The following is a 57483-nucleotide window of genomic DNA, read 5'->3' on the forward strand; positions in this document are numbered from 1 at the left end:
GCGCTGACCGGCAAGGCGCCCGCCGCCTACGTGGGCGACAGCACCCGCCCCGACGCGGTTCGCACCCGCACGCTCTCGGAGGAGACCTCAAGGATCTTCCGCGCCCGTGTGGTCAACCCGCAGTGGCTGGCCGCGATGCGCAGGCACGGCTACAAGGGCGCCTTCGAACTGGCCGCGACCGTGGACTACCTGTTCGGCTACGACGCCACGACCGGGGTCATGGCCGACTGGATGTACGACAAGCTCACCCAGGCCTACGTCCTCGACGCCGAGAACCGGGAGTTCATGGAGAAATCCAACCCCTGGGCGCTGCACGGCATCGCCGAGCGGCTGCTGGAGGCGGCCGATCGCGGCATGTGGGAGCACCCCGACGAGCAGACCCTGCGCGAGCTGCAGGAGGTCTACCTCAAGACCGAAGGCGAGCTGGAGGACCGGTGAGCGGACGACTGTACGGCGTAGGGCTGGGACCGGGCGATCCGGAACTGGTGACGGTCAAGACCGCCCGGCTGATCGGCGAGGCCGACGTGATCGCCTACCACGCCGCCAGGCACGGGCGCAGCATCGCCCGTTCGATCGCCCTGCCGTACATGCGGGAGGGCCAGATCGAGGAGCTCCTGCAGTACCCGCTGACGGTCGAGACCACCGACCATCCGTGTGGGTATCAGGGCGCGCTCGACGACTTCTACGTCGAGTGCGCGGCGCGGCTGGCCGCCCATCTCGACGCAGGCCGGACGGTCGTCGTGCTCAGCGAGGGCGATCCGCTCTTCTACGGCTCCTACATGCACATGCACAAGCGGCTGGCCCATCGCTACCCGACCGAGGTGGTGCCCGGCGTGACCTCGGTGAGCGCGGCGGCGGCCGTGCTGGGGCGGCCGCTGGTGGAGCGCGACGAGGTGCTGACCGTGCTGCCGGGCACGCTCCCGGGCGAGGTGCTGGCCGAGCGGCTGCGCGCGACCGACTCGGCCGCGGTGCTCAAGCTGGGCCGGACCTTCGAGAAGGTGCGCGACGCCTTTGCCGAGGCCGGGAGGCTGGAGGACGCCTGGTACGTGGAGCGCGCCACCATGGGCGCCGAGCGGGTCGCGCCCCTCAAGGAGGTGGACCCGGACGGCGTGCCGTACTTCTCCCTGGCCCTGCTGGCCAGCCCGGCGGAGCGCACCTTCGTGGGAGGCGCCCCCGTCGAAGAGCAGAGGGGTGAGGTCGTCGTGGTCGGGCTGGGCCCCGCGGGGCGGCCCTGGCTGACCCCAGAGGCGCAGGACGCGCTGGCTGTGGCGACCGACATCGTGGGGTACGGGCCGTACGTCGACCGGGTCGCCCCCAACCCGCGCCAGGAGCGGCATCGCACGGACAACCGGGTCGAGGCCGAACGCGCCCGGCATGCTCTGGAGTTGGCGCGTTCCGGAAGGCGGGTGGCCGTGGTCTCATCGGGGGATCCGGGAGTGTTCGCCATGGCGAGCGCCGTCCTGGAGGCCTCGGCGGATTACCCGGATGTGCCCGTGCGTGTGGTGCCGGGGCTGACCGCTGCCCAGGCGGTCGCCTCCCGGGTGGGCGCTCCCCTGGGACACGACTTCTGCGTGCTCTCCCTGTCCGACCTGCTCAAGCCGTGGGAGGTGGTGGCCGCGAGGATCAGCGCGGCGGCGATGGCCGACCTGGTGCTGGCGATCTACAACCCCGCCTCGCGCCGCCGTACCTGGCAGGTGGCCGCCGCGCGTGACCTGCTCCTGGAACACCGGCTTCCGGAGACGCCCGTGGTGATCGGGCGGGACGTCGGCGGGTCCGGCGAATCCGTGACGGTGACGACGCTGGCCGAACTCGACCCGGACCACGTGGACATGCGCTGCCTGCTCATCGTCGGCTCGTCCACCACGCAGGTGACCCCGCAAGGCACGGTCTTCACGCCACGCCGATACCCCTGAGCGCCGCCTCGACCGTCTCGACGTGAGTGACGCCTTCCGGCAGGGGCGGCCGGGCGACCGTGATCACCTTGAGGCCACGTTCACGGGCGGCGGCGAGCTTGGCCTTGGTCAGCTCGCCGCCGCTGTCCTTGGTGACCAGGACGGTCAGACGGTACTCGTCGATGAGGGCCAGTTCGCCTTCGAGCGTGTACGGCCCGCGCCCCAGGATGATGTGGACATTCGGCGGGATCGGCGGCGCTGGGGGATCCACCGACCTTGCGAGGAAGCAGACACCGCTCAGTCCGGAGAAGACCGGCAGGCTCCGCCGACCGGTGGTCAGGAAGACTCGATCCCCGGCGGCCAGCTCGGCGGCAGCCGCCTCCAGCGAAGGCACCCGTACCTCACCCGGCATCTCCGGCCATCCCGGCCTGCACAGCACCAGCAGCGGAATCTCCGCCAGCCGAGCCGCCTCAACCGCGGAAGCCGTCATGCGCGCCGCGAACGGATGGGTCGCGTCGACCAGCGCGTCGGGGCGTTCCTGTTCGAGCCAGGCGGCCAGCCCCTGCGGCCCGCCGAACCCGCCCTCCCGTACCTCGCCGACCGGCAGCCTCGGATTGCTCACCCGGCCCGCCAGCGAGGAGGTCACCTGCACACCCCGCTCGACCAGCTCCGCAGCCAGCGCCCTGGCCTCCGCGGTGCCACCCAGGATCAGGACGCGTCGCACGGTCTCTCCCGCGCAGCACTGTAGAGGTGGCTGTCGGTGAACTCCGACGCGGTCAGCACGCGCCCGACCACGATCACCGCGGTCCGTTTGATCCCGGCCTCGTGCACCTGGGCGGCGATGTCCGCGAGGGTGCCGCGAAGGATCTGCTCGTCGGTACGGCTGGCGTACGCCACCACCGCCACCGGACAGTCCGCGCCGTAGACCGGCAGCAACTCCGCCACCGCGGAGTCGATCCGCTGGACCGCCAGATGCAGCACCATGGTCGCCCGGCCCGCGCCGAGAGTCGCCAGGTCCTCTCCCGGTGGCATCGGCGTGGCACGGGCGGAGGTCCTGGTGAGGATGACGCTCTGGCCGACGCCCGGCACCGTGAGTTCCCGTTTGAGAGATGCCGCCGCCGCCGCGAACGCCGGGACTCCGGGCACGATCTCGTACGGGACGCCGAGCTCTTCCAACCTGCGCACCTGCTCGGCGACCGCGCTGAAGATCGACGGGTCGCCGGAGTGGAGCCGGGCGACGTCCTGGCCCTTGGTGTGTGCCTCGGCGATCTCGGCCACGATCTGGTCCAGCGTCAGGTTGGCCGTGTCCACCTGCCGTGCCCCCGGCGGGCAGGCGTCGAGCAACTCGCGGGGGACGAGCGAGCCCGCGTACAGGCAGACGGGCGCCGACTCCAGCAGGCGCAGCCCGCGCACGGTGATCAGGTCGGCGGCGCCGGGACCGGCCCCGATGAAGAACACCGTCATGAGATCTCCTTGACCACGGTCCACACCGTCACCGGCATCGCGGCCCGCCACCCGGTGAACCCGCCCACCGGGCTCGCCCGCTGCACCGCCAGGCGCACCAGGTCGCCGCCGAGCTTGCCGTACCACTGCCCGACCAGCGCCTCCGACTCCAGGGTCACCGCGTTGGCCACCAGCCGCCCGCCTGGCCGCAGCGCCGCCCAGCAGGCTTCGAACAGGCCCGGCACCGTCGCGCCACCACCGACGAAGACCGCGTCCGGAGTGGGCAGCCCGTCGAGCGCCTGGGGGGCACGGCCCACCACGACGCTCAGCCCCGGGACGCCCAGGCTCCCGGCGTTGCGGCCGATCCGCTCGGCGCGGTCGGCACGGCTTTCTATCGCCACCGCCCGGCAGGAGGGGTGCGTGCGCATCCACTCGATGGCGATGCTGCCCGCGCCTGCTCCGACGTCCCAGAGCAACTCCCCCGGCAAGGGCGCCAACCGTGACAGGCTCACCGCGCGCACCTCGCGCTTGGTCAGCTGACCGTCGTGATCGAACGCCTCGTCGGGCAGGCCCGGCACTCTGGACTGCGGACTGTCGGTTGCCGAGCACTCGATGGCGATGACGCGCAGCGGCGAGTCCGGCCTCGGCGTCTCAGAGCCCAGATCGGCTAGGACGATGACGCGACTGCCCGCATATCCCGAAATATCCAACAAGTCGTGGACGGCCTCCATCGAAGCCCCCAAGACCAGCACCCGCCGCCCCGGCGCGAGCACCGCACGCAGCGCCGCCAGCGGGCGCCCCACCGCGCTCACCACCTCGACCTGCTCGACCGGCCAGCCCAGCCGCGAGCACGCCAGCGAGACAGAGGACACATGCGGCAACACCCGGACCCGCTCGGCACCGACCAGCCGCACAAGGGTCGAGCCGATGCCGTAGAACATGGGATCCCCGCTGGCCAGCACACAGACCGCCCGTCCGGCGAGCGAGTCCAGCAACCCGGGCAGGTTGGGCAGCAGCGGCGACGGCAGCACCACCCGCTCAACCTCCTGGAGGGGCACCAGATCGAGCTGCCTGGCACTCCCGACCAGCACCTCGGCCTGCTCAAGAGCCCTGCGCGAGGCTGGAACCAGCCCGTCCCAGCCGTCCGCGCCGATGCCCACGACCGTGATCACATGTTCCCCAGCACGCGCGTGATGTGGATCTCCAGCACGACCCGCTCCGGATTGGGCCGCGGCGGCTTGTACCTCTCGGTGTAACGCTGCTCGGCATCAGCCACCTGCTCGGGCTCCCGACGCACCACAGCCGTGCCCTCCAGGGTCGACCAGCGGCGGCCGTCGACCTGGCACAGCGCCACGCGCGCCGGGCCCACCTCGACCAACCGGGCCTTACGCGAGCCGCCGGAGGTGATCACCCGGGCGATCCCGGCCTCCAGGTCCAGCGTCGCCCCCACCGGCACCACGTGTACCGTCCCGTCGGGCCGGACGGTGGACAGGGTGCACAGATGCCGTTCCCGCCAGAACTCAGCGAAAGCCTCACCATGGCTGAAAAGGTTCACGGCATATCCTGGCACACTCGTGTCCGTGAAGCGGCTACTCGTCATCGGGATCGGCGCGGGCGACCCCGATCATCTGACCCTCCAGGCCGTCAAGGCCATCGCGGCCACCGACGTCTTCTTCCTCCTCGACAAGGGCGAGGAGAAGCACGACCTGGTACGGCTGCGCCACCAGCTCATCGAGGAACACGCTCGCCGGCCGTACCGGATCGTGGAGGCACGCGACCCCGAGCGGGACAGGACCACCTCCGCCTACACCGAAGCGGTCGAGGACTGGCGTGACCGGCGGGCCACGCTCTACCAGCAGATGATCGACGAGGCCCTCGCCGACGAGCAGACCGGGGCCTTCCTGGTCTGGGGCGACCCCGGCGTCTACGACAGCACCCTGGCCGTCCTGGAGCGCCTGCCGGACTACAAGATCGAGGTGATCCCGGGCATCAGCGCCATTGCCGCGCTCACCGCCCGCCACCGCACCAGCCTCACCCGCGTCGCCCGGCCCGTGCACCTCACCACCGGCCGCCGCCTCGCCGAGGAGGGAGTCACAGCGGACGACATGGTGATCATGCTGGACGCCCGCTGCGCCTTCGACGGGCTGGACGACTACGACATCTACTGGGGCGCCTACCTGGGCACACCGGACGAGATCCTGGTCGCCGGCCCGGTCGCGGAGGTGGGCGAGCGGATCAAGGAGTTGCGCGCCCAAGCACGGGCGAGCAAGGGCTGGATCATGGACACCTACCTGCTGCGACGGCGATGAGCTCAGCGATTGGTCAGGACCGTCCTCGACGGCAAGGGCGGCGGCAGCTCCGCACGCGCCCCGGGCAGGGCGCCTGCAGATTCCGGCACTGCTCTCGGGGCGATCGCCAAGCGCGTGCCGCGGGCCGCTGATCCACCGGACGGGGCTACCCGCACCGGCGGCACCGGCCTCGAAGGATCTGTCCCGCGGGATTGAGGCCGAAGGAACATCGGGCGGCCAGCTGCGCCACGACTGCGTCCAACTCCTTGGCAGGGAGCTCGACGAGGACGCCGCAGCGTTCGCAGACGAGGTGGTGATGCGGGGTCGTCGCCAAGCCGAAGAGTGTCTCGCCCGCGTAGTCGATGCTGTGCAGGACGCCGGGCGCTAGCTTCCGGCGATCGCCGATGTGGGCGGACGGTGCTTCACCCGGTCGCCGTGGCGCGAGCCGTACCCGACGGCCAGGAGCGTGGCCTCGCGGGTGCTCGCCGACAGCGACCGGCCCGGCTTCGCGCTCGCGGTCGCACTGTCGGGCGACGAGGTGTACGGCTTCGCCTACGGCCACCGGTGCTCGGCGCTGGCCCTGCTGGCTTCGCGCACGCCAGGTGAGGACTTCACCTTCAAGGAGCTCGCCGTCGTCCCGGAGCTGTGGTTTCGTCCAGCACGAGCACGGTTTGTCGAGTCGTACGAACAGGCGGGCGACGCCGCCGATCACGACCGGCGCCAGCAGCGGATGGAAACGACCGGCGGACCCACCAGCAGGCTGTCCAGGCCATGACCAGGGCGAAGCCTAGATCATCGAAGCGGGCCCGGCGACGGAGGACGGCGAGCTGGTGGCGCGGTACGACGGACGTTCATGCACCGGCTCACCGTCGCAGAGTCGAGATAATCCCACGCCTGTCGACATATGATCTTTTCATCTGATAACTGCCGGAAAGGCCCACATGCCCCACCCCCTACGTCGACGGTCCGCCCTGCTGGGCGCCGCGGCCGTGGCCGGTCTCGCCCTGTGGGACAGACCGGCCGAGGCGGTCAGCGCCGCCGCGTTCGACGCCGCACGTGAGCGGTGGGTGAGCCTGCTGGCCGGTGGGTCGTACAACTCCGCCTACGCCGACAAGACGCAGGCAGTCGAGGGCTCGGCCAATGCGGTGCTGCGCAGGCTGAATCCCGCCCCCGACCGCCCGAGCCTGTGGCCCGACCTGCCGCTCGACGACCCGCGGACGGGCAACTTCAACCGCGCCTACAACCGCATGCGCGCACTGGCGCTGGGCTGGGCCACGCCGGGCACCGCCATGCACCGGGACATGCAGGTCGCCGAGACCGCGGTCAGGGCGCTGGACTTCCTGTACGAGCACGCCTACCACGAGGGGCTCGACCCGCGGGGCAGCAACTGGTACTGGTGGGAGATCGGCGTCCCTCGCTCGCTGACCGACACCTGCGCCCTGCTGTACGACGGCCTGCCCAAGGACCGCCTCGAGCGCTGGCTGCGCCCATTACGCCGCTGGTGCCCCAACCCAGAGCACCGCGTCAGCCACCCCGGAGTCGTCGAGACCGGCGCCAACCGGGCGGGCAAGGCCATGGCGGTGGCGATGCGCGGATTGCTCACCTACGACGCACGCCTCATCAAGCGGGCCAGGGACGCGGTCTCCGACCTGCTGCGGCAGACCGCGGGCCCAGGCGACGGCTTCTACCGTGACGGTTCGTTCATCCAGCACGACGTGTACCCCTACACCGGCAGCTACGGCGTGGACTACCTGGAGAGCGTGGCCAAGCTGATCGCCATGCTCGCGAGGTCACCGTGGGAGATCACCGGAATTGCGAACGTCTATGACATCGTGGATCGCTCGTTTGTGCCGTTCGTCTTCGACGGGCTGATGATGGACTGCGTACGCGGTCGGCAGATCTCGGTGCAGGGCCACCGCGACTACCACTCAGGGCAGAAAGCGGTCGAGGCCGTCCTCACCTTGCTGGAGGCGGCACCCGAGCGCTATGCCCGCCGCTGGCGACCGCTGGCGAAAGGCTGGCTCACCCGCAACCAGGCCATCCCCTATGACACGCTCGCACCGCTGGCGAGCATCGCGAGGGCCAAGGCCCTGCTGGAGGACCCGTCGGTGCCGGTCGGCCCGCGCACGACGGGCACGTACGTCTTCGCCGACATGGACCGGGTCGTGCACCGCCGTCCCACCTGGGCCTACGCGATCGCGATGAGCTCGGAGCGCATCGGCGCGGCCGAGGCCATGAACCGGGAGAACCTGCACGGCTGGTACACCGGCGACGGCATGACCTACCTCTACACCGGCGACCTCACCCACTGGAACGATGACCTGTGGCCCACGATCGACCCGTACCGGCTACCGGGCACGACGGTCGACACCCGCAGACGCGCCGATCTCCCGCACGGCAAGCGTCGCCTGCCACCCACCCCGTGGGCGGGCGGCGTGGCACTCGACGGCGAGTACGGCGTGGCGGCCATGAAGCTGACCGCCGACGGCTCGTCGCTGCGGGCCAAGAAGGCGTGGTTCCTTCTCGATGACGCGGTGATCGCCCTCGGCACCGGCATCACCGCCTCCGATGGCCGCCGCATCGAGACCATCGTGGAAAACCGCAACACCCACGACAAGCATCCGCCGCTGACGCAGGGCGACGGCTGGGTCCACCTGTCCGGTGTGGCCGGCTACGCGCTGCTCGACGGCGTCGACGTGAAGGTGATCCGCAAGAAGCGCACCGGCCGCTGGCGGGACATCGACAAGGGTGCCACCACCGGAGGCGACACGACCCCCGCCACCAGGCACTACACGACGATCCTCATCGACCACGGCGTCGATCCGCGCAAGGCGCGCTACGCCTATGCCGTACTGCCCGACGCCTCCATCGCGCAGACCGCGGATTACGGCCGGCGGATCGAGATCCTCGCCAACTCCGGAGCGGTGCAGGCCATTTCCCGCGACGACGTGCTCGCCGCCGTCTTCTGGCGTGCGGGGACCGTCGAGACCACGGATGGACCGCTCGCCGCCGACGGCCCATGCACGCTGCTGATCCGCCGCGACCACAAGCGGGTACGGCTCGCGGTCTCCGACCCGTCCAGGACCGCCGACGAGGTGAAGATCACGCTGCCCTGGCCGGTGAAATCGGTCAAGGAAGGCCACCACAGCGTGCGCAAGACCAAGAACGCGGTCAAGGTGAAAGTCGGCGGCAGCCGCGGGCACGCCCACACCGCGGTGGTGCGCGTCTGACCCTCCGAAGCGCTCGAAGCTCAACCCATGCCTGGATGATCGACCATGCCGTGGTCCTCCATTGAGCCTACGGAGATCAATGGCTCAGCACACCGCCAGGCTGCGGTGACCGGCCTGATGCCGTCCTCTCAGAACACCTGAGCCAGGCACCCCAGGGCGACGGCCGCCACGATCGCGGCCACGGCCAGCGCTCTCAGGGATTTGGGGATGCGCACCACGATGTCCCTCCCGTTTCACAAGCAGTACCTCACGAGCCATTCGTCCGCGTCGTAGACCCCCTGTGCAGGGTCCGGTGCGGTGGCTGCGCGCTCTTCGACCGTGTCCTCGAGCCGGACCCGCTCGGGCAGCCGGCCGAAGCGGGCACGCCGCGCGGCCTCGGCGGCGTCCTGCGCCGGTCGCATCTCAGGCGGCCTTCGCGTTGATGGTGACCGGGATGTTGCCTCGGGTCGCCTTGGAGTAGGGGCAGATCTGGTGGGCCGCGGCGCCGAGCTCGTGAGCCGTCTGCTGGTCCACGCCTCCGAGCTCCAGGTTGAGCACGGCGCTGAGGCCGAACTCGCCGTCGTCGCCGTGGTGCAGGGTCACCTCCGCCGTGATGGCCGTGCTCGTCAGCCTGATCTTGCGTTGCGCCGCCGCCCTTCTGACCGCGCCCAGGAAGCAGGAGCCCCAGCCCGCGGCGAACAACTGCTCGGGGTTGGTGGCCCCGCCCGCTCCCCCGAGCTCCTTCGGGATGGCGAGCGTGGTGTCGAGGACGCCGTCGTCGGCCTGGACCCGGCCTCCGTTGCGGCCCTCCCCCGTGACGGTGACGACCCCGGTGTAGCTGGCAGCCATGGCACTTCCCTTCTGGGCAGGTGGAAATCCGCCGGGAACGCATCGCACGTCACCGGTTCAACTGGTGACGATACTGGCAGCCAATCCGTCACCCGTCAAGACGGTGACGCACGAGAGGTTTCATGGCAGGCGGATGTGGCGGCCCTGCCAGCGGGCGCGCAACCAGCGGTCGTGACTGGCGATCACGATCGCGCCGGACCCGTCGGCGCCCAGAGCCTCTTCCAGCTCGTCGGAGAGGCGGGGTGAGAGGTGGTTGGTGGGCTCGTCGAGCAGGAGCACCCCGGGTGGATCGGCCACCAGCAGCGCCAGCGCGAGCCGGCGGCGCTGGCCGACCGACAGCTCCCCCACTCGCAGGTCCTCGTCACGCGGGCGGATCAGGCCGAGCGAGCGCAGCGGCACGGAATCGGCGCGCTCCGAACCGAGCGCCCGCTCGTACGTCTCCCGGACCGTGCGGTCCGGCCGCTTGAACACGGTGTCCTGAGCCAGCAGTCCGACGGTCAGCCCGCGCCGTCGCCGCACCTCTCCCTCCGCGTCCAACCGTCCGGCCAGCACCGCCAGGAGCGTGGACTTGCCCGCACCGTTCGGTCCGGTGACCAGCAGCCGCTCCCCCGGCGCCACGTCGAGCCGGTCGATCGAGAGCCGTCCCGGCACCCGCACGTCCCGCAGTGAAAGCAAGGTTGCGTCGTGGGGATCGCGGGAGCCGGCGGCGACGCCCTCCGCGGCAGCGTCGGCGGCGGCGTGGGCGACCTCCGCGACATCGGCGGCGACGGTGACCAGGGTGCGGGGGCGGAAACGGAGCGGGGGCGGTGGGGCGGGGACCTGCTCCCGTTCCAGCTCGGCGAGCCGGCGGGCGGCATTGCGCACCCGCCGCGAGATCTGGTGCTGCACGCGTCCTCCGCGATGCCCGTACCCCATCTTTTCGTTGTCGCGTCGCAGCCCGTCCATTGCCACCTGCCGCGCCGTCACCGCGACGGCGCGGCGCAGCTCGCCGAGCTCCTCCTGTTCTTCCGCGTGGCGCCGCTCCCAGCGCTCGCGCTCGGCGCGCTTCTCGACCAGGTACGCGCCGTATCCGCCTCCGTACCGGACGGGCCCGTCCACCGCCGGGTCGAGATCGATCAGGTCCGTGCAGACCGCGTCCAGGAACGCCCGGTCGTGGCTCGCCACGACCACCACCCCCGTCATGCCGCGGAGCTGCTCCTCCACGAACACGGCGGCGGTATCGTCCAGGTGGTTGGTGGGCTCGTCCAGCAGCAGCGCGGCGGGCTCTCTGATCAGCAGCGCCGCCAGGGTGAGCCGCACGCGCTGCCCGCCCGACAACGACGCAAGCGCGCGCCCGTGCGGCACGCCGCCCAGGCCGAGCCGGTCGAAGATGATCTCCGCACGCCGGTCGGCGTCCCAGGACTCGCGCTGTTGCGCCTGGTCGAGCCGGGCCCCGTACGCTTCGAGCAGATCGGCGTCGTCCGGGGCCTCGGCGAGCGCCCGGGTGAGCCGGTCGAGCTCGGCCACATCCGTACGGGCCTCTCGCAGGGCGTCGTCGAGCACGTCGGCGACCGTGGCGTCGCCGACAAGCGGGAGCTCCTGGTGCAGGAAGCCCAGATCTGCGGGCCGCACGACGGTGCCGGAGTCCGGCTCGTCCGCTCCGGCCAGCAGCCGCAGCAGGGTGGACTTGCCCGCACCGTTCTCGCCGATCAGCCCGATCCGGTGGCCGGGTGCGGCGGTGAGCGAGACGCCGTCGAGCACGCGCCGCGCGCCCAGCGTCCGTACGAGATCGCGGGCGAGCAGCGCGTCACTCACCGGCGGGCCCCCGAGCTCCAGCCGCCGCCCCCGGACAGCGGCCGCCGCCCCCGGTGAAGGACAGGTCGCTGAAGACGGGCGTGTCATCAGGCCAGGAGAAGGACAGGTGGGAGCAGACGATGAACGCATCGGACATGCGAGAGACCTCGTACGAGAACGCGGGCGCGCCGAAGCCGCCCGGCAAAGGGGACAGGAACCCGGGGAACGACGACCAAGGCCACATCGGCGGCGGTCATGTGCGCCTGCCGGGGCCGATCAACCTCCGGTATCACCCGGAGATGTCGTCGTCACCTGCCACGTCTGGTCTCCTGGCTTCCGATCTCAAGCGTCTTTCACCATAGCAGTCGCCGCGATCAGCGCGTGCCGACCGCCTGGGCGTCCTTCTTGCGCGCCCGGTAGGCAGCCGCCTTGATCTTGTTGCCGCACGACTCCATGCCGCACCACTCCCGGCGCCCGCCCCGCGACCGGTCGATGAAGATCTTGGTGCACTCGGCGTTGGCGCACTCCTTCATCAGCGGCACCTCCGGCCCGCTGAGCAGCTCGACGGCGTGCCGAGCCACGGTGGACAACGCCTGCGCCGGGGTCGCCTCGACCCACCGCCCCTCAGCCGTGAGCTGGGGCGCCGCCGGAGGCATGCGCGCGGTGTCGTTCACCAGGGCAAGCGGCTCGCCGTCATAGCCGTCACCGGCGAGCCGGGCGGTGACCAGCGCGTAGATGGCCTCGCGTACCGCCACCGCCTGGGCCAGATCCGTCTCCTGACAGGGGGAGACGGCATCGACGATGCCGGACTCCAGATACCAGGCGTCGAGCCGGTCCGGGACGTCGAGCGTCTCCACGCGCTCCGTGCGGCGCGCGCGGAGCGTGCAGGCGAGGTCGAGCGCGGGGTTGCCGCACAGAAACACATGCTTCACATCACCAGTTTGACAGGTGACTTCGAGGCGCACAATCGTCGTCACCTCTTGAATCGGTGACGGCTGGAGAAGCGACGCGGTGGAGTACGACTACGTAGTGGTGGGCGCGGGGACCGCCGGCAGCGTTCGCCGACGCGTCAAGCTGCAACGATGTGCTCCGGTGTCCGCGCTCATCGTTGATCTATCTCTTCAACCCATTGGGGATGGTTCTTCCTGGCCCACGCCGACGTCACCGACCCCGTACGCATCCCGCGCCGCGCGAGCGGATCCCGGTAGGCCAGCCGGATGTGCCCGAGCACGACGACGGCGATCGCCAGGGCTGTCACGTCGTGGACGAAGATCGCGCTCGTGCGGGAGATCACCGGCAGGACTCCGGTGAACCACATCAGCAGACCGGTGAACGTCATGACCGGCACGGCTCCGGCGATCCAGCCGGCGTAGATCTTCTGCCCGGCGTTGAACTTGCCGGCCGGACGTGGTCCCGGCGTGTTCCTGCGTACCGCGCGCAGCCACTGCCGGTCGTACGGCGCCAGCCGGTTGAGCCTGCGCAGGTCGGCGCGGAAGGCCCGCGAGGCAAGACCGAGGAGGACGGGCGCGGGCAGCAGGAGCCCGGACCACTCGTGGACGACGACCACCAGGTGGCGGCGGCCGACCAGCTGGGCCAGCGGCGGGAAGTACAGGCAGGCTGCCGCCGCCACGCACACCAGCAGGAGCCCGGCGGTGGCCTTGTGGACCAGGCGCTCGGCCCGACTGAAGCGCGGCAGCAGGCGCTCAGGCCGCCTGGTCGAGCCAGCCGTCGACGTCATAGCCGTACTCCTCCCAGTAACCCGGGACGACCTTGTCGGTGACGGAGATGCCGGAGAGCCATTTGGCGGACTTGTAGAAGTACATCGGGGCGACGTAGAGCCGTACGGGGCCGCCGTGGTCGTGAGTGAGCGGCTCGTCCAGCATGTCCAGGGCCACCAGCACGTCGGGGCGGCGGGCCTGCTCGATCGTGAGGCTCTCGCTGTAGACGCCGTCGAAGCAGGTGAAGCGGACCGCCTTGCCCTCGGGACGCACTCCTGCCAGGTCGAGGAGGTGCGAGAGCAGCACCCCGGCGAAGGGGACGTCCGGCACCCGCCAGCCGTCGGTGCACCGCGCCTCGCCGACGACCCGCGTCTGCGGCAGCGCGCGCAGCTCGTCCAGCGTGTACGTCCCAGGGCGCTCGACGAGGCCACCGATCTCCAGCCCGTAATCGGCCGCGGTCTTCCTGGGCACCGAGGCCGCCACGCTGTAGTAGCGGAAGCCGCCCGGGTTGGGCAGCAGCCCGGTGAGGCCGGTGGGGTCATTCTGGGAGGCGGCACCGAGGAATCGTTCCCAGCCGCCCTGCACGAGAGGCGCGGCGGCGAGGGCGGCCGCGCCGGCGCCGAGCATCGAGAGCATCACCCGGCGCGCGATGGGCGGGCCGCTCTCCGCCGAATGTCGTTGATCAGTCACACCTGCGATTCGAGCAGGCGCGACGTACTCCCGCGAGGAATGGGCGAGGTCTGTAAGACTTCCGTCAGTTTTGCCGAAGGCGCTGTTCGCCGAAGAGATCACCACCGCCATGGCCCTGGGAGAGCATCGGCGAGGCGCCGCCACGCCCTGGCCGTCGGCATCATCGCCGCCCGGCACGTTCAGCCGGTCAGGATCCGCAGGTCTGTCACGGTGTACGACAGTGAGCCGCGAAATCCGACGCCGGTGCGGACGCCCTTGAGGTCGGCGATTTCGTCTTGGACGAGGGCATTGCCCGGGAGGACAGAGGCCATCGCCAGCTAGGCCGCCCTCGGGTGGCGAAGGTTGGACGGGGAGGGCGGAAGTTCCCGCCTGCGATGCCGTTCAGGCCGACTGCGCGACCTTGTCGATGAGGGCGGCCAATTGGCGCGGCTGAGACAGGAACGGAGAGTGAGCGCTGGTGATCCGGCGGATCTCGTTGGCTTGGGCCGCCATTTTCTCCTGCAGCGCGGGCGGGATGGCTTTGTCTTGCTCGGTGACGATGTAGGTGGACGGGATGTCCCGCCAGGCGGCTGCGTGGACTTTCTCCGCGAACGATCGGACGGTCTGCTGGACCAGCTCGCTCATCGCCTGCTCTGCCTCGGCGTCGGTCAGGTCGCCGTAGAGCGAGGTACGCGGTTCGCTGATGAGCGGGAACAGGCCGCTCATGTCTTCGGGGTCGGGGATGCCGTGGAGGGTGTACATCGACTGTCCCTTGTCCGGCATGTATGCGGCGAGGTAGATCAGCCGCTCGACGTTGCCCGCTCCGGCGGCGGCCTCGGTGATCGGGATGCCCGCGTAGGAGTGGCCGAGCAGCACGACCGGCTCCTCGATCGACGCCAGTTCCGTGGCCAGCACGGCGGCGTCCTCGTCTATGCCGGCGGTGGGATGTTCGCCGGAGCTGGGTAGCGCCGGCGAACGCGTGTCATAGCCGAGGGCGTGTAGCTCGGTCTCAAGCTTCGCCCAGCAGGTCGGCCGGTGCCAGGCGCCGTGGACGAGCATTACGGTTGTCATGAACGGTGCTCCAAGGTTCTCAATGTGATATGTGCGCAGGCGTCACCCCAGGCCAGGAAAGCCCGATGGCCGTCGGCAAACTCAATGCGGGTGGACTACGCCTTTGAACTGGTACCGATGCCTGGCATGACCGCAAGGCTAGGCGTCACGGATTGGACCCGGAATGATCCAGGGTCCAACATAGTTGCGTGATCGTCCAGCAAGCTGATCCCCTCCAAGACGTCCTCACCCTCGTCGGCACGACCAGCCGCCTGTCCATTGGGCTGGTGGCCGGCGGCGAGTGGGCGCTGTCGTTCGAGCCACCGCCGGCGGTCAAGTTCAACGCGGTGCGCCGCGGCCACTGCCTGCTCACCGTCGACGGCGTGCCGGAGCCGATCGATCTGGCCGAGGGCGACTGCTTCCTGCTCACCCGGCCACGCGCCTTCACCCTGGCCAGCGGTCCGGGGGTGCGGCCGGTCCCGGCCCACCCGGTCTTCGCGGCGGCCACCGGCGGCGTGGCCCGGGTGGGGACCGGCGAGGACGTGGTCTTCGTCGGCGGCCGGTTCGATTTCGGCGAGCGGGCCAAGGAACTGTTGCTCGACGTGTTGCCGCCGGTGATCCACGTGCCTGGCCGCACCGCCGAGGCGGCGACCGTGCGCTGGGCGCTCGAGCAGATCGACGCCGAGCTCCGCGACCGGCCGCTCGCCTCGACACTGGTCACCGAGCATCTCGCCCTGGTTATGCTGATCCACCTGCTGCGTCTGCACCTGACCGTCGCCGGGCCGGGTCCGGCGTCCGGCTGGTTGGCCGGGCTCACCGACCCGGTCGTGGCCCCGGCGCTGCGAGCCATGCACGCCCGACCAGCCCACGCCTGGACAGTGGCGCAGCTGGCCGAGGTCGCGGCGGTGTCCCGCTCGACGCTCGCCGCCCGGTTCAAGCATGCCGTCGGGCAGGGCCCGCTGGACTACCTGACCGGATGGCGGATCGAGCTGGCCGCCGAGCGCCTGCGCCGCGGCGACGAGACGGTGGCGATGATCGCTCGTAAGGTCGGCTACGGCTCGGAGAGCGCGCTGAGCAACGCGTTCAAGCGGGTCACCGGCGCGTCCCCGCGTGAATACCGCCGCCGGATCAGCCCGGTCGGCGAATGAGCCGAGTGGAGGCGTGAACGGCATGTACGCCGATGGGATCGCCGTTCTCCAGCTTCACGAGGACCTGCGCCGCCGTACCAGTCGGGGGCCTCCGATCCCCTCGATGGTGGACGAAGAGATGCCGAGGATCATCGCCGGTCCGGTACGTCGATCTTGGGTGCCACCACGGTCCCCGATCCCTCGTCCACGACGCCGGACACGTCCTGACGGAGGAACAGGTTCAGGTGCTGGTCCGCCCACAGCTCCTCCTCCAGATGGTGGTCTCGCCATTGCGCTGGGGGGTCGGCCAGCCAGTCGTGGCCGAAGATCGCGTACGGATGGTCCGCGCGCACGCACTCCAGCTCGTACTGGCCCAGATAATCCATCAACGGCCGCCACAACTGTCCGTTCGCCGCGACCAGGTACGAGGCCGCCAACCCCGGTTCGTGCAGCCAGCCGCGCATCATCCACGCCTGGAACACGTCCGTGATGGGAGACGGCTTGGGTTCGAAGTCGGGGCCGATCAGATGCCGCGTGATCGCGATGTGCGCCCCGGGAGGCACAGCCATGCGCCGGCTCACGTCGTACCAGATCTCCCCCACGACAGGGTCGGCCTCCAGTTCTTCCCGCGCCGGCGTCCGCAGGGTCAGCCAGCTCATGAAGGCACGCAGACGGTTGCTCTTGCGGCACCGGAGCAGGGAGAACGCCTCCGGCTGACGACCCAGCCAGAACCGGACGGACGCGGCCGTGATCTCGCCATGGGTCTCGCGCGCCATGGTGACGAGTTCGTCGTGGTCGGCGGGGGTCGCATCAGCCGCCCGCACATCCTCCTCGCCCACCCGCGAGACGTACCGGCACACGACTTCACCGCGCCGGCGCAGATGGCTGATCGTCCGCATGACCGCCACGCACGCGTGCGGGTCACGGGCGTCGCGCAAGAGCTCGTCCATGACGTAACGGCGAATCCGCCGGTGCATCCGCTCATAGCCGACGGGGTCCCGCCACCGCAGGTGGTAGTCGAGGGCTTCGCGCAGCACCCCGTTGACGTCCAGGCCGTGGGCGGCGGTTTCGACATACGGTTGCGCTCGGAGCCAGTCGAACAGCTCTGCCGCCCGGCCGCCCGGCACCACCGCCCTGAGGAGGTCTTCGGTGGTGTGGCGGGCGTGCGCGCACACGTGCAACGCCCACCGGTGCATATCCGTCGGCGCGCTACCGGCCAGGAGTGCGAGCACGTTGTCGACCACGTAGCGTACGGCGTCGCGGCGCAGCGGCTGTCCTGTGGCCGACATGTTCCTGCCGACCTCTGCGGCGAGCGACAGCGCGAAGGGGTTGCCGGCGGCGAAGTCCACGATGGACTTCCGGAGGCCGGGGTCGACGCCGCGGGCTTCGACCAGCGCGGCGGACTCCGTGGCGGCGAGGGCATCGAGGTGCCGGATCACGATCGTCCCGGACCAGGCCGGATCGGTGAGCCAGGCGGCACTCGGCCCGGTCCGGCCCGCCACCACGATGATCGCATTGCCGGGCAGCTGCCGGAGGTACGCGTCGCGCAGCCACGGTTCGAGGTCTCCCAGCTCCTCGAAGGAGTCGATGAGGAGAACCGGGCCGGAGACGCAGGAGAGCTCTTCCGCGAATCGCTCGAGGCGTTCGCGCGCTTCCGCGGTCGCCGAGCCGTGGAGGTGCCATACCTGCCGGCCCGCGGCGGTCGCGTCGTCGGCGAGTTTACGCAGCAGCGTCGACTTGCCGATGCCGGCGGGTCCGCGGACGAAGAGAAGACCCAGACGTTCGCCACGGCTCTGCTTCAGCAGGTCCTGGAAGGCGGCGCGTTCCGTGCCCCTGCCGACGAACTGCCCATCGGAAGGCCGCGTGCCCGCTGGCAAAGCGGCCTCCTGCGGGGAGCGTGCGGCGGGCCGCTCGGCCCATGGGGCGGGGGCGAATGCGTCGTCGTGGTCTGCGTCGGCCCGGAGGATCTTGTCGTGGATCGCCCGTAGCCGCAGTCCCGGGCTGACGCCCAGTTCCTTGCCCAGCAGGTCGTAGACCGTCCGGTAGATCTCGAGCGCCTCTGCCCGCCTGCCACTGCGGTACAGGGCGAGAAGATAGATCTCGTACAACGGCTCTTCGAGTCGGTTCTGCTTGATGAGGAGCGGGACCTCGGCCGTCACCTCGGCATGCTCGCCCAGTTCCAGGCGGAGCTGCAGCAACTCCTTGGTGGCGATCAGCTTCAGCCGTTCCAGCCGGAACCGCTCACGTTCGGCGGCCTCGCCCGGGACTCCCGCCAGCGCCGTACCCGTCCAGAGGCCGAGCGCCTGTTCCACATGAGTCGCGGCCATCGAGATCTGCCCACTCGCGCGCTCCTGCCTGGCGGTTTCGAGCAGATCGGCGAACTCGGTGGCGTCCAGCGCGAACAGCGACGGGTCGAGCATGTAGCCCCCGGACTGGGAGCTGATCGCCGAACCCAGTCCGTGCTCGGACAGCAGCCGCCGGATGCGGGAGATGTAGGTCCGTATGACGGCTTCGCCGGTGGCCGGTGCCCGCTCGCCCCACAGGCCGTCGACCAGCTCACCGATCCGCACGAAGCTGCCGCTGTCGGCCAGTAGCACCATCAGGACGGCCTGTTGTTGCGGTGCGCCGAGATCCAGTCGCGTCTCACCGCAATGGAGACCGGGCGGTCCGAGAACGGTGAACCTGCAGGGAGCCGAGACGACGTTCGGCTGTCCGATCACGATCGGGGGCGCTTTCCTGGCGAGAGCGCACGTCGTACGGGCCTGCGGTAGTACATCCGAAGAAGGTAGGTTCGCTCGGACCGTCTTCGCGAGCGTCACGTGACGCTGTGCGTGTACGTCATTCCGGGGCCAGCATCCCGGGACAGACATGCCGGAAACACACAGACCACCGATAGGCCGGACAATGGGTCGGCGCAGCATAAGTAGGGTCGGTCAGAGACGCCCGTGCACTGCTTCGGGGCATCGGTGACGGGTCGCGGCGCTACGCGAGAGGGTTGGGGGAACCTCGATGGCCGGGGTGAGCTTTGAGGTGTTGGGTCCGATCCGGGTCTGGAGCGGTGGGGAAGATCTGGAGGTCGGGTCTCCGCAACAGCGGGGAGTGCTGGCCTTGCTGCTCCTGAGCGAGGGGCGTCAGGTCACGCTCGACGAGATCGTGAGCGCGTTGTGGGGCCGCGAGGCGCCGCGCAGCGCCGTCGTGAGCACCCGCACCTACGTCTCCCGTCTGCGCCGGGTGCTGACCGCCGGCGGTGCCGCCGGGCTGGGCGCCGAGGCGGAGATCAGGTCGGCGGGCGGCGGCTACCAGCTGGTCGTGGACCCCGGCGCGGTCGACGTGACGGTGTTCCGGCAGACCACCGCCGCTGCGCGGGAGGCCCGCGAGCGGGGGGAGGTCGCAGAGGCATCCCGGCTGCTGCGCGGCGCGCTGGCACTGTGGCGCGGACCGGCCTTCGAGGGGCTGAGCGGAGCCTTCTTCGAGGGCCGCCGCGACTGGCTGGAGCAGCTGCGCGCGTCAGCCATGGAGGAGCGCTGGGCGCTCGACATCGCGCAGGGCGACTGTGGCGAGGCGATCGCCGAGCTGATGCTTGCGACGGCGGCGGAGCCTTATCGCTAGCGGTTGTGGGAGTTGCTGATGTGGGCCCTCGACCGCGACGGCCACCGAGTGGAGGCTTTGTCGGCCTATCACCGGATCGCCCGGTTGCTGGACGACGATCTGGGACTGGAGCCCGGTCCTGGCCTGCGGAGGATGTACGCCCGGATCAGGACGGCGGCCGACGCCTCACTCGTCTGAACCACTCCGCGGGCCGTGCCCGTCCGCCAAGGACGCCGTAGGCAGATCAGGACCGCGTTCCGACGGCGTAGCGATGTCACCCGGCAGCCGACAGAAAGCCCTTATCGGGAGGACCTTTCCTCGAGGGTCTTGAGTATCCGCGCGAGATCGGCCCGAGAGCTCACCCCGAGCTTGGGGAAGATCCGGTGCAGGTGGGTGCTGACGGTCCGGTGCGAAAGGTACAAGCGTTGTCCGATCTCCCGGTTCGTGAGTCCCTCGGCGGCCAGCTGCGCGATGTTCAGCTCGTGCGGGGTGAGCTTCTCGCGCGCGTCGGGGTCCCGGTTCGGGCTCGACTCCCCCGCACTGCCCAGCTCCCGCCGTGCGCGTTCGCCCCATGCGGCCATGCCGAGCGCGTCGAAGGTCTCCCTGGCCGTGCGCAGGTGCGTCCGGGAGTCCGCGGCCCGGCGCTGCCGCCGCAACCATTCGCCGAACGCCAGATGGAGGCGTCCGCGTTCGGCGGGCCACCCGGTCAGATCCGCCCGCAGCGCGGCCGTGAACAGCTCCTCCGCCTCGTCGTTCGGGGCGAGCACGGCGCGCGCGTAGCGCAACCCGATGTGCAACGCCGGTGACGGCGTCGATGCGGCCAGCGGCTCCAGGCCCTGCAGGATGTCCCGCATGGTGTCGGTCCGCCCGGCACGCACGGCGGCCTCGGTGAGCTCCGCGAGGCAGTAAGCGCGCAGGGCCAGCTGGTACGCGGGGTCCGCGGGATCGAGCATCCGGCTCAGGGCGGCGAACGCGTCGTCGAAGCGCGCCTCGCTCAAGGCCGCGAGCCCGCGCGTGAGCTGGACGGTGGCCAGGACGGGCCGGGCGCCGGCGGGAAGTGCGACCCGTTCGGCCTCGTCAACGAGTGTTCTGGCCTGCCCATGGTCGCCCCTCAGCGCGGCGATCTCCGCCTGGACGGCCGTGGCCAGCCCGTACATGAACGGCTGCCCGGTCTCCTGGGCGAGCTTGGCGGCCTCCGCCGCGACCGGCACGGCCGTGGCCAGGTCACCGAGCCGGGCCCGGCTCCACGCCTGAACGGCCAGCGCCCGGGGCAGCAGCCCGAGCCGACCCTGGGCGCGCAGGCCGGGCGCGGCCGCCGCGGAGAAGCGGGCGGCCAGGTCGAAGGCGCCGATCTGGAGGGCCGCGCTGCCGAGGTAGCGATCGATCTCCGGGTCGGCGCCGGCCAGGCCGGCCAGTTCGCGCAGCCGGTCCAGCGTGATGCCGCCCCGCTCGAACGGTGCGACGTACGCGGCGACCGCGACCATGCGCGGATCGTCGGCAGGAACGGGGAGCCGATCAGCCACGCCCAGCAGCGAGCGGCGGGCGGCCGGACCCGGTTCGGACCAGAAGCAGCGCATTGCGGCGCCCCACAGGATTCGCACAGCCGGCTCCACCTCCCCGTCCGCGGCCACCGACGCGGCCAGCTCGGCCAGCTCTGACACGCGGGAGACGTCCTCGTGCACGCCGTCCTCGAAGCCGCTGAGCAGCCAGGCGGCGGTGGCGCGCCGGCGCGGCGAGAGTTGGAGGGCCTGTGCGTCGCGTACCAGACGCTCGGCCGTGTCGCGGCTGCCGGATTCGACCGCGAGCTCGGCAGCTCGCAGCAGCCTGAGCGCTTTCCGGTCCTGCCCTTCGCTCAGGCGGGCCGCCTGCTCCAGCGCCGCGACCGCGGCGGCGGCCCCGCCCCGATGCCGGGCCCGGTCGGCCGCGCAGTCCAGCTCGGCCGCCACGCCCTCGTCGGCTCCGGCCGTCGCGACGGCCCGGTGCCAGGCCCGCCGGTCCGACTGTTCGTGCAGCGTCTCTGCGAGAGCCAGGTGGGCCTGCCGGCGTTCGGCGAGCGTCGAAGCCGCCGCGATGGCCGACCGCATCAGGGGATGACGGAACGTCACCGCGCCGATGGCGAGCTCGCGGAGCTCGATCAACCGGACCTCGGCGGCCGGTGCGAGGATCTCCGGCTCGGCCGTCGACCCCAGGATCAGGCCCGTGGCCGCGAGCGTTTCGGAGACCGCGTCGCTCTGGTTGAGCGCCGCCACCAGCAGGGCGGTGCGGGCCGGAGTCGGCAGGGCGGCTACCCGGGCGGTGAACGCGCGCTCAAGACGCTCGCTCAGCGGCAGCACCGGACCGAGCCCGTCCAGGCGATCGCTCAGCGACGGCACCGGGCCTGGGCCGCCGTGGTCTCCCATGGCCGTCGGCAGCTCGGTGAGCGCCAGCGGGTTCCCGGCGGCCTCCTCCAGCAGCCTCGCCCGGACCGCTGGGGTGAGACCAGGGGCGATCGAGTCCAGGAGCTCGGCGGCGACCTCGTCAGAGAGCCGGTCGACGGGCATCGGGGACAGCCCGGCGTCCTGTACGGGCGAGCGCTCGCCTTCCCGGAACGTCGCGACCATGACGATGGGCTCGGACTCGATCCGGCGCGCCACGAAAGCGAGGACGTCGGCGCTGGCACGGTCGAGCCAGTGCACGTCCTCGGCGACGACCAGCAACGGCCGGGCGGCGGCCGCCTCGGCCAGCAGGGTCAGCGTGGCCAGGCCGACGAGGTAGACGCTGGGTTCGGCCGCTTCGGCGAGGCCCAACGCGCTGCACAGGGCGTCACGCTGCGGGGCCGGCAGCGCGCTCACGCCTGCCCGGACCGGGTACAGCAGTTGGTGCAACCCGGCGTAAGCGAGGTTCTGCTCGGCCTCCACGCCGGTCGTCGTCAGCACGCGCAGGCCCGCGGCCGACGCCGCAGTGACGGCCTCCGCCACGAGTGCGGACTTCCCGATGCCGGCTTCCCCCCGAAGGAGAACGCCCCTGCGGTCTCCGGGGTCGTCGACGAGCTCGGCCAGGGCCTTCAGCTCGGCCTCCCGCCCGAAAAGCGGCATGGTGCGGCACTCCTACCTCGTGTCCTCGGCTGTCTCCGCCGACCGTGCGCGAGTCCAGCCGCGACCCTACCGAAAGCGAGCGGATACGGACGTTTCACCAGCGTATGCGGAATGTATATCGGGGCTCGTCAATGGTCTGTCCATCTGGAGCCCGCTCGCCCTGGCTAGGTTCTCGACAAAAGCGGCCCGGCGGAGCCGCCGATCTGACGGCGCGGACGGCGGCGCCGTTGGGCAAGCGGACGTATACGGTTGAGACAGACGCCTGTCTCAGACGCCAACCGTTCGTCAACGAAACCTCCTCCCGCTGCTTCTACGCTCCCCGGCATGTCGACCAACACCGAGGCCGTGGCCGTCACTGAGACCCGCCTCATCCACGCATTCCACCGGCGCGCCACGACGTTGTTGTCCGAGGCCGCCCTCCGGCCCTCCGTCCCCCTCGCCGCCCTGGCCGAGCTGCGCGAGTTCCTCGTCAAGAACCTGCGCCACCATCACGAGACCGAGGACCGCCAGCTGTGGCCGATGATCGCGGCGGTGGCGCCGGAGGCGGCGGCACAGTTTGCCGTCCTGAGTGAGGAGCACGACGAGCTCGACGCCGCACTCGACATCCTCGAGGCCGCGCCGAGCGGCGAGGACGGTGACCGCCCGGGGCTGCAGCGGGCAGCCGAAGCGGTCCGGACCCTGGTTCACCGGCATCTCGAGCACGAAGAGCCGCTGCTGTTCCCAGCGTTGCGCGAGCACGTCTCGCCGGACGAGTGGACCGCGTTCTCGCGCGCGGTCGTCGCGGGCTCGCCGACCGAGGCGGCACACCTGATCGTGGGCTTCCTCGACCAGGTCGGCACGCCGGAGGAGGTCGCGCTCGTCCTGTCCGGCCTGCCGGAGCCCGCGCAGCAGTTCGTGCCGGTGATGCGCGACCAGGCGCACGCCGCCCTCGCGGTCCTGTCCGGCGGCACGGAAGGCTGAGCGCACGTGACACTCGGACTCGCTGTGCCCTTCGTCGATCCTGCCGCGCTGGTCGCGTGGGCACGGCGCGCGGACGCCGGCCCGTACGGCAGGATCGGGGTGCCGGACCGGATCGTGTACGACAATCCCGAGATCATGGTCATGCTGGCCGCGATGACAGCGGTGACCGAGCGGATCCGGGTGCAGTCTGAGGTGGTGCTCGCGCCCCTGCGTGATCCGGTGCTGCTGGCCAAGCAGAGCGCGACACTCGACCGGCTGTCCGGTGGCCGATTCACCCTGGGGCTCGGGGTCGGCGCGCGGGAGGACGACTTCCAGGCCGTGGGCGCCGATCACGCCTCTCGGGGGCGGCGGATGGACGAGCAGCTGGCGACCATGCGCCGGGTCTGGGCCGGCGAACCGGTCGCTCCGAGCCTCGGACCAGTCGGTCCGTCCCCGATGAAGGCGAGCGGTCCCGAGCTCCTCTTCGGCGGCTTCGCGCCGCCGGCGCTGGCCCGGGTCGCTCGCTGGGGCGCCGGTTACATATGCCCGGCTCCACCGGGATACGCGGGGGCGTTGTTCGAGCTCGTCAGAGTGCAGTGGAAGGACGCGGGCCGGCCAGGTGAGCCGCTGCTCGTCGGCCAGATCAACGTCGCGTTGGGCACTGAGTCCACCGTGGCGGAGGCGCGCGCGTCACTGCTGCGCTATTACGCGTTCGCACCGGAGCTCGCCGCGCAGTCCCTGCAGGCGATGGCGACGACCGCCACGGAGATCCGGGAAACTGTCGCCGCCTATCGGGACCTCGGAGCGCACGAGGTGATGCTCAGCTGCTGGTCCGACGAGATCGAGCAGATCGACCGGCTGGCGGACCTGCTGGCGTGACCTTCTCAGTCAGGGGGCGGCTGCTTCTGTTCGCCGCTCGCCGATGAGCGCCCCGCTAGCATGGACTGGCAAGTCCAGTCTGGAGGGGCGGTCATGCGCACTCTCACCCGCAAGGGGGCCGCGACACGGCAGCGCATTCTCGAGGGCGCGGCGGCGCACATCCGCGAGCACGGCGTGGCCGACATGACGCTCGACGACGTGCTGGCCAGGACGGCGACGAGCAAGAGCCAGCTCTTCCACTACTTCCCTGACGGCCGGGAGGAGCTGCTGCTGGCCGTGGCCCGCTTCGAGGCCGACCGGGTGCTGGAGGACCAGCGGCCCCAGCTCGGCGACCTCACCTCCTGGCCCGCCTGGCAGTCGTGGCGCGACAAGGTCGTCGACCGCTACCGGCGGCAGGGCCGCCTGTGCCCGCTCAACTCCGTCACGTCGCAGTTGGGCAGCCGCACGCCCGGCGCACAGGCCGTGGTCACCGAGCTGATGCACCGCTGGCAGGCCGAGATCGCCGCCGGTGTGCGGCACATGCAGGACGCCGGCGAGATCGACCCGGGCCTGGACCCCGACCGCGCGGCGGCCGCTCTGCTCGCCGGCATCCAGGGCGGCGTGCTGATCCAGATGTCCACCGGCGAGACCAGCCATCTGGAAGCCGCCCTGGACATGGGCATCGCCCACCTGCGCACGAGCAAGCTCGCGTCGCCTTGACGGAGGGCTCGCCCTCCGGGAGCGACGGTCTGCTCCTTGCGGATGGCGAGGGTGGTGTCGAGGAGACCGCCGTTGCGCCCCTCTCCTGTCACGGTGACGACCCCGGTGCTCATTTTTGGACTTGACAGTCCATTTTTGGCTGCGCAAGCTGACCGGTGTTCGTCCCGACCTCCCCGGAATCTGCTTGCGAACGGAGTGACACCCTCATGTCCCTGGACCACTACTACCTGCTCGGACGTTCCGGACTACGCGTCAGCCGGCTGGCACTGGGCACGATGAACTTCGGCACCGGCGGTTTCCACGCCGCGTACGGCAAGACCGAGGAGGAGGCCCGCCCGATCTTCCGCCGCTACCTCGAAGCGGGCGGCAACCTCATCGACACCGCGGATTTCTACACCGCCGGCGAGAGCGAGGTCATCCTCGGCAATCTCATCGCGGAAGCCAAGGTGCGCGACAGAGTGGTGCTCACCACCAAGTTCACCAACAGCGTCGCCCCCGGAGATCCGAACGCGGGGGGCAACGGCCGCAAGCACATGATCAGAGCGGTCGAGGCGTCGCTGCGCCGCCTGCGCACCGACCATATCGACCTGTTCCTGCTGCACACCTGGGACCGGATCACTCCCGTCGAGGAGGTCATGCGGACCTTCGACGACCTCACCAGGGCCGGAAAGATCCGCTACGCGGGCCTGTCCGACGTGCCCAGCTGGTACGCGGCGCGGGCTCAGACCCTTGCCGAGGCGCACTCCCTCGTACCGGTGGTCAGCCTGCAACTGCCCTACTCCCTCATCGACCGGGCGATCGAGCAGGAGCACGTCGCCATGGGGCAGAGCCTGGGACTCGGCATCACCGCGTGGAGCCCGCTCGGCGGCGGCTTCCTGACCGGTAAGTACCGGAGTGCCGACCAAGGCCTGGCCGGAGACGGCAGGCTCAGCGGCGCGGGCTCCCACGGGCGCTCGTGGACGGAGCGGGACTGGCGGCTGCTGGCGGCGGTCGAGAGCGTCGCCGACAAGCTCGGCGTGACAATGGCCCAGGTCGCGCTCAACTGGGTCGCCACCCAGCCCGGTGTCGCCTCGGCGATCGTCGGGGCGAGCAGCGCGGGCCAACTCGACGCCAACATGGCGGCCCTCGACTTCGAGCTGCCGGCCGAACTGCGCGCCGAGCTCGACGAGGCCAGTTCCGTGCCGCCCCTCTCGGTCTACCAGATGTTCACGCCGGACTATCAGGGCTGGCTGGTCAGTCCCGGCGTCAAGGTCGGGGACAAGCCGGCCGGGTACGCCCCCGCCGTACGGAACTGGGCCCCCGAAGGCAGCGGTTGACGGCCTTCGCATGCTGTGCCTGCGGCGGCCTGCCTGCCCGGCCACGGCGTCTACGCGTCGTCAACGTTTCGCACGTGGTCGGCGCCTATGGTCGTGCGCCATGTCGAATCACCCGATATCTCTCGAACCGCCAGAGACACCGGCACTTCCGGATGACCACACCCCCGTGACGCGGGAGGACGGCGGCGGTGTCCTGGAACTGCTCGAACGCATCGGATCCGTCGTCGTGCCGATCGCGGTGGCGCTCTACGCGGTCCTCTACATCGGCATCGAGCAGATGTACGCCGTCTTCGGCGTCAACCCGCAGCAACTGGGCGTCGACCAGGCGGTCCTGCTCGGCCGCATGGCGAGCACCCTGGTCCTGCTCCTGCTGATCGCTGTCCCGCTGCTCGGCGTCGTCGTCGGCCTGGGCTGGCTGATCGACAGGATGAGCCGGGGTGCGGGAAGCAGGCTCGTACGGAGGATCAGGGAGCGGCCTTGGATCGCTGCAGCGCTGGCGGCACTGTGGTGTGGGGCGACGTACTGGGGCATATTTCGCCTGTTTGGCGATCTGGACCTGTTCGTCATGGTCGTCATCGCGGTGGGGCTCGGCGTGCTGGCCTTCCTGGTTCCGTTCCGGCTGTTGCGTCGCAAGCCGGTCGGGCGCGCCGGGATGAAGGTGATCACCGGCGGCATGACCGGGGTCGGCCTGGGCTTCCTGCTCATCCTGGGCCTCGTCGAGGGCGCGATCGAGGTCCAGAAGAGCGGCCAGGCCAACGAACTGCTGAACGCCGTCGGCTTCCAGGACCAGTGGGCGGTGATCAAAAGCGCCGAGGACGACAAGCCGCTCTACGACGGCCGCTGGATGATGCTGCTGGGCGAGAGCGACGGCACGTACGTCCTGTACGACTGCGACAAGCTGGAGACCCTCCGAAGGCCGATGGAGACCACCAACCTCGGTCAGATCGAGCTCGATCCAGAGCGTGAGGCGGGCTTCACCTGCGGCGGACTGGCGCAGCAGAACACCCCATAACAGGCATCCAACGGAGAGCTTGACCTTCAACGTGGTCCGGTCATCGCACCGTACGCAAGGGAGACCCATGAACACCGCCGTCACGGCCCCGCTGTCGCCGGGGACGCACACTGTCAACGTCGGGCGCGTCGCCCAGCGCTACCACGTCGCCGGGACCGGGCCCGTCTGCCTGGCCCACCCAGGCGGCCCGGGGCTGTCGTGGGAGTACCTGCGGATGCCGGCGGCTGAAGAGCACCTGACCATGGTGTACGTCGAGCCGATCGGGACGGGCACCTCCGGTCGGCTGCCGGCGCATCCGCACGGCTACACGCGCGAACGCTACGCGCAGGCCCTGGACGGGCTGATCCGGCACCTCGGCGTGGCCCGCGTCCACCTGCTCGGCCACTCCCACGGCGGCTTCGTCGCGCAGCACTACGCGCTGACACGCCCCGACCGGCTCGCCGGCGTCGTCCTGTACGACAGCGCCCCGGTGACCGGCCCCGAGCACTTCGCCGAGTCGGCGCGCAACATGGAGGCGTTCGCGCGGCGCAACGCGGGCAGGCCCGGGCTGCGGGACGTCCTCGACGCGTGGGAGTCGCTGGGCGGGCTCGCGGACGACGAGGCGGTCACTCGGGCCGCCCGCGGACTGCTGCCCGCCTACCTCGCCGACTACTGGGACCACCAGGAAGAGTACGCGCCGCTGTTCTCGGTGACAGGCGCCTACATCTCCGGCCTGGACGACCAACTCGTCCCGGATGCCATCGACGACCGAGCGATGCTCGGCTCGATCGACGTACCGGCGCTGGTCATCGCCGGCCGGCACGACGTCATCTGCGGTCCACGCTGGGCAGAGGAGTTGGCCGACGGGATTCCCCGCGCCGAGTTGGTCCTGTTGGAGAACAGCGGCCATCTCGGTCACGTCGAAGAGCCGGACGCCTTCGCCCGTGCCGTGACGGCCTTCGTGGCAGCCACAGTCGAGTGACGGACCAGCCGGCGGCCGGGGGCGGATGATCGGGCTGCTCGCGCCGCATAAGCGGATATACGGCTTGTATAGCCGAGCGGGTCACTCCTGAGCAGCCCTGCCATGGCGTGTATACGCGTCGTCATGCAGGCGGCGCCTAGGGTCGCACCGGGGCGGGCTTGCCTGCGGCCGAGCCTGCCCGGCCGGACCGTACGCAAAGGAGACCCATGACCACTGCCGTCAAGACCGCCTGTCGCGGGCCCTGCACGCCCACCACCGCGCAGGGTCAGCGCGCCTGCGGGGTGCCGACGCCTCGCAGCAGTGTGTCGACCACGACGTCGGCGGCCTGTGCGGCGCTCAGCTCGGACAGGTCCTCGGCGGCGTGCTCCATCAGCGGCGGCAGGACCGTGCCCACCCAGCCGGGCGGCAGGTCCGAGCGCAGCAGGCCCTCGTCGGTGGCGCGCCGCAAGAAGGCGTCGACCTCGTCGATCAGGCGGCGGCGACGCTCGTGGATCGTCACCTCGCGGAGCATGCGGCTCGTTTCCACGGGCCATTCGCGGTTGACGGCGATGATGCCTTCGACGTAGCGATGCAGCGCGACCGCGACCGGGGCCTCGCGTAGCCTGGCGGCCTCGATGGCCTCCTCGACCGCGTCGTAGCGTGCTGTGTAGACGGCGGCCATGAGGTCTTCGCGGGAGGCGAAGCGGCGGTAGACCGTGCGGCGGTCCACTCCTGCCGCGGCGGCGATGGCGGCGATGGTCGCCGAGGGGTCGTCGGCGAGCATGCGGGCGCCCGTGCTCAGGACGCGTTCCAGGTTGCGTGTCGCGTCTGCTCTCACCTGCCCAAGGTACCCCGTCACGTAGCACATGAAGCAACTTCATGGCACATAAATGGGAATGTTACATTTATAAGCGCTACTCGCATGAGGCACTTATAGACCTGAAGAAGGGAGGAAGCATGGAGTCCCTCGTCTCGACAATGGTGGGCCGGGATGGTGTCCAAGGGGAGCTGTCCACGTTCATGACGACCACCGAAGGGCAGGCCCTCATCCTCAGGGGCGAGACGGGGGTCGGCAAGAGCGCCCTGCTCGACCACGTGGCCGGCCTCGCGGCCCCGGAGAATCACCGGGTGATCCGCGCCGCCGGGGTCGAGGCGGAGGCGGAGCTGCCCTTCGCCGGCCTGCACCAACTGCTGTACTCGCTGCTGCCCCACGCGGCCGGGCTCGACGAAGGCCACCGTGCCGTCTTCGACGTCGTCTTCGGGCTGCGCGAGGGCAAGGCGCCGTCGGTCATGTCCGTCGGCATCGCCGTCCTCGACCTGCTGTCCTTGGCGGCGTCGGAGAAGCCGCTGCTGCTGTTGCTCGACGACGGCCAGTGGATGGACGCCTCCAGCGCCGAGGTGTGCGGGTTCGTGGGGCGCCGGCTCATCGGCAGCTCCGTGAAGATGCTCATCGCCGTACGGTCCGACGTCGGCTCGCGGTTCGACACGGCCGCGCTACCTGAGCTCCCCGTGGCGGCCCTGTCGGAGGAGGCCGCCGGGCGACTGCTGGACATGCGCCATCCGCAGCTCGACATGCGGACCCGGCGCATCGTCCTGGAGCAGGCCATGGGCAACCCCCTGGCGCTTTTGGAGCTGCCTGCCCACCTGAACGGCGGCCACACCGGCCGCACGGCCGAGGAACTCCTCGGGTCCGGCAACATCCCGCTGTCGCGCCGTCTGCAGCACGTCTACGGCATCCGCATCGAACGCCTGCCCGGTCCCGTGCGCGAGGAACTACTGCGTGGCGCCCTCGACGGCGTCGGGGCGGGACCGGGCGGCAACCGCGCCCCCGGCTCCCGCTACCGCATGCGCGAGGCCGACGAAGCGGTCGCGGCGGGCCTCCTGGACACCGACCCCACCACCGGCGACCTCGTCTTCCGGCACCCGCTGATCCGCACCACCGTCGTTCAGCTGGCGACCCCCAACCAGCGTCGCGCGGCACACGCCGAGCTCGCAGGGGTGCATCGCCACGACGTCGAGCGGCGCGCCCGCCACCTGGCGGCCTCGATCGTGGATCCCGACGAGGAGGTGGCAGCCGCGCTGGAGGCCGCGGCCGACTCGGCGACCCGGCGCGGCGGCGCGGTCGCGGCCGTGGCCTGGCTGACCCGCGCGGCGGAGCTGAGCGAGACCCCTGCCGACCGCTCCAGGCGGCTCGGCGATGCCGCCTTCATCGCCGGACACGCCGCGCTCCTGGACCAGGCGCAGAAACTCGTCCGCTCGGACCTGCTGCCGGGCGCGAGCGAGTCCCCCGCCACGGTCGTCACCTCCGCCTACGTGGCCCTGTACGAAGACGGCGACGTACGCTCCGCGCATCGCCACGTCGCGGCGGCGATCGAGAGCCTGCGAGAAGACGGCGCGCACGAGCCCGCCGAAGTACTCACCCGGCTGGTGAACGTGCTGCTGGCCATCAGCCAGTACGCCGGCGACGCCGCGCTGTGGGACCGCACCGAGCAGCTCATGGACTCCCTGGCGGACCGGGTCGACACACGCTCGGCGATCTACCGCGACGCGTGGAGCGACGTCGTCCGTCACGGCGCGGGCATGCACGAGCGGGTCGAGCGCGCCTTCGCCGGCGTCTCCGAGCTGGAACCGTGGGACGTCTCGCGCCTGGCCGTCGCCGCCTACCACGTCGACACGCTGAGCCACTACCGCCCCTACCTGCAGCGGGCCGTCGACCGTGAGGTGGATACCGGCGCCGTGGCCAGCGGCATGACCATGCTGCAGCTGATCATGCTCGACCAGCTGGCCGCCGGCGAGTGGGACGACGCCGAACGGACGGGGCAACGCGCGCTGGAGCTGACCACGTCCCATGGAAACGCGCTGTTCACCCAGCACACCCGCGCCTACCTCGGGCTCCTGGCCGCCATGCGCGGCCAGGTCGAACGGGCCCGGGAGTTGCAGGCCGTCCTGGACGCCTGGGCCCGCCCGCGCGGCGTGGGATTCCTGGCCCAGATCGCCGACGCCATCGGCACGGCGGCGGCCCTGAGCGAGGGTGACTACGAAGCCGCCTACCTGTACGCCATCGGCATCACGCCACCGGGATCGTTCGAGCGCTACGCCCACCAGGCCGCACGCACGCTGCTCGACCTGGTCGAGGCCGCCATGCACACCGGGCGCCTGGAGCAGGCCCGCCGGCACGCCCAGGCCGCCTCCGACGCCGGCCTGCCCGGCGTCTCCCCCCGGCTGGCCCTCATCACGTACGGTGCCCTGGCGATGACGGCCGCCGACGAGAAGGAGGCCGAGGACATGTACGCCCGGGCCGAGGCCCACCCCGCCGGAGCCGGCTTCCCGTTCGAACTGGCGCGCATCCGCCTGGCCCACGGCGTCCGGCTCAGGCATACCCAGGGGCCCAAGGCCGCACGGCCTGTCCTGGTCCGCGCCGCCGAGTCCTTCGAACGGCTCGGCGCCAGAAGCTGGGCCGAACGCGCCCAGGCCGAGCTGCGCGCCTCAGGGGCGCCCGCCCGCGCCTCGCTGTCGTACCTGACCGCGCTGACCTGGCAGGAACGCCGCATCGCCGAGCTGGCCGCAAGCGGGTTGACGAACAAGGAGATCGGCGAACGCATGCACCTGTCCCCGCGCACCGTCAGCTCCCATCTCTACCGCGTCTTCCCGAAACTGGGCATCACCTCGCGTGCCGCGCTGCGCGACGCTCTCGGCAAGACCGGCGACGTTTGAGCCCCCCTTCACCACGTCGACGGGTCGGCGCGCACCCCTCGCTCGGCGAGCCAGACCAGCACGTAGTCGGCGACCGCCCGCCAGCCGCTGTCGACGACCAGCGAGTGGGCCCGGTCCGGGAACTGCTTGAGGCTGCTGACGGCCGTCGAGTCGCCGTACAACTTGTACACGGCCCGGGTGACGTGATCGGGCACCAGCCGGTCCTCCTGACCCGAGATCAGCAGCAGCGGGCCGCGGCCGGTGTTGCCGTGGTCCACGACCGCCCGCGGATGCCGTACGGCGCCGCCGTGTCCCAGCTCGGCCAGCAGCCGGCGTGACCCGGGGACGACGTGGCGCTCGAACAGCTCGGCCGACTCCTGCTCGGTGACCGCGTTGGCGAACAGCCGCCGGAACCTGCCGGCGTCCATCGACACCGGCCACCGCTCCTCTGATGCCAGGGCGGTCGCGTGATCGACCAGGGCGGGGGCGATGGCGACCGCGGCACGGCCCGCATTCGTGCCGAGGAGGTGCTGCGCGATGAGCCCGCCCACCGAATGGCCGACGATCACGGGCGGGGTGTCGAAGGAACGGACGATGCGCGCGTAGTGATCCGTGAGCGCGTCGAGCCCCAGCTCCTGGACTGTCTCGGGACTCCTGCGGGCCTCGCCCACCGTGGCGGGTTCTCCCGGCCAGCCCGGCGCGCAGACGGCGAACCCGAACCTGGAGAAGCGCTCGTTCCATGACTCCCACGACGACGCGTGGAGCCACGCGCCATGGATGAAGACGACGGGAGTGGGGTTCACGGATCCTCCGGAAAGGCTCAGGGCCAGGTCTGATCAAGGATTGTCCGGATGCGCCTGAGCGGGAACAGTCGAATGACTTAATGTTCCTGTCCGCCTCGCGTCGCTGGTCCGGCGCGGTCTGCCGGGACGCCGTGCTCCGGGAGCGGGTTTCGCGTGGCCGGCACGGCTGCCGTCTGTCGCGTCTCGCCGTCATCTGACTGATGTGTCGGATTCTCCTGCCCGAAACAGTAAGAAATGCCGCATTTCTTGTGACATGACACGGAGGACTCCACATGATCAACAGACGCACCTTCGTCGGTTTGGCCACCGGCGCGACCGTCGCCTCGCTGGCGGGCCTGCAGGCGTTCCCGGCCGCCTCCGCCACCACGCGTGGAGTGGCCCCGACGTTGCCGACGGTCACACCCGGCACGCACCCGTCCTTCGCCTCACTGAAGCAGGTCAAAGCCGGGCTGCTGGACATCGGCTACGCCGAGGCCGGCCCGGCCCGCGGGCCCGTGGTCATCTGCCTGCACGGCTGGCCGTACGACATCCACAGCTTCGTCGACGTCGCACCGCTGCTGGCGGCGCAGGGCTACCGGGTGATCGTTCCCTATCTGCGCGGTCATGGCACGACGCGGTTCCTGTCCTCGAAGACGTTCCGTAACGCCCAGCAGTCGGCGATCGCGCTCGACATCATCGCCCTGATGGACGCCCTCAAGATCGACAAGGCCGTTCTCGCCGGCTTCGACTGGGGGTCGAGAACCGCCGACATCATCGCGGCCCTGTGGCCGCAGCGGTGCAAGGCCCTGGTGTCGGTGAGCGGCTACCTCATCACGAATCTCGAGGCCAACCTCGAGCCGCTGCCGCCGAAGGCCGAACACGCCTGGTGGTACCAGTACTACTTCGCCACCGAGCGGGGCCGGAAGGCCATGGAGACCAAGGACAAGCGCCACGACCTGACCCGGCTCATCTGGGACACCGTCTCCCCGACGTGGGACTTCGACGACGCCACCTTCGAGCGCACGGCCGCGGCCTTCGACAACCCCGACTACGCCGCCATCGTGATCCACAACTACCGGTGGCGGCTGAGCCTGGCCGACGGGGAGCGCCGTTACGACGGTCTGGAGAAGCGACTCGCCGCACGGCCGGCCATCAAGGTGCCGACCATCACTCTGGACGCCGAGCGCGACCCCTTCACGGCGCCGCCGGGCGACGGCTCGTCGTACCGCAACATGTTCACCGGCCCCTACGAACACCGCACTCTGGAGGGCATCGGCCACAACCTGCCGCAGGAAGCGCCCACGGCCTTCGCCCAAGCCGTCGTCGACGTGGACCGCCTCTGACAGACGAACATGCAATCAAGCGACAGCCTGCCGGATGCGATCCGGCAGGCTGTCGCTGCGTTCGTGGCCGATTGCCGTCAGACGGTCTGCGTCCGCGGTCGTCGGGCACGCCAGGCCAGCAGCCCGGCCTGGATGATGAAGAACACGCCGCCGCCGGTGGCGTAGACCGACAGCACGTCGAGCGAGGCGTCGTCCCCGAGGGCCTGGATGTTGTAGAAGATGCCCACGAGGAACGACAGGCCGCCCGCGATCAGTATCGGCCACTGCTTGCCCAGCTCCGGGCCGCGCCGCCGCAGCCCCACCAGCACCTGCGCCGCACCGGAGACGACGGCCCAGGCGCCGAACACGTGCAGCACCGCCGCCACCCCGCCCGTCCCCGCCAGGCCGACGCCGACGGCGGCCAGGGTGCTGAGCACCCCGTTGAACAGCGTCAGGCGACGCTCCGATCCGTCAGGGAGCGCACGCAGGTCGATCAGCGACGACACCGCGTCGATCAGCGGATAGACGACCAGCAGGGCGATCGCGAGGGCGTCGATGGGGTCATGCGCCACGGCGAACACGGCGGCCCACGCCACGGCCAGGACTCCACGGCCCAGGTACAGCTTCAGCAGGGGTGACGCTTTCATGATGGAGGCCTTTCCAGAAGTCAGTGCCGGACGGAGGCGCAGGAGTAGCTGCCGGCGTCGGCCGGGTCGCCGTGGCCGGTGTAGCGGGAGACGGACGGGTACAGGCACAGCTCGCGCGTCACCGTCTTGCCGGAGGAGTCCTTGGTGGCGGCGCTCAGCGTCTGCGGGGCCTTGCCCTGTTCGACCCAGGCCGTCAGGGCGCCGAGGGCGTCGGTGGGCTTCGGGCCGGTGCTCGTGGGGCCGACGCAGTGGGCGACACCCGGCGCCAGGAACAGCCGGTAGAAGTCGTCGACCCGGCGCGCACCGCCCATGGCCAGCTCCACCCGCCGGCGGTAGTCCACGGTGCCCTGGGCGGGAATCAGCTCGTCGGCCTGGCCGTGCCAGGTGAGGAGCTTGCCGCCGGACCTGCGGAACGCCGACAGGTCGGGGTCGTCGGTGCCGATGATCGTGTCGTACTCGGTCTGGGACTGCTCGAACAGCTTGGCGAACTCGGCGTAGGTGATCGTCGAGAGGTCGTAGGAGGGCTGCCGCTTCAGGAACGTCGCGACCCAGATGGCCGGTACGGGGAACGGCGCGCCCACACGGTTGCCGTCCGCGTCGATGCGGGTGCCTGCGAGGTCGAAGCCGGCTCCGATCGGGATGCCGGACCACAACTTCTTACCGGACGGGGTGCGGGGGCCGTCCCAGATCTTGCGTACGACGGCGGCGTCGGCCGCGGTGATGATCTCCTGCTCGCCGTCGCATTCGACGCTCTTCCCGATGAGTTTCCGCGGGTCGAAGGCGCACGTGGCGGGGTCGCCGATCACCCCGTCGGGAGCGCCGTCGAGCGGGTCGCAAGCCTTGACGGCCGCCTCGTTGAAGGCCTTGAACTCACAAGGGGAGGGGAAGGTGTTCTCCTCGTTCATCACCACCTGTGGCCACAGGGTCGCGACCTCGAACTCGTCCCAGTTGATCGCCGGAGCGGTGGCCAGGATGCCGTCGAAATCGCTCGGGTGGCGCTGGGCCTCCATGTAACCCTGGCGTCCGCCGGTCGAGCAGCCGTTCCAATACGAGTAGGAGACGGGCCTGCCGTAGACCTCGTTGACGACCTGCTTGCCGACGACCGCCATCTCGTGCTGGGAGCGGTCGGCGAAGTTCTTCAGCAGCGCCGTGTTGACCTTGCCGTCACTGTTCAGGGCCCAGCTGGTGTCGATGTACGTGCTGACGCCTGCGTCGGTGGTCGCGGCGGCGTAGCCGCTCTTGATCGCGCCGGCCAGGCCGGCCCCGTAGTCGCCGGCGGCGAAGGCGCTGCCGCCCACCGCCTGGAAGCGGCCGGTCCAGCCCGTCTCGGGCAGCCAGGTCCGCACCTTGGCGTGGTCGCCGACGCCCGGGTGGGTGAGCGTGACCGTGACATCGCAGTAGGCCGGCACGTCCGGGATCTCGACCACGTCGGTCAGCGGCGGCACCGGAGGGATGGTCACGGTGCCTCCCTCCCGTCTCACCGCCGTCACGGACTCCACCGCGGTGCCTGCCGGGGCGTTCACGGAGATGGACGAGCACGTGAACGGGACGGCGGCGGAGCTCGCGGCGCCGGCCGAAGCCGCGGCCGGCAGGCACGCCGCCGCCAGCGGCACTCCGGCCGCGAAAATGATCAGAAGGCGTTTCATGACGTTCCTCTCTCATCAGCTGTTGGGGTGCGTCTCACTGTCGTTCGCGGCCGGCACCTGGCACATCAGTCAGTTGACGGTCAGCACCGGCGAGCCACTCCGGGCGCACGTCACACACGTCGCGGCGCAGGTCAGCGGGCCGCATACGGGGACATGCGCGCAGCTCGCGGCCCAAGGCCGGGCGGTGCCGCCCGTGCTCACGTCACAGACTGAAGAGTTGAATGGCTTAAAGGGCACAGGCGCGCACACGGCCGCCACGCAAGGTCAGACAGCCCACCGACCAGCGCCGTTGTGGCACCGCACGACGGCCAGGCCGACTCGCCGTGACTGACCGTCAAGTGACGGATGTGACCGCGGCCCTTCCCTGACGACAGTGATGGCACCTCATCTGAAGCCTCCTGAAAGGGGAATATCGTGGTCAGCATCAAGGGCGGACGCAGCAGGCGGCTCAGGCTGGGCGCCCTGTCGACGGTCGTGATCGGTCTGCTCACCACCGCCGCCGCCACGCCCGCCTTCGCGGCGGACAAGCCCGCCAAGCCAACCATCGTGCTGGAGCACGGCGCCTTCGCCGACGCCTCCAGTTGGAACGCGGTGATCGAGGAGCTGCGCGCGGACGGCTATCCCGTCGTCGCCGCGGCCAACCCGCTGCGCGGACCGGCCAACGACGCGGCCGCACTCCGCAGCGTCCTCGACCACGTCGCCGGACCCAAGGTCCTCGTCGGGCACTCCTACGGCGGCTCGGTCATCAGCGTCGCCGGCGCGAACGACCCCCAGGTCAAGGCCCTCGTGTACGTCGCCGCCTTCCTGCCCGTCCCCGGCGAGACCGCCCTGGAACTGACGAACAAGTACCCCGGCTCCACCCTCCCCGGCACCCTCGACCCCACCCCCTTCACCCTCCCCGACGGCGCCACCGGGACCGACCTCTACATCAAGCCCGGCAAGTTCCATCACCAGTTCGCCGCCGACGTACCGGCCGGCACCGCGGCCCTCATGGCCGCCACCCAGCGGCCCATCGCCCAGTCCGCCCTGGAGGAGAAGACCGAGGCCGCCGCCTGGAAGGACAAGCCCACCTGGGCCGTCATCACGACCCAGGACCTCAACATCCCCGCCAAGGTCCAGCGCTACATGGCCAAGCGCGCCCACGCGCACTCCGTCGAAGTACGCGCCTCCCATTCCGTCGCCGTCTCCCAGCCCAAGACCGTGGCCGGCGTCATCGAGAAGGCCGCACGCGCCACCCGATAGCCCCACTACGCGAAAGAAAGGTCACGACCATGGACATGAAGCTCGAAGTCGTCGTCCTGCCCGTATCCGACGTCGACCGCGCCAAGGACTTCTACACTCGGCAGCTGAACTTCCGCCTCGACGCGGACTTCCCGATCAACGACGGTTACCGGATCATTCAGGTCACTCCCCCCGGCTCCGCCTGCTCGATCATCTTCGGCGACGGCCTCACCGACGCCGAACCCGGCACGGTCCAGGGACTGCACCTGATCGTGCCCGACATCGAGCAGGCCCACAAGGAACTGGCCGGCCGCGGCGTCGACGTCAACGGCCCGTTCCACGACGCCACCGGCGCCTTCCACCAGGCCGGCGAGACCGGCCGCGTCATGGGCCTGCACCCGCAGCGTGCCAGCTACGGCTCCTTCGCCTCGTTCGCCGACCCCGACGGCAACCGCTGGTTCCTGCAGGAGATCACCGAACGGCTGCCCGGCCGCTGACCAACGGCATCCCCGAGACACGGCCACACCATGGAGGACCAGTGACCACCGAAGACACCCGTACCTATGACGTGGTCGTGATCGGGGCCGGCCCGGTCGGCGAGAACGTCGCCGACCGGACCACCGCCGCCGGCCTGAGCACCGTCATCGTGGAAAGCGAACTCGTCGGCGGCGAATGCTCCTACTGGGCGTGCGAACCGAGCAAAGCCCTGCTGCGGCCCGCACTCCTGCGCGCCGACGCCGGCCGAGTGCCCGGCCTGGACCTGGCCGCCGCCGGACCGCTGGACACCGCCGCCGTGCTGGCGCATCGCGACCGCATGGCCGCCCACTGGAACGACGACGGCCAGGTCGAATGGCTCAAAACGGCCGGCATCGACCTCCAACGCGGCCACGGCCGGCTCGACGGGCCGCGCCGCGTGGCCGTGACCACCCCCGACGGCGGCACCGTCCACCTGCGGGCCAGGCACGCCGTGGCCGTGTGCACCGGCAGCACAGCCGCCCTCCCCGACCTGCCCGGGCTCGCCGCCCTGCGCCCCTGGACCAGCCGCGAAGCCACCAGCGCCCCACAGCCGCCCGGACGACTCGTCATCGTCGGCGCAGGCGTCGTGGCCACCGAGATGGCGACCGCCTGGCAGGCCCTCGGCACCGAGGTCATCGTCCTCGCCCGCGGCCCCCGCCTGCTGCCGCAGATGGAACCCTTCGCCGGCGAACTCGTCGCCGGCCGCCTGCGCGAAGCGGGCACCGACCTGCGGTTCGGCGTGACCGTCGGCACCGCTGCCCGTACGGGCGGCGAGGTCCGCATCACCCTCTCCGACGGCGGCCGGCTCACCGCGGACGAGATCCTCTTCGCCACCGGCCGCGCACCCCGCACCGGCGACATCGGCCTCGAGACCGTCGGCCTGCCCCCCGGAGACTGGCTCACCACCGACGACACCCTCACCGTCACCGCCGTCTCCGGCGACTGGCTCTACGCAGCGGGCGACGTCAACCGGCGGGCCCTGCTCACCCACCAGGGCAAGTACCAGGCCCGCATCGCCGGCGCCGTCATCGCCGCCCGAGCCTGCGGCACCCCGCTCGACACCAGACGCTGGAGCCCGCACGCCGGCACCGCCGACACCGCAGCCGTACCTCAGGTCGTCTTCACCGACCCCGAGATCGCCAGTGTCGGCCTCACCACTATCGAAGCCCGGCGCACCGGTCGCCGCGTCGACGTCGTCGACTACGATCTCGGCCGCGTCGCCGGCGCCATCCAGCACAACCCGGACTACCGCGGCAGAGCCCGCGCCCTCATCGACCCTGATCGCCGCACCGTCGTCGGCGCCACCTTCGCCGGACCAGGCGTCGCCGAGCTCCTTCACTCCGCCACCGTCGCGATCATCGGCGAAACCCCCATCGAACGCCTCTGGCACGCCGTACCGCCCTTCCCCACCATCAGCGAGGTGTGGCTGCGGCTGCTCGAGACATACCGGGACCAGTACGGCCCTCTGTAGCACATGAAGAGATTTCTGTCACATTAACGCGAATATTGAGCCATAAACGCTACATTGATGAGACAGTTAGATCGATCGCAAAGGAAACACCCATGGCCAGGACATGGCTTATCACCGGAGCGTCACGCGGCTTCGGACGCCACCTCACCGAAGCCGTCCTCGAAGCAGGCGACCAGGTCATCGCCACCGCACGCAGCCCCAAGCAACTCGACGACCTGGTGACCCGCCACGGCGACCGGATACGGGCCGTCGCACTCGACGTCACCGACGCCGCCGCGGCCGCCAGAGCGGTCAAGGAGGCCACCGACGCCTTCGGCAGCCTCGACGTGGTCGTCAACAACGCCGGCTACGGCAACAGCGCGCCGATCGAAGAGATGGCCGAGGACGACTTCCGCGCCCAGATCGAGACCAACCTCTTCGGCGTCGTGAACGTCACACGGGCCGCCCTGCCCGTCCTGCGCACCCAACGATCAGGGGTCTTCGTACAGTTCTCCTCCATCGGCGGACGCGTCGGCGGCACCCCCGGAATGGGCGCCTACCAGACGGCGAAGTTCGCCGTCGAAGGCTTCTCCGAAGTCCTCGCCAACGAGGTCGCACCCTTCGACATCAAGGTCATCATCGTCGAGCCAGGCGCGTTCCGCACCGACTGGCAAGGCTCCTCCATGGAGATCCACCCCGTCGGCCCCGACTACGAGCAGACCGTGGGCGCCATCCACCGCTACCGACGCGACACCGACGGCACCCAGCCCGGCGACCCCGCCCGCGCCGCCAGGATCATCATCGACGTCGTCCGCGACGACGACCCACCCCGACGACTTCTCCTCGGCAGCGACGCCGTTGCCTCCGCCCAGAAAGCCGCCGAGATCCGCGCCGCCGAAACCGAGAAGTGGGCCGACGTGAGCCGCTCTGCCGACTACCCCGCCGACGAACGCTAGGAGCGTCCCGTAGACCGTGATCGCCAGCCCGGTTTCGGCGGCCAGTTCGCTCTTCCAGACTCGGTAGCGGTAGCCGTTGAAGCCGCCCGCGTCCGCAGTAGGGCCGCGGGACAGTCGTGGCTGCCACGCGCCTTCCACCAGCGGCTTCGACCCCGACGACGTTCACCCAGCCGGTGATGTCGTAGATGCCGTACGGGTGTCGTGGTCCTCGACGCGCTTGCGTCCGCCACCTGGTCGCCGGACTCGCCCGACCGACAGGAGGTCGTGCGCTTTCCCCAGTTCGAAGACTCCCTTGCGGATGGTCGTTTCGCTGACTCCCGTCAGTCGCGCCACGGCCCTCCCCCCTCTGTGCCCCAGCAGCCGCGCAAGCACCGGGGGGCGCATGCCGCGCCGGGCGACGCAGTCGCGCAGCAGGTCGGCCCAGGACTCGGCCGATTCGCGGCGATAGTCTCCCGCCTCCCTTCGTCTTCGGGGGCAGGCGCGGAGTGGAGCACCACGGTGTGCAGGCCGCCTGGCCCGGCGACGGTCTCGATGGCCGGTGTGCGTGAATCGGTATGTGGAAGGTTCCCAGCGAAGGAGCAGGTGGGTCGGCCGGCCTACGACCTGCCTGCTCCCTGACGCCTGGTCGCGCTCGATCCAAGACCGTCAGATGTTCAGGTCTCGGCGTTGATGCATACGGCCGTCCCTGTCGAGCTCGATGACCGTGTCGACGCCAATCCGCTCGAGGAACGCGAAGTCGTGGCTGACGACGAGAAGGGCCCCGCGGTACGCATCGAGGGCCTCCGCGAGCTGCTCGACGCTGGCTATATCGAGATTGTTGGTGGGCTCGTCCAGGACCAGTACCTGAGCCGGCGGCTCCGACAAGAGGAGTCGCGCGAGGGAGACGCGGAACCGCTCGCCGCCGGACAGCGTACGCACCGGACGATCGGCGCTGTCGCCCCGCAGAAGAAGCCGGGCGAGCTGGTTGCGGATGGTGCCTGCTGGCGTCCCAGGGGCGACCGACTGCACATTCGCCATCGCGCTCGCATCGTCGTCGAGCCCGTCGAGACGCTGCGGGAGGTAGCCGACGAGCTCGGTCAGGAGACGCCCATGCGGCCGATCGGGCGTGGGAGCCGTGCCGCGGACCAGCTGCTCGATCAAAGTCGACTTTCCGGTGCCGTTCGCCCCGGCAAGCGCGACCCGCTCCGGCCCTTGGATCACGAAGGTGCGGTCCTGGTCATGCAGCTCCGCGAGGCGCCTTCCGCGCGGAACGTCGGGATCAGGCAGGACGAGGGTGATGTGCTCCTCTCCGCGTACGCGGGCGTCCGCGGCGTCGACTGCGGCTTGGGCCGCCTGGACCTTGTTGTCGAGCGTGGAGCGCAACGAGCCTGCGGACGCCTGGGCCTTGCTGGCGCGGTTGCCCGCCAGGATCTTCGGGATGCCGCCGTCCTTCTGGGTCTTCTTCGCGGTGCGCTCCCTGCGCGCCAGCTTCGTCTCCGCCTCGACGCGCTGCCGCTTCTCGACCTTGAGCGCCTGCTGGGCCGACCGCGCGGCTTGGACCGCCGCCGTCTGCTCTTGCTCCTGGTATTCCTTCCAGGCGCTGTAAGGGCCGCCGAAGGTGTCGAGGGTGCCGCCGTAGAGCTCGGTGGTGTTCTCGACGTGCTCCAGCAGCTCGAGGTCGTGGCTGACCACGACGAGGGTCCCCGGCCACTGGTCGACGAAGTCGGCGAGCTTGGCGCGGGTAGGCCGGTCGAGGTTGTTCGTGGGCTCGTCGAGCAGGGTGATCGGAGTGCGGCGGATGCGCAGCCCGGTGATGGCGATGAGCATCGCCTCTCCGCCGGAGACCTCGGCCACGCGGCGGTCGAGGTCTCCGGCGGAGAATCCGATCTGATGCAGGGCTTCGTCGGCGCGGGACTCGATGTCCCAGTCATCGCCGATCGTGTCGAAGTGGCGCTCGTCGACGTCGCCGGACTCGATGGCCCTCATCGCGGCGATGATCCCATCGATCCCGAGGAGCTCGGCGATCGTCGCCTCTTGCCGGAGTGTGAGCGTCTGAGGCAGGTAGCCGACCTCGCCGATGGTGTCGATCTGGCCGACGGTCGGCTGCAGGATGCCTGCGATCAGCCGCAGCAGCGTCGACTTCCCGGCACCGTTGCGCCCGATCAAGCCGGTGCGGCCGGCACTGAAGGTGCCGTTGACGCCGGACAGTGCAACCGTGCCGTCTGGCCATTCGAAGGTCAGATCGCGGAAAGTGATGGCGGACTTCGTGGACATGGGTGATGTTTCTCTTCCTTCTTCCCGTCAGCTGCGGACGGGCGAGACGGGGATCAGTTCGGTGTTGACGGGAGCGGCGATCGTGGGGTCGGCCGCGAGGTATTTGGCGTGGAGCTGACCGCAAGCGGCATCAATGGCGGTGCCGAGCTGCCGTCGCCTCGTCGCGTGCACGCCGCGGATGGTGAGCCCGCGCACGAACTCGTCTACTCGGATGGAGGACGGGGCTCGGTAGTCCGGCGGCGCTCCTGCCGCCTCGTTGTAGCGGATGACGCTGACGTGGAACAGCTCGGGCCGAGACCGCGCACGGACCAGTTCGGCGAGAACAGCGAGATGGTCGTCGCTGTCGTTGACGCCGGCGATGAGCAGATAGGCGAGGTAGACCTTTCGGCGGCTCGCGGCGGCGTGCCGGTCGAGGATGTCGAGGCTCTGCGGGAGCGGGAAGCGTTCCTCGAGCGGGATGATGCGGGCACGCTCCTGCGCGAACGGTGAGTGCACGGACAGGGTGATCGTCACCTGTGGGTGCTCGTCGACCAGGCGGGTGAGATTCGGCGCGAACCCCACGGTGGACACGGTCACCCGTCGTGCGGACATCCCCGCGTAGCCCGCGTCGGTCAGCAGGGTGAGCGCGTCGAACACGTGAGGGTTGGCGAGCGCCTCTCCCATCCCCATGAACGCGACACTCGCGGGTCGGGGCAGCCCTTCACGGGTCCAGTGCGGATGCATCACCTGGGCGACGATCTCGTCGGCAGTGAGGTTGCGGACCAGGCCCACCACGCCGGTGGCGCAGAAGGTGCAGCCCAGGCCGCACCCGGCCTGCGACGAGATGCACATGGAGTCCCATCCGGCTCGATAGTGAGACACGACGGTCTCGATGCGGGCACCGCTTTCGGACGCGAAGAGCACCTTCTCAACCTGTTCGTCTCGTTGGACTTCCAGCGGAGTCAGGGGGTGCAGCCGTGAACCGAATCGTTCCGCGAGATCGGCACGCAGGCCGGCCGGCAGCGCATGAACGTCGGCGAAGGTCTCGGCCGTCGAGCTCTGCCACGCGGCGATGAGCTGACCAAAGCGGAACGCAGGCGCACCGGTCTGTGCGAGATGGTCGCGAATGCGCATCCAGCGGCTCCTCGTCGTCAGGACAGTGCTCACGTGTCACCGCCCGTCGGAGGCAAGACCTCACGCCCCCGGTAGACACCGCAGTGCTGGCATGCGCGGTGCGGCGGGGTGGGCTTGCCGCAGGCGGGATTCGTGCAGGTGGTGAGCGTCGGGGCGCTCGTCTTCCAGTGAGCGCGACGGTGACGGGCGCGGGAACGCGACGTGCGGTGCTGCATGGCCATGGCCTTTCGTGGGTGGTTTCGAATGCCAACGGAGCTGGCGGGACAACCGACCACGGGCCGTGAGTCACTGCGGCGAGAGATTCGATCAGTGCTGCCCGGGCACCATCTGCCTGCGGAGCTGGGCCGCTGCCCGAGTGCTGGGCGATGGATGGATGGGCACAGGGAGGATCGAAGTCGCGCGCGTCCGCAGGCACAAACCAGGGACCGAGGTCGGTGCGATGCGAACGTGCCGGCAAGTTTCACGCAGAGGTGTCAACGCCTCGGACGGGCGGACTCACGCTGCTGCGCAAGGAGAACGGTCATTCACCAGCGTGGGCCTCGCCCACACGGATGGAAGCCACCGGCAGTTCGGTGGCTAGATTCTGTCGACCTCAATCTCCATGGCACCCATCGTAACAAGGACCTCCTATGGGTTCGAACCCGAATAGTCGGGCGACTCCGGCACCAGTGAGTGCCATGCCGCAGGGGAAGATCGCTCCGGCCGAGGTGGCGGCCGACAGCAGCATCCCGCCACGCCGATGAACAGGCTGGTAACAACGACTTGGGCGCAGCGGATCTTGATCCCTCTGACCTGCGACAACATCGAGGTAGTCGAGCTCCGCGGGTCGCGACCCCATACCCTCAGGCCATGAGCGCAACTGTGGATACGGCCGCCATCACCAATCTGATCGCCAAATACGCCGAACTGGTCGACACCGGAGACTTCGTCGGCGTCGGCGAACTGTTCGCCGACGGGGTGTTCATCGGCAGTGGCGCACCGGTCCATGGCCGGGAAGCCGTCGAGAAGATGCTCCGCAACACCGTCATCCTCTACGAGGACGGCACGCCGCGCACTCACCACGTCACGACCAACCTCGCCGTCGACATTGACGAGGAGACAGGAACCGCCGCTGCGCGTTCATACGTCACCGTGTTTCAGGCCCTGCCCGACTTTCCGCTGCAGCCCGTTGCCGCAGGACGCTACAGCGACCGCTTCGAGCGCCGCGACGGACGCTGGCGATTCGTGGAACGCCACGTCCGGATCCACCTGGTCGGCGATGTCAGCCGCCATTTGCGTGCCTAGCCTCCTCCGGGAAACGGCATCAGGCGTCCCGGACCCGGTCCCCAAATCTCGCTGCCCCCCACTTCCGAGATGAGCCAATCTCGGAAGCGGCTTCCTAGGCGAGCTTCCGAGATTGCGCTGTTCAGGCGCTTGAGCAGCCTTGATTCCACTTCCGAGATCACGAAGCGATGTGATCACTGGCCGCTTCCGGCTGAACCCGCACCACGGCTTCGTGGACTACATGCGCGACTACCAACTCGTGATCCACGCGACCGTCGCCCCCCAGAACCGGCGTCGACCTCGACGGATACGTCTGGGGAGTCAACTGGCAGGCGCCCTACCCCGGAGCCACGCCCATCACCGACTCACCAACCGCCCGGAACTGGGCCACGCCATCGGCATCGACTTCCATAAAGTCCGGATCCAAACCCACGCGCACGACCTCACACTGATCTTCTCCGACCTGCGGATCGAAGAACTCCCGCCTGAATCACAGGGCCCAGACCACAAATTCCCGATTCAATAGGCATCAAGAGAACGACAGATCATCTAGCCGGAGTGTCACCTACCTCCCGAGCCGGATCTGTCACACGGGTCCCGAGACCTGACTTCGTTCTGTTCCGATCCCCGTGACCTGAACCTCGATGTACTCGGCCACGGCCTCGTTGTGCCATGTCCCCCTACACAGCCGAACTGGTCTTGTAACGCATCAAGCGGCGGCGCGGCGCGCCGCCGTACAGCGGCCCGACGCCTGTCCGCCGCCCGGGCATGCGGCCTGGGGGCCGGTCCCGGGCGGCGGCAGCACGGGCCGCATCGCCGACCACCACGATCGCCGTACCTATCAAACCCGCCAACGTAGGCGTCACAGCGCCGCACGGAGCCGATCGCATCGTCGCCAGCCGCACGAGCCTCGCTCGCCCTCCGGGTGCCTCCGGCATGCTGCCGGCCACGCTGCTCACATCGATCATGAGGCGCTTTTTCAAGCTGCCTCCGGCAGAGGCCTCAGACTCCGAGATGATCGCCACAAGCACCAGGCGGTCACGGGGCTGCGGCATTGGGACTAGCCCAAGCGGGCCAAGGGCCAGAGGTGAGACGATGGCGACGGGACGATCATGCAGGAGGAAAGCGCTGCTGACGGAGACTTCGTACCCAGGGCGTGACCTCGCCCTTGCTCGTCATGCGTCCCATTCCAGCAGAACGTATCCGCGATGCGGCACGCCGACTTCGATCGTCACCCGGTCACCATCACGCTCGACGGGCACGGCCCGCGGGTCCTCGAGGGGCCGCAGCAGTGTCGCCGTCGGGTCGCGGTCCAGCCTGACGACCGGCCGCGCGGAGTCGGCGCAACCATTGACGATCGCCAGCCGCGACCGCTCTCCCACCCTGGCGTATTGCGGCATGAGGTGCGGCCCGCCGGTGACCATCGGAAAGTCGCCGCCGAGGAAGCGGATCGCGTCTTGGGCCAGCCGCTGCCCGTCGTCGCATCGGCCAAGCTGCTCCGGCTCGCACGCGGCGAGCGTGAAGATCCGGCCACCAAGCGCGTTGACGAAGGCGACCCGCCCGCTGCCCCAGTGGTCCAGGCGCGGGGTGAGGATCTCCGTCCAGACCTCGGCGCTCTCGTCGGGCACCAGTCTCGCGAGGCGCGGCTGGACGTTGACGCTCAGCAGCGCGCCGTCGTCGACGATGCGTTCCACGCTGTACGGCTGGCGTGACACGGTTTCTCTGGCGACGATCTCGGCAACCTGGACGCCGAGAAGCGAGCCGAAACCCCGCTCGGCCAGGATGGTCGCAGCCGTGCCGTCGAGCAGGAGACCGCCGCGCAGCAGGTGGAGCGGGTCGGGCACGGCCCAGGCCAGCTCACCGAACAGCGCGGTCACCGGCGCCGTGCCCGCCTGGATGGGCACGCCGTACGACAGCAGATACTGCGCTGCGCGCAGCGGGTCGGCGCTCAGTCCTTCCATGGTGCCGTCGCCGCGGATCGTGGTGGTGGCGGCGGGCCACCAGGGCACGCCCACGCCGAGCGTCGTGAACTCCCCGGTGGCCGTCGCGTCCAGCGCGGCGCGAGAGGAGGTAAGCATGCGGCCGATCCGCGGGTAGCGCGCGGGGTCGCCGCTGACGAAGGGGTACACGTTAAGCAGCAGCGCGTCCGCTCCGGACAGCTGTGAGGCGACCATCTCCGACCACGTCTGTGTGTCGGACTTGCGCCACTCGGTGTGCGTCCAATTCTCGATCTCCGGTGCGACCTCGATCCCGGCAGGCCGGAGCGGGCGCTGGAGTTCGAGCATGGCGATCGAGTACGACAGATCGCGGGCTGGCACGTCGCCATAGGGGGCGAAGTGCGGCCGATGCACCTCGACGCGTTCGAACAGTGCTCCCCAGTCACGGCCTTCGACGGAGGCCACGCCCAGGCCCGAACTCATCAGGCCGATCATGGCTCGGTCGCCGACCGCCTGCCGCACGAGGTCCAGGACCTCGAGCTGCGCTTCGCGCCAGGTCCGCTGGAGCAGCGCCCGCCAGGGGTGCGGCTCGCCTGGCGCGGTGATGGCCGCGACCAGTTCCTCGCGGGTGGGCTTGTCCCCGGTGAGCAGGGCGAACCTCTCCAGCATCTCGGGCTCGAACCCGCCACCCCAGGTCAGCGGCGAGTGGTTGTGGAAGCGGAAGTCGTCCTCCAGCCACAGCACGCGAAACCCAAGCTCGGCGAAACGCCCGTAGTGTGCCGCGAGCCACGTCCGCCAGTTCGGGCAGGCGAACGAGGCGCTCGTGGTGGATGTCTCGCCGAGCGGGGAGACCATCGGCGCGAATCCGACGTCTTGGATGCGGCCTCTGTCGGCGTGCCCTGCGGTGACCCACGGGTTGAGACTGACCGAAAGACCGCTGCCCACGAGGATGTCGCGGGCGTCACGCACGATCTCGAACCAGCGGTCCTCGTCGGCGCCCACGGGATGTCCCGTGTGCAACTCCTCGGAGTTGAAGATGAGCACGACTTCCTCGATGCCGTGCGTGGCGCAGAAGGCGGCGAGCGCGGCGGGGTCGGCGTCGGGGAGGAGCTGGTAGCGCAGGTGGTATCGGGTCATTCGTCCTCCACGTTCAGCCAACAATTGGTCCAGGTCCCGTCGGGGAAGTCCACCCGCGGCGGGAATTCGGTCGTGCACTCCGCCCTGGCGAGGGGGCAGCGCGGGTGGAAGCGGCAGCCTGGCGGCGGGTCGACCAGGCTGGGCGGCTCGCCGGGCGGGACCGTGCTGGCGAAGGTTGCTCTGCCCGGGTCGGGCGAGGAATCGACGAGCAGCCGGGTGTAGGGGTGCTTGGGGTCCTGGATGACGGACTCGGCCGGGCCGCCCTCGACCATCTGGCCCGCGTACATCACGTAGATCTCGTCGGAGACGTAGCGAGCGCTGGCGATGTCGTGGGTGATGTAGAGCAGCGCCAGCCCCTCCTCGTCGCGCAACTGCGCGAGAAGGTTGAGCACGTCAAGCCTGATGGAGACGTCGAGCATGGAGATGGGCTCGTCGCCGAGCAGTACGGCGGGCCGTACGGCCAGCGCCCGCGCGATCGCCACTCGCTGGCGCTGCCCGCCGGACAGCTCGTGCGGCAGCTTTCGCGCGAAGTCGGCGGCCGGGGTCAGATTCACCTTTTCCAGCAGCTCACGGATGTGCTCCTCCTCGGCGGGGTGGCCGTGGAGCTTGAGCGCTCGCCGCAGATTGTGGTCGACTCGGCGCAGGGAGTTGAGCGAGGCGAACGGGTCCTGGAAGACCAGCTGGACGTCGCTGTAGAAGTCCTTGCCCGCTCCTTTGACCGGCTCGCCGCGCAGCAGGATCTCGCCAGAGGTGACCGGGTAGAACTGGGCGAGCAGTCTGGCGAGCGTGGTCTTCCCGCTGCCGCTTTCGCCCACCAGGGCTGCGATCCTGCCGCTGTGCAGGCGGAGCGTGACGTTCTCCACCGCCCGCACGATCACGTGGCGGCCGAATCCGTCGCGGGTGTCGAAGTGCTTGGTCACGTCCTGTGCGGCCAGCAGCGATACCTCAGACATTGGCCCTCTTTCGGTCGTGCAGGTGGCAGGCGACTTGGCCGCGTCCCACCGTCAGCAGCTCCGGCCTGCGCTCGGCGCAGTCGGCGAAGCGACGCGGGCAGCGCGGCTCGAACGCGCAGCCGGGGGGCAGGTTGCGCAGGTCGGGCGGGGTTCCTGGGATGCCGTGGAGCGTGGTGGCCGGGGCGCGCAGTGGCGGGAAGGAGTCGCGCAGGCCCTTGGTGTAAGGGTGCTTGGGCTCGCGGTAGAGGTCGGCGGAGTCGCCGACCTCCACGATCCGCCCGCCGTACATGATCGCGATCCGGTCGGCCAGCTCCATCAGAAGCGACAGGTCGTGGGTCACGAAGACCACGGAGAATCCCAGCCGCTTCCTGAGCTCCAGGATGTGGCCGAGGATCTGCCGCTGCATCACGACGTCGACGGCCGTGGTCGGCTCGTCCATGACGACGAGCTCGGGGTCGCAGGCGAGTGCCAGCGCGATCATGGCGCGCTGGCGCATGCCGCCGGACATCTCGTGCGGGTAGGAGCGGGCCCGGTCCGGCGAGATGCCGACCATGCCGAGCAGCTCGGACGTGCGCTCGGCGACCCGCTCCTTGGTGATCTTCCTGTCGTGCGTCTTGAGCACGTCGGCGAACTGGGCGCTGAGCCTGGCCACCGGGTTCAGCGCGTCCATGGCGCTCTGCAGGACGACCGCGACGCTGCGCCAGCGCAGGGCGCGCAGCTGCTTCTCGCTCCTGCGCACGAGCTCGACCGGCTCGCCCTGGCGTGGGTGCAGCCAGACCTCGCCACCCGCTGTCACCGCGGGAGGCCGGAGCAGCCGGACCAGGGCCATGATCAGGGTGGACTTGCCGGAGCCTGACTCGCCCGCGACGCCGAGGATCTCGCCCCGCCTGAGCTGGAAGGTCACCTCCGAGCAGGCCCGTACGGCTCCCGCCGCCGACATGTAGTCGACGTTCAGCGCACGGACATCGAGCAGCATCTCGGTCATCGGGTGCCCTCCAGAACGTGCTTCATCTTCCTGACGGCCTTGACGTCCGAGGTGCGCAGCCTCGGGTTCATCACCTCGTCGATACCGAAGTTGATCAGCCCGGTGGCAGTGCCGAGTAGAGCGATGCACAGGCCGGGCGGCACGAACCACCACCACAGCCCGTTGAGCAGGGCCACCTGCTGGGCCTGGTTGATGATGGTGCCCCAGCTGATCGAGTCGGCTGAGGAGATGCCAAGAAAGGCCAGGCCGGCCTCGGCGAGCACTGCGCCGAGCACCATGTGCAGGAACATCGCCGACAGCCATCCGGCCAGGTGCGGCAGCACCTCCACGACGATCAGCCGGATCCTGGTCTCACCGAGCATGCGCATGGCCATCACAAAGTCGCGTTGGCGTAGCGACATCGTCTGCGCCCGGAGGGTCCGCGCTCCGGGTGCCCAGCCGAACACACCGATGATCAGAGCGATGGTGATCGGCCCGGTGTCCTGCACGTAGCCCGCCACGACCAGGATCAGCGGCAGCACCGGCATGACGAGGAACATGTTGGTGAAGAACGACAGGACCGCGTCCACCCGGCCGCCGAAGAACCCGGCGGGCACCCCCATGAGCACGGCGAGCACCACGCCAAGGACGGCGGCCAGCACACCGACGAACACCGAGTTGCGGGTCCCGGCGATCATCTGGGCGAGCACGTCTTGGCCTTGTGCGGTGGTGCCGAGCCAGTGCGCCGCGCTCGGCGGCTGCTGGATCGCCTGGTAGTCGATCTTCCAAGGACCAAGGCCCATCAGGTCGTTCAGCCACGGCCCGACGATCGCGATCACGCCGAAGACGGCGCAGATGGCGATGCCGGTGCGCACCTTCCAACCCTTCATCGGCCGCCCTCCCTCGTCCGCGGGTCGATGAGCACGTAAATGGAGTCGGCGACGAGATTGGCCAGCAGGACGGTCAGCGTGGTCATCAGGAACACGCCCTGCATGAGCGGGTAGTCGCGCTTGCCGACCGCGTCGAACAGCAGGTAGCCGATGCCCGGGTAGGCGAAGACGATCTCGGTCAGCAACGCGCCGCCCAGCACGCCGCCGATGGCCAGCGCGAAACCGGTGACGGTGGGCAGCATGGCGTTGCGCGCGGCGTACCTGAACATGATCCGCGCTCCCGACAGGCCCTTGGCCTTGCCGAGAAGCACGTAGTCCTCACTGACCGTGGTGATCATCATGTTCCGCATGCCGAGTAGCCAGCCGCCGAAGGAGGAGAACACGATCGTGGCCGCCGGCATCGCCAGGTAGTAGAGGACGCTGCCGAAGAACCCCGGCCTGCCGTACAGGTCGGGGTCGTATCCGCCGCCCAGCGGGAACCAGCCGAGTACCAGCCCGAACAGCCACAGCGCGATCAGTGCCACCCAGAAGTACGGCACCGCCGTCAGGAACGTGGACAGCGGCGAGAGGAACCCGTCCAGCTTGCTGCCGGGTCGCCATCCGGAGGCGATGCCGAGCGCGGTCCCCAGCAGGAACGCCAGCACGGTCGTCGTGCCGACCAGCACGAGTGTCCAGGGCAGGCCGGCGGCCAGCAGCTCGCTCACCGGGGTGGGGAAGCGGCTGACCGACAGGCCGAAGTCGCCGTGGGCCAGGCTGTTCAGGTAGTCCACGTACTGCTGAAGGATGTTCGCGCGCGGGTTGCCGAACAGTTTGCGAATGGCCTCGACCGATTCGGGCGGAACCGACTGGCCGCTCTGCTTCTGCAACTGTCGGACGATGACGGAGGCGGGATCCCCCGGCATGAGCCGGGGGATGAGGAAGTTGAGTGTGATCGCCGACCAGAGGGTGGCCGCGTAGAAGCCCACCCTCCGGACGAGGAACCGGGTACGCGAGCTCATCGGATGACGGGCTTGAGGTTCTTGAGCGTGAGGACCAGGTCCGGGCCGAGCGAGCTGTGCGGCGCGAACTGGGTCTGGCCGGGCACCGGCCAGCCGGTCCAGCGGGTCATGTTCATGTCCACGAACCAGACGGAGGAGAACATCGGCGAGTAGGGCACCTGGTCCAGCACGATCCTCTGGAGTCGCCGACCGGCATCCTTCTGCTTGGCGTCGTCACCCACGGTGGCACGCAGCTGGTCCAGCAGCGGCACGGTGGACTTGTCCTTCCAGCGACCTTGGTTGAGGTAGGAGGAGTCCTCGCCGATCGGCTTGTAGGTGGCCGGGTCGAGCTGGTCGGAGAAGACCGAGTACATGCCGTTGGAGCCGCCGGTCCAGTAAAGCGCCATATCGAAGTCGCCCTCGTTGAGCGGCGGGTCGTAGTTCTCCTCCGGTACGGCGACCACCTTGACGTCCAAGCCCAGGTTGGTTTTCCACTGGTCCTGCATGCCCTTGCCGTACGCCATCCAGTTGGTGTACTCCTGCACGACCTTCAGCGAGAGGTCGTAGGCCTTGCCGTCCTTGGTGAGCTTGCCGCCTTCGATCTTCCAGCCGCCGTCGGCCAGTGCCTTCTTGGCGTTCTCGGGGTCCGAGGTCTGGACCTTGCACTCGGGGGCCATGTAATCCTTGTAGACCTCGGGCTCCAGGCCGCAGGCATTGGCCGGGTTCTGGCCGGTGGGCGCCAGCTTCAGCAGTGACTCGCGGTCCAGGCTCATCGCCAGCGCGCGGCGCACGTTGACGTCGTCGAACGGGGCTTTGGCCAGGTTGAACAGCAGCGACTCCTCGCCGCCCGTCGCGTAGGTGCTGTAGAGGTTGGTCTTGGGATTCCTGGCGACGTACTCCGCCTGCGCGTTCGGCCAGGACATCGTCGCGAAGTCGAGGTTGCCCTTGAGCAGGCGGGCCTTGGTCTGGTCGTCGCCACCGGCCGCCACAATCTTGATCAGCTTCATCGGCAGAGCGCCGTTCCAGTAGTCGGCGCGCGCCTTGTAGCTGATCTGCTGCGGCGTGAACTGGTCGAGGGCGGCGACCCCCGTGCCGACCGGGTCGGGGTTGACCCAGGTCTTGAGGTCCTTGTCCTTCCAGATGTGCTCGGGCACGATCCTTGGCGGGTTGGTGGAGGCGCCCGCCGCGAAGCGGTAGAAGTCGAGCCTGCCTGACTTGCTCCACTTGACGACAACCGTGGACTCGTCGATGGCCTCGGCCGAGACGTAGGTCTGGCCTCCGGTATTGAGCTCGGGATACTTCAGCGGGATGTTCAGCGTGAACGCGACGTCCTTGCTGGTCATTGGGGTGCCGTCGGCGAACTTTACGTCCTTGCGCAGCTTGAGGGTGAGCACTTTGTCACCGTCGCTCCACTCCCAGGACTCCGCGAGCCACGGCTCCAGGGCGCCGCCCTTGAAGACGTTGCGGCGCACCAGCGGCTCGTAGACGAGGCCGGCGGTCGGCGCGAGGTCGGTCGAGGGCGAGTAGATGTTGAAGTTGCGGGTGTAGGTCGTGGCGGAGCTGACCCGAAGGTTGATCGCCTCGGCAGGGCCGTCGCCGTTCGCCGCCACGGTGGGCGTGCCCGTGGTCCCGGGAGAGCAGGCGGCCACGGCTATGGCCAGCGCGAACGCGCCGCCGATCGTGGTGATCCTCCGTCGAAAGATGAGTGGCACGAACCTCGACATCACCGAACTCCTCGTCGGCTAGGGGGGTGGACTGGACCGCCTCAACAGCGGCGACCAGCTGTAGGGGTCAAGCGACGGCGCCGCCGTCGGGGAGCGACTGGGAGATCGGGTACGGCGCCCACACCTTGCCCCTCATGTCGTCGTCCTATTCCTCCAGGTCTTTGCAGAAGTGACTGGAGGTTAACGCTCACTTATGAACGAAACCAGACTCAATCGAGCAGAATCCACCAGGAGATACCTCCACGCAACCTGACTGTGATGGCATCGCAACGGATTTTTTCAGTCGAGTTGCGAAAAGCGCCTCGCAGCGTTGATCCAGCACGAGGTCAGTCGGTTCGCCGGAGGGGCGTCGAGCAGCGTGCGAGCGACCATGGTGCGTCCGTTGGGCCGTAGACCCCGGCACCGTCCTGCGCGACCCAGGCTATTTGTAAAAGATCTTGAGAAATCCTGGGAAGAGGCTCGAGTCTCGGCGGCTCGCGTGGTAGCAGTGGGCGGCAAACAATTCGTCCTGTCCAAGCCGCGCCTGCCGCCGGACCCTGTGCACGATCAGCCGGGCGGTGACGGCCTGGCCCTTCTTGCCGGTGAACGCGGTGTAGTCGACCTCAGCGAGGTCCGCATCGGAGATCCACCCGCCCGCTTGGTCGTCGAAGGCGGCGTTCGGATACGTGATCGGCGTCCATCCGCTCTCGTCGATGCCCGCGATCGCTGCCTTGATCTTGGGTTCCATCTTCGCGGTGATGGAAAACGCGCTGATCCCCCGACTGGCCGCCGCATACGGCGAGCCACGGTGGCTCAAAGTTCCACCTCGACGACGTCGGTTCCGCCGCGGGCCGCGCCGCCGAACTCGCCGATCCCGCCGTCCGCGTCAGCACCCGCGACGAGGTGCTGACCGTCGGTGACTACCTGTCCGTGTACGTGCTCGAATGGACCTTGCACCACCTCGACCTGATCGCGCATCTGCCGTCGGCCGCCGAGCCGCCCGCCGAGACCCTCGCGGCGGCACGCGCGTCGCTGGAGAAGATCGCCGGGGCCCCGTTTCCCGCCTCGTTCTCCGACAAGGACGCGCTGCTGATCGGCACCGGACGTCGCACGCCGACCGACGCGGAGAAGGCCGCGCTGGGCGACCTGGCCGCGAAGCTCCCGCTCATTCTCGGCTGATCCCGACGAGGTGAGGCAGGGCGCCACTGCCTCACCCGTCGCTAGCCGAGGTCGGGCGTGTCGCGCAGCTCAAGTGTGGTTCCCGGCGATTCCAGCTCCAGCACGATCACTTCGTTGTCACCGGTTCTGAGGACCGGGCTGGGCAGGTAGAGCGTGCGCTGAGGCCCGATGGACCAGTAGCGGCCGAGGCAGAACCCGTTCACCCAGACGATCCCGTGGCCCCAGCCCGGCAGGGCAAGGAACGCTTCGGCGGGCTCCGCCACCGTCAGCACGGCCCGGTGGAACCCTGGCCCCTCGGCCAGCGCGGGGCCGAACTCCAGAGCACTCGGGTCGTCCAGCGGCACCGGCCGGGCGGTCACCTGGTGCAGGTACTGCCGCTCGTGACGGATCCCGTTGACTATGCCCTTGCTCTCCCCCAACGTCGGCCCGTAGTTGACCCGTCCCAGCGAGGAGACGATCAGCTCGACCGTGGCGGGCCCGGCCACCTGGATCGGATCGTGCCCGTCCTCCAACGTGCCCGCCGGAGTGCCGTCCACATACAGCAGTGCCCGGTCCCGTAGCCCCGCCACGACCAGCGGGTAGGGGCCGCGCGGGCCCGGGATCTCGACCCGGTAGTGCGCCAGGCCCTGGCCGATCCCCAGCTGCTCGAACGTCGGCGGCATCGGGGCGGTCACCTCAGGCCCGGCCAGCACGTCGATCGCGTCGCGCAGTGGGACGCTGCCGGATACCGGGATGACGGCGGGTGCGAGGAAGGTTGGCGGGGGTGGCGGCTCGGGTGCGTCCTGGTAGCGGGTGAGCACCTCCCTGAACCGCCAGTACTTCTCCGTGGCGCGCCCGTCCTCGGTGATCGGCGCGTCGTAGTCGTAGGAGGTGACGGTCGGCTGGTAGCGGCCCGTCTGAGGGTCCCGGTTGGCGCCCGCCCACAGGCCGAAGCTGGTGCCGCCGTGTGCCATGTAGAGGTTGACCGACGCGCCCGTTTCGAGCAGCCGCTCCAGCGTGTCAGCGGCGTCGGCAGGGTCCCGGGGGGTGTGCGGCCCACCCCAATGGTCGAACCAGCCGATCCACAGCTCCATGCAGGCCTGTGGGTCGGCCGGGCGGTGCTTGCGCAGTGTCGCCAGGGCGGTCTCCGGATCGTTGCCGAACGTGCCGGTGGCCAGCAGTCCGGGCAGCGTGCCACCGGTCAGCATGTGGTCCTCGGGCCCGTCGGCGGTGAACAGCGGCACGTCGATACCCGATTCGTGCAGCAGGTCGGTCAGATGCACGAGGTAGGCCTGGTCCGTCCCGTACGATCCGTACTCGTTCTCCACCTGGACCATCAGCACATTGCCGCCCTGAGTGGTCTGCTGCTCGGCGATGCGGGGAATCAGCACCTCGAACCAGCTGTCGACGTGCTCCAGGAACTCCGGGTCGCTGGTGCGTAGCCGACCGGTCAGCCACCACGGCAGGCCCCCGTTGTCCCATTCCGCGCAGATGTACGGGCCTGGCCGGACGATCGCATGCAGGTCCTGCCGGGCCGCCTCCTGGAGGAACGCGGTGAGCTCGTCGAGCCGCTCGTACCGGCCCGGGCTCGGCTCGTGCAGATTCCACGGCACATAGGTCTCCACCGTGTTCAGGCCCATCGCCCGGATCATCGCCAGCCGCTGCGGCCACTGCGCGGGTTGCACCCGGAAGTAGTGCATCGCCCCGGACAGTAGGCGGAAGGGGGCGCCGCCGAGGCGGAATCCGCCCTCATCGAGCGACAGGATCTTCATAGGTGGGTTTCCTCCCAAAATGACGTACAGCTAGCCTGCTGCTATTTGCGGAAGGGGAGCCATGGATTCTTCACGGCATCCTGTTGGACCTATCGACTGGGTGCAGGGTCAGGAGCACTGGGACCACTGGTGGCGCTACCTCACCCCCACCTCCATCCACCGTCGGCTCGGCCTCGCCTGCCTGGCGGTGGGGATGCAGAACGGACGGCTCCCCACCGTCGGCCCCCGCACGCTCAACCACTATGTCGCAGTGATCGTGCTGTCCGGTGCGGGCTGGTTCTCCTCCGGGGGACGCCCCCCGGTGGACGTCGTCGCCCCGTGCCTGCTCTGGCTGTCACCCGGCGTGGAACACCATTACGGACCCTACGAGCCGGGCTGGTCGGAGTGCTTCGCCGACTTCACGGGCCCGTCCGTGGCCGCCTACGCCGAGCTGGGCTTCCTCAACCCGGACGAGCCGGTTGTCCCGCTCACCTCGGCCGAGCCGGCCCGGGTGGTCATCCGCAAGATGATCGCGGCGCTCAGTCAGCCGGGGCCGCACGCGGAGGTGGCGGCCGCGGCCGGCGTGCACGAACTGCTGGTCGTGCTGCAGCGCAGCCAAGTGGCGAGCCGGGACAGCGGCTCGGTCCTTGAGGCGCTGTCTCGCGACGCGTGCGAGCCGTGGACCG

The 57483-nt window shown here is 69.8% G+C and carries 50 protein-coding genes and 3 pseudogenes (2 of these 53 running past the window's edge); 23 read left to right on the plus strand and 30 right to left on the minus strand.

The window, feature by feature from the left end; translation table 11 throughout:
- Both cobN and cobJ read left to right on the plus strand, forming a co-directional pair.
- Window positions 1-438 carry the final stretch of a cobaltochelatase subunit CobN gene (cobN, locus tag ABT294_RS03635; RefSeq protein WP_350803256.1) on the plus strand. It extends 3105 nt beyond the left edge of the window, so only the last 438 of its 3543 coding nucleotides appear in the window; its start codon lies beyond the left edge, outside the window; the stop codon is at window positions 436-438.
- The gene (gene cobJ, locus ABT294_RS03640) at window positions 435-1913 is read left to right on the plus strand and encodes a precorrin-3B C(17)-methyltransferase (protein ID WP_350803258.1); all 1479 of its coding nucleotides are present in this window, start codon (window positions 435-437) and stop codon (window positions 1911-1913) included. The genes cobN and cobJ overlap by 4 nt, the downstream gene beginning before the upstream one ends.
- Here the strand turns inward: cobJ and ABT294_RS03645 are convergent.
- Genes ABT294_RS03645 through ABT294_RS03660 form a run of 4 tightly spaced genes read right to left on the minus strand, consistent with a single transcriptional unit; the run spans window position 1891 to window position 4890 of the window.
- Window positions 1891-2616, minus strand: coding sequence for a cobalt-precorrin-6A reductase (locus tag ABT294_RS03645; RefSeq protein ID WP_350803259.1), 726 nt, complete (start codon window positions 2614-2616; stop codon window positions 1891-1893). The two genes, cobJ and ABT294_RS03645, sit on opposite strands and share 23 nt — an antisense overlap.
- Window positions 2601-3356, minus strand: coding sequence for a precorrin-4 C(11)-methyltransferase (gene cobM / locus ABT294_RS03650; RefSeq protein WP_350803260.1), 756 nt, complete (start codon window positions 3354-3356; stop codon window positions 2601-2603). The genes ABT294_RS03645 and cobM overlap by 16 nt, the downstream gene beginning before the upstream one ends.
- On the minus strand, window positions 3353-4507 hold the full coding sequence (gene cbiE, locus ABT294_RS03655; protein ID WP_350803261.1) for a precorrin-6y C5,15-methyltransferase (decarboxylating) subunit CbiE: 1155 nt from the start codon (window positions 4505-4507) through the stop codon (window positions 3353-3355). The genes cobM and cbiE overlap by 4 nt, the downstream gene beginning before the upstream one ends.
- Window positions 4504-4890 (minus strand): PPOX class F420-dependent oxidoreductase, encoded by a 387-nt coding sequence (locus ABT294_RS03660; RefSeq protein WP_350803262.1) that lies wholly within the window; start codon window positions 4888-4890, stop codon window positions 4504-4506. The genes cbiE and ABT294_RS03660 overlap by 4 nt, the downstream gene beginning before the upstream one ends.
- 25 nt (window positions 4891-4915) lie before the next feature.
- On the opposite strand from ABT294_RS03660, the gene cobF reads away from it, so the two are divergent.
- From cobF to ABT294_RS03675, 3 genes are all read left to right on the plus strand, one after another.
- Window positions 4916-5644 carry a precorrin-6A synthase (deacetylating) gene (gene cobF, locus ABT294_RS03665; RefSeq protein WP_350803263.1) on the plus strand — a complete coding sequence of 243 codons (729 nt, stop codon included), beginning with the start codon at window positions 4916-4918 and terminating at the stop codon, window positions 5642-5644.
- A gap of 385 nt (window positions 5645-6029) precedes the next feature.
- A complete protein-coding gene (locus ABT294_RS03670; protein WP_350803264.1) occupies window positions 6030-6398 on the plus strand; it encodes a hypothetical protein in 369 nt (122 codons plus the stop codon).
- A gap of 166 nt (window positions 6399-6564) precedes the next feature.
- Window positions 6565-8853, plus strand: coding sequence for a polysaccharide lyase 8 family protein (locus tag ABT294_RS03675; RefSeq protein WP_350803265.1), 2289 nt, complete (start codon window positions 6565-6567; stop codon window positions 8851-8853).
- Window positions 8854-9255: 402 nt separating this feature from the next.
- Here ABT294_RS03675 and ABT294_RS03680 read toward each other — a convergent pair whose 3' ends face one another.
- The 8 genes from ABT294_RS03680 to ABT294_RS03715 form a co-directional block, all read right to left on the minus strand.
- Window positions 9256-9681, minus strand: coding sequence for an organic hydroperoxide resistance protein (locus ABT294_RS03680; protein ID WP_350803266.1), 426 nt, complete (start codon window positions 9679-9681; stop codon window positions 9256-9258).
- Window positions 9682-9801: 120 nt separating this feature from the next.
- Window positions 9802-11475, minus strand: a complete 1674-nt coding sequence (locus tag ABT294_RS03685; RefSeq protein ID WP_350803268.1) for an ABC-F family ATP-binding cassette domain-containing protein — start codon at window positions 11473-11475, stop codon at window positions 9802-9804.
- Window positions 11468-11611, minus strand: a complete 144-nt coding sequence (locus ABT294_RS03690; protein WP_350803269.1) for a hypothetical protein — start codon at window positions 11609-11611, stop codon at window positions 11468-11470. The genes ABT294_RS03685 and ABT294_RS03690 overlap by 8 nt, the downstream gene beginning before the upstream one ends.
- 217 nt (window positions 11612-11828) lie before the next feature.
- Window positions 11829-12386: a CGNR zinc finger domain-containing protein gene (locus ABT294_RS03695; protein ID WP_350803270.1), complete on the minus strand. Its 558-nt coding sequence runs from the start codon at window positions 12384-12386 to the stop codon at window positions 11829-11831.
- A gap of 170 nt (window positions 12387-12556) precedes the next feature.
- Window positions 12557-13192, minus strand: a complete 636-nt coding sequence (locus ABT294_RS03700) for a cytochrome b/b6 domain-containing protein (protein ID WP_350803271.1) — start codon at window positions 13190-13192, stop codon at window positions 12557-12559.
- Complete coding sequence (locus tag ABT294_RS03705) at window positions 13158-13862, minus strand: molybdopterin-dependent oxidoreductase (RefSeq protein ID WP_350803272.1); 705 nt, start codon at window positions 13860-13862, stop codon at window positions 13158-13160. Before ABT294_RS03705 ends, ABT294_RS03700 begins: the two co-directional genes overlap by 35 nt.
- Window positions 13863-14041: 179 nt before the next feature.
- On the minus strand, window positions 14042-14173 hold the full coding sequence (locus ABT294_RS03710) for a hypothetical protein (protein WP_350803273.1): 132 nt from the start codon (window positions 14171-14173) through the stop codon (window positions 14042-14044).
- A gap of 70 nt (window positions 14174-14243) precedes the next feature.
- Window positions 14244-14912: an alpha/beta hydrolase gene (locus ABT294_RS03715; protein WP_350803274.1), complete on the minus strand. Its 669-nt coding sequence runs from the start codon at window positions 14910-14912 to the stop codon at window positions 14244-14246.
- Window positions 14913-15100: 188 nt separating this feature from the next.
- Here ABT294_RS03715 and ABT294_RS03720 point away from each other — a divergent pair, with 188 nt between their 5' ends.
- The gene (locus tag ABT294_RS03720; protein WP_350803275.1) at window positions 15101-16039 is read left to right on the plus strand and encodes an AraC family transcriptional regulator; all 939 of its coding nucleotides are present in this window, start codon (window positions 15101-15103) and stop codon (window positions 16037-16039) included.
- A 128-nt stretch (window positions 16040-16167) separates the two neighbouring features.
- On the opposite strand, the gene ABT294_RS03725 is transcribed toward ABT294_RS03720, so the two are convergent.
- A complete protein-coding gene (locus ABT294_RS03725; protein WP_350803276.1) occupies window positions 16168-18618 on the minus strand; it encodes a BTAD domain-containing putative transcriptional regulator in 2451 nt (816 codons plus the stop codon).
- Window positions 18619-19027: 409 nt separating this feature from the next.
- Here ABT294_RS03725 and ABT294_RS03730 point away from each other — a divergent pair.
- Window positions 19028-19804: pseudogene (locus ABT294_RS03730) on the plus strand (AfsR/SARP family transcriptional regulator).
- Between the two features lie 101 nt (window positions 19805-19905).
- Here ABT294_RS03730 and ABT294_RS03735 read toward each other — a convergent pair.
- Window positions 19906-22680 carry an ATP-binding protein gene (locus ABT294_RS03735; protein WP_350803277.1) on the minus strand — a complete coding sequence of 925 codons (2775 nt, stop codon included), beginning with the start codon at window positions 22678-22680 and terminating at the stop codon, window positions 19906-19908.
- 324 nt (window positions 22681-23004) lie between these two features.
- Between ABT294_RS03735 and ABT294_RS03740 the strand changes: the two genes are divergently transcribed.
- From ABT294_RS03740 to ABT294_RS03765, 6 genes are all read left to right on the plus strand, one after another.
- Entirely contained in the window at window positions 23005-23640 is a 636-nt protein-coding gene (locus ABT294_RS03740; protein ID WP_350803278.1) for a hemerythrin domain-containing protein, read from the plus strand.
- A gap of 6 nt (window positions 23641-23646) precedes the next feature.
- Window positions 23647-24498, plus strand: coding sequence for an LLM class flavin-dependent oxidoreductase (locus ABT294_RS03745; RefSeq protein ID WP_350803279.1), 852 nt, complete (start codon window positions 23647-23649; stop codon window positions 24496-24498).
- 93 nt (window positions 24499-24591) lie between these two features.
- The gene (locus ABT294_RS03750) at window positions 24592-25197 is read left to right on the plus strand and encodes a TetR/AcrR family transcriptional regulator (protein ID WP_350803280.1); all 606 of its coding nucleotides are present in this window, start codon (window positions 24592-24594) and stop codon (window positions 25195-25197) included.
- A 206-nt stretch (window positions 25198-25403) separates the two neighbouring features.
- Entirely contained in the window at window positions 25404-26513 is a 1110-nt protein-coding gene (locus tag ABT294_RS03755; RefSeq protein WP_350803281.1) for an aldo/keto reductase, read from the plus strand.
- A 166-nt stretch (window positions 26514-26679) separates the two neighbouring features.
- Entirely contained in the window at window positions 26680-27525 is an 846-nt protein-coding gene (locus tag ABT294_RS03760; RefSeq protein ID WP_350803282.1) for a hypothetical protein, read from the plus strand.
- A 67-nt stretch (window positions 27526-27592) separates the two neighbouring features.
- On the plus strand, window positions 27593-28486 hold the full coding sequence (locus tag ABT294_RS03765; protein ID WP_350803283.1) for an alpha/beta fold hydrolase: 894 nt from the start codon (window positions 27593-27595) through the stop codon (window positions 28484-28486).
- A 265-nt stretch (window positions 28487-28751) separates the two neighbouring features.
- On the opposite strand, the gene ABT294_RS03770 is transcribed toward ABT294_RS03765, so the two are convergent.
- Complete coding sequence (locus tag ABT294_RS03770; protein WP_350803284.1) at window positions 28752-29303, minus strand: TetR/AcrR family transcriptional regulator; 552 nt, start codon at window positions 29301-29303, stop codon at window positions 28752-28754.
- Between the two features lie 119 nt (window positions 29304-29422).
- Here ABT294_RS03770 and ABT294_RS03775 point away from each other — a divergent pair, with 119 nt between their 5' ends.
- A complete protein-coding gene (locus ABT294_RS03775) occupies window positions 29423-32179 on the plus strand; it encodes a helix-turn-helix transcriptional regulator (protein ID WP_350803285.1) in 2757 nt (918 codons plus the stop codon).
- Between the two features lie 8 nt (window positions 32180-32187).
- Here ABT294_RS03775 and ABT294_RS03780 read toward each other — a convergent pair whose 3' ends face one another.
- Window positions 32188-32961 carry an alpha/beta hydrolase gene (locus tag ABT294_RS03780; RefSeq protein WP_350803286.1) on the minus strand — a complete coding sequence of 258 codons (774 nt, stop codon included), beginning with the start codon at window positions 32959-32961 and terminating at the stop codon, window positions 32188-32190.
- A 272-nt stretch (window positions 32962-33233) separates the two neighbouring features.
- Here ABT294_RS03780 and ABT294_RS03785 point away from each other — a divergent pair, with 272 nt between their 5' ends.
- Window positions 33234-34283, plus strand: coding sequence for an alpha/beta fold hydrolase (locus ABT294_RS03785; RefSeq protein ID WP_350803287.1), 1050 nt, complete (start codon window positions 33234-33236; stop codon window positions 34281-34283).
- Window positions 34284-34360: 77 nt separating this feature from the next.
- Here ABT294_RS03785 and ABT294_RS03790 read toward each other — a convergent pair whose 3' ends face one another.
- Both ABT294_RS03790 and ABT294_RS03795 read right to left on the minus strand, forming a co-directional pair.
- Complete coding sequence (locus tag ABT294_RS03790; RefSeq protein WP_350803288.1) at window positions 34361-34909, minus strand: DUF308 domain-containing protein; 549 nt, start codon at window positions 34907-34909, stop codon at window positions 34361-34363.
- Window positions 34910-34929: 20 nt separating this feature from the next.
- Window positions 34930-36555 carry a tannase/feruloyl esterase family alpha/beta hydrolase gene (locus tag ABT294_RS03795; RefSeq protein ID WP_350803290.1) on the minus strand — a complete coding sequence of 542 codons (1626 nt, stop codon included), beginning with the start codon at window positions 36553-36555 and terminating at the stop codon, window positions 34930-34932.
- Window positions 36556-36969: 414 nt separating this feature from the next.
- On the opposite strand from ABT294_RS03795, the gene ABT294_RS03800 reads away from it, so the two are divergent.
- The 4 genes from ABT294_RS03800 (at window position 36970) to ABT294_RS03815 (ending at window position 40698) form a co-directional block, all read left to right on the plus strand.
- Complete coding sequence (locus tag ABT294_RS03800; protein ID WP_350803291.1) at window positions 36970-37797, plus strand: alpha/beta fold hydrolase; 828 nt, start codon at window positions 36970-36972, stop codon at window positions 37795-37797.
- A gap of 29 nt (window positions 37798-37826) precedes the next feature.
- The gene (locus ABT294_RS03805; RefSeq protein WP_350803292.1) at window positions 37827-38273 is read left to right on the plus strand and encodes a VOC family protein; all 447 of its coding nucleotides are present in this window, start codon (window positions 37827-37829) and stop codon (window positions 38271-38273) included.
- 41 nt (window positions 38274-38314) lie between these two features.
- Window positions 38315-39763, plus strand: coding sequence for a dihydrolipoyl dehydrogenase family protein (locus ABT294_RS03810; RefSeq protein ID WP_350803293.1), 1449 nt, complete (start codon window positions 38315-38317; stop codon window positions 39761-39763).
- 92 nt (window positions 39764-39855) lie between these two features.
- The gene (locus ABT294_RS03815; RefSeq protein WP_350803295.1) at window positions 39856-40698 is read left to right on the plus strand and encodes an oxidoreductase; all 843 of its coding nucleotides are present in this window, start codon (window positions 39856-39858) and stop codon (window positions 40696-40698) included.
- Between the two features lie 12 nt (window positions 40699-40710).
- Here ABT294_RS03815 and ABT294_RS50805 read toward each other — a convergent pair.
- The 4 genes and pseudogenes from ABT294_RS50805 to rpmF all read right to left on the minus strand — a co-directional run.
- Window positions 40711-41064, minus strand: a pseudogene (locus ABT294_RS50805) (ISAzo13-like element transposase-related protein); the annotation flags it as partial.
- 279 nt (window positions 41065-41343) lie between these two features.
- Entirely contained in the window at window positions 41344-42951 is a 1608-nt protein-coding gene (locus tag ABT294_RS03830) for an ABC-F family ATP-binding cassette domain-containing protein (protein WP_350803296.1), read from the minus strand.
- A 27-nt stretch (window positions 42952-42978) separates the two neighbouring features.
- A complete protein-coding gene (locus ABT294_RS03835) occupies window positions 42979-44064 on the minus strand; it encodes a radical SAM protein (RefSeq protein ID WP_350803297.1) in 1086 nt (361 codons plus the stop codon).
- A 29-nt stretch (window positions 44065-44093) separates the two neighbouring features.
- Entirely contained in the window at window positions 44094-44285 is a 192-nt protein-coding gene (gene rpmF / locus ABT294_RS03840) for a 50S ribosomal protein L32 (RefSeq protein ID WP_350803298.1), read from the minus strand.
- A 628-nt stretch (window positions 44286-44913) separates the two neighbouring features.
- On the opposite strand from rpmF, the gene ABT294_RS03845 reads away from it, so the two are divergent.
- Together ABT294_RS03845 and ABT294_RS50810 are read left to right on the plus strand one after the other, a co-directional pair.
- Window positions 44914-45348, plus strand: a complete 435-nt coding sequence (locus ABT294_RS03845; RefSeq protein ID WP_350803299.1) for a nuclear transport factor 2 family protein — start codon at window positions 44914-44916, stop codon at window positions 45346-45348.
- A gap of 278 nt (window positions 45349-45626) precedes the next feature.
- Window positions 45627-45853: pseudogene (locus tag ABT294_RS50810) on the plus strand (YxiG-like protein); the annotation flags it as partial.
- A 649-nt stretch (window positions 45854-46502) separates the two neighbouring features.
- On the opposite strand, the gene ABT294_RS03850 reads toward ABT294_RS50810, so the two are convergent.
- The 7 genes from ABT294_RS03850 to ABT294_RS03880 form a co-directional block, all read right to left on the minus strand.
- Entirely contained in the window at window positions 46503-48401 is a 1899-nt protein-coding gene (locus ABT294_RS03850) for a hypothetical protein (RefSeq protein WP_350803300.1), read from the minus strand.
- Window positions 48398-49354 (minus strand): ABC transporter ATP-binding protein, encoded by a 957-nt coding sequence (locus ABT294_RS03855; RefSeq protein ID WP_350803301.1) that lies wholly within the window; start codon window positions 49352-49354, stop codon window positions 48398-48400. Before ABT294_RS03855 ends, ABT294_RS03850 begins: the two co-directional genes overlap by 4 nt.
- Window positions 49347-50339, minus strand: a complete 993-nt coding sequence (locus ABT294_RS03860) for an ABC transporter ATP-binding protein (RefSeq protein ID WP_350803302.1) — start codon at window positions 50337-50339, stop codon at window positions 49347-49349. The genes ABT294_RS03855 and ABT294_RS03860 overlap by 8 nt, the downstream gene beginning before the upstream one ends.
- A complete protein-coding gene (locus ABT294_RS03865; RefSeq protein WP_350803303.1) occupies window positions 50336-51208 on the minus strand; it encodes an ABC transporter permease in 873 nt (290 codons plus the stop codon). Before ABT294_RS03865 ends, ABT294_RS03860 begins: the two co-directional genes overlap by 4 nt.
- Window positions 51205-52206: an ABC transporter permease gene (locus tag ABT294_RS03870; protein WP_350803304.1), complete on the minus strand. Its 1002-nt coding sequence runs from the start codon at window positions 52204-52206 to the stop codon at window positions 51205-51207. Before ABT294_RS03870 ends, ABT294_RS03865 begins: the two co-directional genes overlap by 4 nt.
- The gene (locus ABT294_RS03875; RefSeq protein ID WP_350803305.1) at window positions 52203-53909 is read right to left on the minus strand and encodes an ABC transporter substrate-binding protein; all 1707 of its coding nucleotides are present in this window, start codon (window positions 53907-53909) and stop codon (window positions 52203-52205) included. Before ABT294_RS03875 ends, ABT294_RS03870 begins: the two co-directional genes overlap by 4 nt.
- A gap of 421 nt (window positions 53910-54330) precedes the next feature.
- Entirely contained in the window at window positions 54331-54705 is a 375-nt protein-coding gene (locus ABT294_RS03880) for a hypothetical protein (RefSeq protein WP_350803306.1), read from the minus strand.
- 86 nt (window positions 54706-54791) lie between these two features.
- On the opposite strand from ABT294_RS03880, the gene ABT294_RS03885 reads away from it, so the two are divergent.
- Window positions 54792-55067, plus strand: coding sequence for a hypothetical protein (locus tag ABT294_RS03885; RefSeq protein ID WP_350803307.1), 276 nt, complete (start codon window positions 54792-54794; stop codon window positions 55065-55067).
- 41 nt (window positions 55068-55108) lie between these two features.
- Here the strand turns inward: ABT294_RS03885 and ABT294_RS03890 are convergent, their stop codons facing one another.
- Window positions 55109-56818, minus strand: coding sequence for a glycoside hydrolase family 35 protein (locus ABT294_RS03890; RefSeq protein ID WP_350803308.1), 1710 nt, complete (start codon window positions 56816-56818; stop codon window positions 55109-55111).
- Between the two features lie 61 nt (window positions 56819-56879).
- On the opposite strand from ABT294_RS03890, the gene ABT294_RS03895 reads away from it, so the two are divergent.
- A protein-coding gene (locus tag ABT294_RS03895; RefSeq protein WP_350803309.1) for a helix-turn-helix transcriptional regulator crosses the window boundary here: on the plus strand, window positions 56880-57483 show its 5' portion. It continues 266 nt past the right edge of the window; 604 of the gene's 870 nt are visible here — the first part of the coding sequence; its start codon is at window positions 56880-56882; its stop codon lies beyond the right edge, outside the window.

Origin of the sequence: Nonomuraea sp. NPDC000554 (genome assembly GCF_040300065.1) — a bacterium.
GTDB lineage: Bacteria > Actinomycetota > Actinomycetes > Streptosporangiales > Streptosporangiaceae > Nonomuraea.

What these genes read in the sequence shown, in the direction of transcription:
- ABT294_RS03870 (WP_350803304.1), bottom strand. Translation starts at nt 52,206, where the DNA reads ATGAGCTCGCGTACCCGGTTCCTCGTCCGGAGGGTGGGCTTCTACGCG.
- ABT294_RS03775 (WP_350803285.1), top strand. Translation starts at nt 29,423, where the DNA reads ATGGAGTCCCTCGTCTCGACAATGGTGGGCCGGGATGGTGTCCAAGGG.
- ABT294_RS03740 (WP_350803278.1), top strand. Translation starts at nt 23,005, where the DNA reads ATGTCGACCAACACCGAGGCCGTGGCCGTCACTGAGACCCGCCTCATC.
- ABT294_RS03725 (WP_350803276.1), bottom strand. Translation starts at nt 18,618, where the DNA reads ATGGTGCTACTGGCCGACAGCGGCAGCTTCGTGCGGATCGGTGAGCTG.
- ABT294_RS03690 (WP_350803269.1), bottom strand. Translation starts at nt 11,611, where the DNA reads ATGTCCGATGCGTTCATCGTCTGCTCCCACCTGTCCTTCTCCTGGCCT.
- ABT294_RS03795 (WP_350803290.1), bottom strand. Translation starts at nt 36,555, where the DNA reads ATGAAACGCCTTCTGATCATTTTCGCGGCCGGAGTGCCGCTGGCGGCG.
- ABT294_RS03765 (WP_350803283.1), top strand. Translation starts at nt 27,593, where the DNA reads ATGAACACCGCCGTCACGGCCCCGCTGTCGCCGGGGACGCACACTGTC.
- ABT294_RS03735 (WP_350803277.1), bottom strand. Translation starts at nt 22,680, where the DNA reads ATGCCGCTTTTCGGGCGGGAGGCCGAGCTGAAGGCCCTGGCCGAGCTC.
- ABT294_RS03790 (WP_350803288.1), bottom strand. Translation starts at nt 34,909, where the DNA reads ATGAAAGCGTCACCCCTGCTGAAGCTGTACCTGGGCCGTGGAGTCCTG.
- ABT294_RS03680 (WP_350803266.1), bottom strand. Translation starts at nt 9,681, where the DNA reads ATGGCTGCCAGCTACACCGGGGTCGTCACCGTCACGGGGGAGGGCCGC.
- ABT294_RS03675 (WP_350803265.1), top strand. Translation starts at nt 6,565, where the DNA reads ATGCCCCACCCCCTACGTCGACGGTCCGCCCTGCTGGGCGCCGCGGCC.
- ABT294_RS03835 (WP_350803297.1), bottom strand. Translation starts at nt 44,064, where the DNA reads ATGCGCATTCGCGACCATCTCGCACAGACCGGTGCGCCTGCGTTCCGC.
- ABT294_RS03830 (WP_350803296.1), bottom strand. Translation starts at nt 42,951, where the DNA reads ATGTCCACGAAGTCCGCCATCACTTTCCGCGATCTGACCTTCGAATGG.
- ABT294_RS03875 (WP_350803305.1), bottom strand. Translation starts at nt 53,909, where the DNA reads ATGTCGAGGTTCGTGCCACTCATCTTTCGACGGAGGATCACCACGATC.
- ABT294_RS03785 (WP_350803287.1), top strand. Translation starts at nt 33,234, where the DNA reads ATGATCAACAGACGCACCTTCGTCGGTTTGGCCACCGGCGCGACCGTC.
- ABT294_RS03850 (WP_350803300.1), bottom strand. Translation starts at nt 48,401, where the DNA reads ATGACCCGATACCACCTGCGCTACCAGCTCCTCCCCGACGCCGACCCC.
- cobM (WP_350803260.1), bottom strand. Translation starts at nt 3,356, where the DNA reads ATGACGGTGTTCTTCATCGGGGCCGGTCCCGGCGCCGCCGACCTGATC.
- ABT294_RS03715 (WP_350803274.1), bottom strand. Translation starts at nt 14,912, where the DNA reads ATGACAACCGTAATGCTCGTCCACGGCGCCTGGCACCGGCCGACCTGC.
- ABT294_RS03845 (WP_350803299.1), top strand. Translation starts at nt 44,914, where the DNA reads ATGAGCGCAACTGTGGATACGGCCGCCATCACCAATCTGATCGCCAAA.
- ABT294_RS03710 (WP_350803273.1), bottom strand. Translation starts at nt 14,173, where the DNA reads ATGGCCTCTGTCCTCCCGGGCAATGCCCTCGTCCAAGACGAAATCGCC.
- ABT294_RS03700 (WP_350803271.1), bottom strand. Translation starts at nt 13,192, where the DNA reads ATGACGTCGACGGCTGGCTCGACCAGGCGGCCTGAGCGCCTGCTGCCG.
- ABT294_RS03855 (WP_350803301.1), bottom strand. Translation starts at nt 49,354, where the DNA reads ATGTCTGAGGTATCGCTGCTGGCCGCACAGGACGTGACCAAGCACTTC.
- rpmF (WP_350803298.1), bottom strand. Translation starts at nt 44,285, where the DNA reads ATGGCCATGCAGCACCGCACGTCGCGTTCCCGCGCCCGTCACCGTCGC.
- ABT294_RS03750 (WP_350803280.1), top strand. Translation starts at nt 24,592, where the DNA reads ATGCGCACTCTCACCCGCAAGGGGGCCGCGACACGGCAGCGCATTCTC.
- ABT294_RS03865 (WP_350803303.1), bottom strand. Translation starts at nt 51,208, where the DNA reads ATGAAGGGTTGGAAGGTGCGCACCGGCATCGCCATCTGCGCCGTCTTC.
- ABT294_RS03805 (WP_350803292.1), top strand. Translation starts at nt 37,827, where the DNA reads ATGGACATGAAGCTCGAAGTCGTCGTCCTGCCCGTATCCGACGTCGAC.
- ABT294_RS03755 (WP_350803281.1), top strand. Translation starts at nt 25,404, where the DNA reads ATGTCCCTGGACCACTACTACCTGCTCGGACGTTCCGGACTACGCGTC.
- ABT294_RS03860 (WP_350803302.1), bottom strand. Translation starts at nt 50,339, where the DNA reads ATGACCGAGATGCTGCTCGATGTCCGTGCGCTGAACGTCGACTACATG.
- ABT294_RS03890 (WP_350803308.1), bottom strand. Translation starts at nt 56,818, where the DNA reads ATGAAGATCCTGTCGCTCGATGAGGGCGGATTCCGCCTCGGCGGCGCC.
- ABT294_RS03815 (WP_350803295.1), top strand. Translation starts at nt 39,856, where the DNA reads ATGGCCAGGACATGGCTTATCACCGGAGCGTCACGCGGCTTCGGACGC.